Genomic DNA, 53,375 nt, shown 5'->3' with positions numbered 1-53,375 from the left:
CGCCTTCGAGCACACCCCCATCGGGATCTTCCGCGACATCGACCGCCCCTCCTACGACGAACTCCTGCGCGACCAGATCGACGAAGCCGTCGACACCCACGGCGAAGGCGACCTGGCCGCCCTGCTCAGCAGCGGCGACACCTGGCGCATCGACTAGGCGCCGGACGCGTACGCGGCGGCCCGGGCCCTTCGGGGTCCGGGCCGCCGCGCGTTTCGGTTCCGAGGTGAACGGAGCGGGCCCCTTCCGCGTCCTGACAGACTGAGGAATCATGCTGCCGGGAGGTGACGATGCGGGTCGTTCCGCGCCGCAGGAAAGACCGCGGGAGTCCACGGGACACCGCGCCCGCGGGAGCTCCGGGCCGGGGCACCGTGACGACCGCGGAGCCGCCCGGCGGCGGCACCAGGACGCTGGAGCTCGGCCCTCCGCCGAGCGAGGAGATCGTCCGGCGCCGGGCCCGCGCGGCCGAGCGGCAGCGCGCCGCGACCGAGCTCAAGCGCAGCCGGGCCGCGCGGCGCCGGGGTAGCGCCCGCCATGACCGCGCGGTGCGCGAGCACCGTTCGTCGCTGCTGGTGATGGTCGTCCTGCTGGGGCTGCTGATCGCGACGGTCGTGGTGAGCGGCGGGCTGATCGCCGCGTCGATGCGCACCCGGCCGGTGGATCTGGCCGCGCCGCTGCACATCTACCCGGTCACGCAGACCGTCCCGGGGCAGTGCCCCGCGGGGACGCAGGGCATCACCGGGCAGTCGTCGTCCGGGCTGGCCTGCTACCAGCTGAGCCAGGGCATCGCGATCCGGAAGGTCGCCGACCTGCGCGTGCAGCGGGTTCGCGACCGCGGCGCCTACGACGTGGCGGTGACGCTCCGGGCCAACGACCGGCGCGCGTTCGCCACCCTCACCCGCGCCACGCTGAACCGCGATCTGGCGTTCGTCGTCCGGGACCGCCTGGTCACGGTGCCGCGCGTGGACAGCCCGATCCTGGACGGCAAGGTGGTCATCACGGGCTCGTCCAACCGGGCGGAGGCCAACCGGCTGGTCCGCAGCCTCCGCGGCCGCTGACGGCGCGTGGAGGTCGCCGAGGAGGGACCGCTGTCCGGCCGGGTCGCGGTCGTGACCGGGGTCAGCCGCCGGGCCGGGATCGGTTTCGCGATCGCCCGCGGCCTGCTCGCCGCCGGTGCCCGCGTGCTGGTGCAGTCGTGGGCGCCGCACGACGATGAGCAGCCCTGGGGCGCCGACCCGGACGGGGTCGAGGGGGTGCTGGAGGCGCTGGGCGGCACCGGGCCGCGGCTGGACCACATCGCCGCCGACTTCGCCGACCCCGAGGCGCCACGCCGGGTCGTCGACCGGGCGGTGGAAACCTTCGGCGCCGTGGACGTGCTGGTCGCCAACCACGCCCGGTCCAAGCTCGGCGGGCTCGACGAGGTCACCGCCGAGGAACTGGACCTGAGCTGGGCGGTGAACGCCCGCGCGGACGTGCTGCTGGTGCAGGCGTACGCGGCCGTGCGCGACGACGCTCGGCCCGGCGGGCGGATCGTGCTGTTCACCTCCGGGCAGCACTTGGGCCCGATGAGCGGCGAACTCCCGTACGCGATCAGCAAGGGGGCGGTCCACCAGATGACGCTGAGCCTGTCCGACGCTCTCGCCGACCGCGGCATCACCGTCAACGCGGTCAACCCGGGCCCGGTGGACACCGGCTGGGCCGGCGGCGAGGTGGCCGAGAGCGTCAGGCGGGCGCTGCCGGCGGGCCGGTGGGGCACCCCGGACGACGTCGCGCGGCTGGTCCGCTGGCTGGCCTCCGACGACAGCGCGTGGATCACCGGGCAGGTCATCAACTCCGAGGGCGGGTTCCGCCGCTCGGCGATGTAGCCGCGACCGCGTTGCAGGCGATCAGGTGGGCGGGAGGGTCTCGCCCTGGGCGGCCTGGATCTCCAGTTCCACCCGCAGGCTCTCCCCGACGGCGTTGACGCCGGCTTCGACGATCTGGCTGTAGCGGATGCCGAACTCGGCGCGGCGGAGTTCGGCGGTGGCGCGGAACGCGGCGCGGACGCCGCCCCACGGGTCGGGGCCGGTGCCGAGGTAGGTCAGGTCGAGGTCGACCGGGCGGGTGTGGCCGTTCATGCTGAGGCGGCCGTGGACGGTCCAGCGGTCGGGGCCGAGCGCGGTCAGGCCCTCGCCCTCGTACTCGATCACCGGGTGCACGTCGACGTTCAGGAAGTCGGCCGAGCGCAGGTGGTCGTCGCGCATCTTGTTGCCGGTGTCGATGGACGCGGCGTCGATGCGGGCGGTCACCCGGGACCGCTCCACCTCGGCGGCGATCTCGATCCGGCCCTCGAAGGCGCCGAACCGGCCGCGCACGCTGGACAGCCCGAGGTGCTGCGCGACCGCGGTGACGCTGGAGTGGACCGGGTCGATCGTCCACGGTCCGGGCGGGGGCAGCGCGGCGCCGCCCGCGCGGGCCAGCGTCAGCGCGCCCAGGTCGGCGGTGCCCGAGCTCGGCACGATGAGCGTGGACGCGGCGGGCTGGTAGCCCATGGCGGTCACGATCGCGGTGTAGGTGCCGGCGGGGAGGGGGTCGCCGGCGAAGCGGCCGTCCTCGCCCGCCTGGATCCTGGCGGCCTGGCGTCCGGCCAGGTCGGTCACGGTGACGATGGCGTGCCGCACGGCCCAGCCGTCCCTGGTCCGCACCGTGCCGCGCAGGCCGCGCGCGTCGTCCATCAGTTCTCGTCTCCCGGTGTCACTGTCGTGGTCGTGCTGGTTCGTCCGGCCCGGGCGGGCGCTCGGGAACGGCGCTCGCGCGCTCAGTCGCCGGGGTGGCCGAGCGTCACGTCGTGCTGGTCCTGGCCGGCGCCCGACAGCGACACCGCGGTGGCGACCGGCGGGTAGCCGGAGGCGATCACGGTGTACTGGCCGCCGACCAGGTCGGCGAAGGCGTACTCGCCGTCGGGGCCGGTGACGGCCATGGCGACGACGTTGCCGGCCGCGTCGACCAGCGTGACGCGGGCGTCGGCGAGCGGGGCGCCGCCGGTGGTGCGGATGGTGCCGCGGACGCGGGCGCCGGGCGGCAGTTCCACGTCCTGGCGGGTGCGGCCGTTGCCGACGATCTCCGCCTGGACGGCGACCGGCCGGTGCGCGGCGGCGCTGACCGCGAGGGTGTAGGCGCCCGACACCAGGTCCTTGAACAGGTAGGCGCCGTCGTTGCCGGTCCGGCAGGTCCCGACGACCTCGCCGCGGACGTCGGTGACGACGACCATGGCGCCCTCGATCGGGTCGCCCTGGGCGCCCCGGACCGTTCCCGCGAGCCCGCCGTTGGCGGCCAGCGCCAGGTCGAAGTCCACGGTCCGGTCGCCGACGACGAGCGTGGCGGCCTGCGGCTCGTGCTCGCCGGTCGCGGCGATGAGCACGTAGGTGCCGGGCCCGGGGACGCCGAGGGCGTAGCGGCCGTCCTCGCGGGTGAACGCGCGGCCGAGCTGCTGCCCGCCCACGTCGATCAGGGTGAGGGTGGCCGAGGCGACCGGGTCTCCGTCGCCGCCGGTGACGCGGCCGCGGATCTGCGGCCTGCCGTCCCCGGCGCCGTTCGGTGACGGGGCCCCGGACGGGACGGCGCTCGCGGACGCGGCGTCCGCGGAGACGGCGCTCGCGGAGGGAGAGCCCGCCTGGGCGGCACCGGCGAGGCCGTCCGGGAAGGTGTGCTCCCCGGCGGACGCGGTCGGCGCTCCCACCGCGACGAGGTTCTGCTCCTGGCGGGCTTCGTGCCGGGGCGGGCGGGCGTGCCGTCCTCCCGAACCGGTCGGGCTCGCCGTGACGGGTTCCTGCGGGGCCGGGACGGCCGGTGCCCCGGCGGCGGCCGCGGTGGCGGTCTCCGCGACGGTCCCTGCAACGTTCCCGGTCTCCGCGGCGACCTCCGCGGGGCCGCCGCGCAGCGGCAGCTCCTTCAGCGCGATCACGGCGAGGAGACCGGCGGCGGCGATCGGGATGCCGACGAGGAAGACCATCTCCAGGGCCCCGGTGAACGACTCCAGCACGATGCCGTGGAACGGCTCGGGCAGCCGGTGGATCTGCTCCGGGGAACCCAGCACCCCGGCCGTCCCGGAGGGCGGCCGGACGTGCGCGGCGGCGAGCCTGTCGTTCAGCTCGGTCGTCAGCGCGTTGGACAGGATCGCGCCGTAGGCGGCCACGCCCATGGTGCCGCCGAGGTTGCGGAAGAAGGAGACGCCGGAGGTGGTGGCGGCCAGGTCCTTGGTGGCGGCGGCGTTCTGCGCGGCCAGGATGAGGATCTGGAGGGTGAGGCCGAGCCCGACGCCGAGCACGGCGACGGCCACGCCGATGTAGACCTCGCTGGAGTCGGTGTGCAGCCGGGACAGCAGGAACAGCGCCACGGTGACGCAGACCATCCCGATCACGGGGAAGATCTTCCAGCGGCCGGTGCGGCTGACGATCTGCCCGGAGACGGTGGAGGTCACGAGCATCCCGATGACCAGCGGCAGCGTCATCAGCCCGGAGGCGGTGGGGCTCATGCCCTTGACGATCTGGAAGAACTGCGGGAGGTAGATCATCGCGCCGAACATGGCGATGGCCATGCACAGCGAGCCGAAGGCGGCCAGCAGGAAGGTGGAGTTGCGGAAGAGCCGGGGCGGCAGGATGGGCTCGGTCGCGCGGCGTTCGGCGACGACGGCCAGGATCAGCAGCACGAGCGCGCCGCCGGCCAGCCCGTAGGTCCAGGTGGAGTTCCAGTCGAACTCCTTGCCGCCCAGCGACAGCAGCAGCATCACCACGCTGGCGGCGCCGGTGATGGTGACCGCGCCGAAGACGTCCAGCCGGGTGTCGCGCTTGACCTTCGGCAGCTTGAGCACCCGCTGGATGACCAGGAAGGCGACGACGGCGAGCGGGATGCAGACGTAGAAGCACCAGCGCCAGCCGAGCGCGTCGGCGTCGACGATGAACCCGCCGAGCAGCGGTCCGGTGACGGTGGCGACGCCGAAGACGGCGCCCATGTAGCCGGCGTAGCGGCCGCGCTGGCGGGGCTCCACCACATCGCCGATGATCACCTGGGCCAGCGAGGACAGCCCGCCGACGCCCAGTCCCTGGACGGCGCGGGCCGCGATCAGCTGGCCGATGCCCTGGGAGAGCCCGGCCGCCACCGAGGCGACCACGAAGATCAGCAGTGCGCTCTGGAACATCAGCTTGCGGCCGAACAGGTCCGAGAGCTTGCCCCACAGCGGGGTGGAGGCGGTCATGGTGAGCAGCGAGGCGCTGGCCACCCAGGAGAGCTGGTCCTGGCCGCCGAGGTCGCCGACGATGGTCGGCAGGGCGGTGCTGACCACCGAGGTGGAGATCATCGCGGTCAGCATGGCCATCATGAGGCCCGACAGGATCTCCAGGATCTGCCGGTGCGTGTACCGCGGCCCGGCCTGTTCCGCCGGCGCCGCCTCCTTGACCAGCGGTGCCGCCGCACTCGCTCGAACCACTCCCGCCCCCGTACTTTTGGGTATCCATTACCTGTGTTTTGCATATATCCTATGTAGTCAGGCGTTTACTTGCAAACCAGGACATACACGCGCGGAGGATAGGGAACCGGTGCTGGATCGACTGGAGCGTACGGAGGCCCCGGAGGCCAGACCCCGTCCCAAGCGGGACCGGGAGGCCACCCGCCGGCGCCTGCTGGAGGCCGCCCGCGACCTGTTCGGCGAGCACGGCTACGACGGCGTCACGGTACGGATGATCGCCGCCGCCGCGGACGCCAACGTGGCCCTCGTGCACCGCTACTTCGGCTCCAAGGCCGCGCTGTTCGCCGAGGTCCTGGAGGGTGAGTACGTCATCCAGCGGGTCATCGCCGGCGTCGACGACACCGAGCCGCTCCCCCTCCGGCTGGCCCGGCACTTCGTCCGGCAGGCGCACCGCGGGCCCGCCTCTCCCGTGCCCCGCATGCTCGACCGTTCGGTGGGCAGCGACGAGGTCCGGCGGATCCTCAACGAGCAGACGGAACGGCTCATCGTCCAACCGCTCATGGACCAGTTGTCGGGGCCCGATCCGCGGGTCCGCGCGCTGCTCGCTGTGACGATAATCATGGGCGGCGGCCCCATCCGGCGCGCGCTCGGCGTCGAGGACCTCCGCGCCGCCGACCCCGAGACGCTGACCGCCCGGATCGCCGCGATGTTCGAGGCCGCCCTGGCGCCCCTCCGCTGATCCCGCCCGCCGTACGCCGCCGGGTGTAATCGCGCGGCGCCGCGTACGGCACCGGGCGCAGCCGAGATCGACTCAGGGTCGGAGGGTCCCGTCCCCCACGGCACATAGGCTTTCCGCATGAGGCTGGGGGGAGCGCGACGGCTCCGTGAAAGGTGGGGTTCGGCCCGTACCGCCACGCGCTGGACGGCGGCGGCCGGGGCCGCGGTGGTCCTCGCGGGCGGCGGCGGCCTGGTGTGGGGCGTGGCCGCGGGCGGCGAGCCCGCCGTCCGGGCGCAGGCGCACCGCATCGAGGTGGTCGACGGGCCGAAGAACGACCAGCGTGTGACGTTGGACACCACCTTCTACCGCCCGGCCGGCGGCGGCAGGGCGCCCGCGGTGCTGCTCGGGCACGGGTTCGGCGGCTCCAAGGACGACGTCCGGCAGGAGGCCGAGGAACTGGCCCGGAACGGCTACGGCGTGCTGACCTGGTCGGCGCGCGGCTTCGGCCGCTCCACCGGCGAGATCGCGCTCAACTCGCCCGACTACGAGGTCAAGGACGTCCGGCAGCTCATCGACTGGCTGGCCAAGCGTCCCGACGTGCGCCTGGACGGGCCCGGCGACCCGCGGGTCGGCATGGCGGGCGAGTCGTACGGCGGCGCCATCGCGCTCCTCACCGCCGGGCACGATCCGCGCGTCGACGCCATCGCGCCCCAGATCACCTGGAACGACCTCGCCGACGCCCTCTTCCCCAACGGGACGGGCCAGGGCGCCGACAAGGGCGTGTTCAAGAAGCTGTGGGCCGGGCTCTTCTTCACCGGTGGCGCCGGTGAGGGCCCCGCGGCCCAGTCGTCGGCCTGCGGGCGCTTCCTCCCCGAGATCTGCTCGATGTACCAGGAGATCGCGGAGACGGGACGGCCCACTCCCCAGGCGATCGAGATGCTGCGGCGGTCCAGCCCGTCCCAGGTCGCCGGGCGGATCAAGGCGCCCGCGCTGATCGTGCAGGGGCAGGCGGACTCGCTGTTCCCGCTCGACCACGCCGACGCCAACGCCCGCGCCATCGCCGGCAACGGCACCCCGGTCTCGGTCGTGTGGTTCCAGGGCGGCCACGACGGCGGCGCCCCCGAGACCGACCGGATCCGCGGGCTCGTGCGCGGCTGGTTCGACCAGCGGCTGCGCGACCGCGAACCCGCCTCGGACGAGGAGCGCGCCGCCCCGTTCACCGTGACCCGCGCGGGCGGCATCGACTCCTCCACGCAGGAGGTCGTGGTGGAGCCGGCGAAGGCGGGCGCCTACCCGGGCCTGAACGCCGCGCCGCGCACGCTGCCGCTGTCGGGGCGCGAGCAGACCGTCCACAACCCGGCGGGCGGCACCCCGGCGTCCATCTCCGCGCTGCCGGGCCTGGGCGCCCTCGGCGGCCTCGGCGACCTGGGCGCGGGCGGCGCGGCCGAGGGGCAGCTGCCGGTCGACATGCCGGGGCAGTCCGCCACGTTCGACACCGCGCCGCTGCGCGAGCCGCTCCGGCTGACCGGGGCCGCGACCGTGCGGGTGCGCGTGACGGGCGAGGGCGACGTGCCGCTCTTCGCCAAGCTGTACGACGTGGGTCCCGGCGCCCGGCAGGGCGTGCCCGCGCGCCGCATCGCCGCCCCGATCCGCGTCCAGGACGCCGCCGGGGGGCGCGAGGTCGCGGTGACGCTGCCGGCCATGGACTACCGGTTCGACAGTGGCCACCGGCTCCGGCTCGTGCTGTCGACGACCGACATGGGGTTCGCCACGCCGGCCGCGCCCGCCTCGTACAAGGTGGCGGCGGTGTCGGGGCTGTCGGTGCCGACCGTGCCCGCGCTGCGCGCCGACCCGGCGCCCATCCCGTCCTGGGTGTGGGGCCTGCCGCTGGTCGCGCTGGCCATCGCCGCGGGGCTGCTGGTCACCGGGCGCGGCCGGCGCGGCGCCGCCGCCCCGGGCCGCAAGGACGCCTTCGATCCCGAGCTGGCCGCGGTGCCGCTGCAGATCGACGGGCTGACCAAGGCGTACAAGAACGGCCATCTGGCCGTGTCCGACCTGTCGTTCCGCGTCGAGAAGGGGCAGGTCCTGGGGCTGCTCGGGCCGAACGGCGCCGGTAAGACGACCACGCTGCGGATGCTCATGGGCCTCATCCACCCGGACGCGGGCGAGATCCGGATCTTCGGGCACCGGGTGACGGCCGGGGCGCCGGTCCTGTCGCGGCTCGGCTCGTTCGTCGAGGGCCCGGGGTTCCTGCCGCACCTGTCCGGCCGCGACAACCTGGACCTGTACTGGCGGGCCACCGGGCGTCCCGCCGGGGAGGCGCACCTGGAGGAGGCGCTGGAGATCGCCGATCTCGGCTCCGCCCTCGACCGCGCGGTCCGCACCTACTCCCAGGGCATGCGGCAGCGGCTGGCGATCGCCCAGGCCATGCTGGGCCTGCCCGACCTGCTGGTGCTGGACGAGCCCACCAACGGCCTGGACCCGCCCCAGATCCGCGAGATGCGCGAGGTGCTGGTGCGGTACGCGGCGGCCGGGCGCACCGTCATCGTCTCCAGCCACCTGCTCGCCGAGGTCGAGCAGACGTGCACGCACGCGGTCGTGATGTCGCGCGGGCGGCGGGTCGCCGCCGGCCCGGTCGCGGAGATCGTCGGCTCCGGCCGCCGGCTGGAGGACGCCTTCCTGGAGATCATCGGTACGGGGGATTCCACATGAGCACCCGAGAAGAGGTCACGACGCTGGACGCGGACGGGGCCGGGGGCGCCGCCCGGAGGGACGGGGCGGCCGCCGCGGGCTCGGGCGGCCCCGGCGACGGGGGCGGCTCGGCGGCCTACCGGGTGCGGCGCACGCTGCCGCTGCGGGTGGAGGTCGTCCGCCAGTTCCGGCGCCGCCGCACGCTGGTCGCGTTCGGGATCCTGCTGGCGCTGCCGTGGGTGCTGGTGGCGGCGTTCCAGATCGGCGGGGACCAGACCGGCCCGGACGGCATGCCGAGCCTGGTGGACGTGGCCACCTCCGGGGCGATGAACTTCGCCCTGTTCACGCTGTTCGTGTCGACCGGCTTCCTGCTGGTGGTGGCGGTCGCGCTGTTCTGCGGCGACACCGTGGCCAGCGAGGCGGGCTGGTCGTCGCTGCGCTACCTGCTGGCGGCGCCGGTGCCGCGGGCCCGGCTGCTGCGACAGAAGCTGGTCGTCGCGCTCGGGTACTCGACGGCGGCGGTGCTGACGCTGCCGCTGATGTCGCTGGTGGCGGGCACGGTCGCGTTCGGGTGGTCGCCGGTGGAGCTGCCGACCGGCGGGACCGTCCCGACCGGCACCGCGCTCGGCCGGATGGCGATCATCGTCGGGTACGCGCTGGTCGGGCAGCTGGTGGTGGCGGCGCTGGCGTTCCTGCTGTCGGTGACGACGGACTCGCCGCTGGGCGCGGTCGGCGGCGCGGTCGGGCTGGTGATCGTGTCGAACATCCTGGACGCGGTGACGGCGCTGGGCGGCTGGCGCGAGTTCCTGCCCAGCCACTGGATGTGGGCGTGGATGGACGCGCTGCAACCGCAGATCCAGTGGACCGGCATGGCCAAGGGGGCGGCGATCTCACTGGCGTATTCGGCGATTCTGTTCGCGCTGGCCTTCCGCCGCTTCCGGGCCCGCGACGTGGTTTCCTGACGGTGCTTTCCCCGGCGGCCGCCGGGCGGCATTCTGGGGCGATGAGCGACGCGGAGACGGTACGGGAGATCGCGCTGGGGCTGCCCGGCGCGGCGGAGAAGGTCAGCTGGGGAATGGTGACCTTCCGGTTGTCCAAGGGCTGGCAACTGGCCCCGAAGAAGGCCGTCGCCGAATTCGACGCCCGCTGACCGCGCCCGCCGCTCCGGCCACGGGCGTGGCGGCGCGTCGCTCCGCTGGCCGGATTCGGCCTCGGGAAAAACCGGCCCGACTTTCCTGACACTGCGCAATCGGATCGGTACGCACCGTCAAATCATCGCCCCGAAAATCGGTCGAACCGGCAGAGGTGGTGGCATATGCTCGGCGAACCTTTCGCCCGGTGTTCGCGTCGGACGAAATGACCGCGACATCGGCTCGATCGGCGGGTTAACACCCGGCCCGACGGGGGAGATGATCACCATGGCACGGCAGCAGCTCGTCAAACGTCCGAAACCGCCACGGCAACCGAGCCCGCTCGATCTCCGGACCCCCACGGGCCGTCTTCTGCCGTACTGACAAAAGGCTCACCGCCTCCCGCGGGAAAAAACCGAGCGCAGGGCCTCTCCACACGCCGTGGAGAGGCCCTGCGGCCGTTGGAGAGGCCCTGGATCAGGCGCGGGCGCGGCGCCGATCACGAACATGGCGCGCCAGCCCAGCGCCGGGATGACCGAGATCCCCAGCAGCGCGGTCACCACCGCGCCGACGTGGTACCCGGTCATGATCGTGGTGGTGGCGGTGCCGGACCGGCCGCGCCGGGCGTACTCGCCGACCAGGGTGATCGCGGTGGGCAGGCAGCCGCCCAGGCCCAGCCCGGCCAGGAACCGGAGCAGCCCGAACACCGCCGCCGAGGGCGCCAGCGCGCACAGCGCGGTGAACGCCGAGAACGAGGCCACGGCGATGATCAGGGCCTTGCGGCGGCCGATCACGTCGGTGATCGCGCCGATCGTGAGCGCCCCGACGGTCATGCCTACCAGGCCGGCGGTGGTCACCGCGGACGCGGTGCCGGGGGTGAGGTCCCAGACGTTCTCGCGCAGCAGCACGGGCAGGACGGTCCCGAGCACGACGAGGTCGAAGCCGTCCAGCAGGACGGCGGCCCAGCAGAGCGGGAGCACCCATGCACGGGCGGGTGGGGTTCGGGTCGCCATCGGCGGCCTCCAGTGCGCTGGGTCACAGCGGGTGTCCGCCCATGTTCGGCCCGATTTCACCGACTGACCTGCGAAAACTTCCACTGGGCGGAAAGTCGGTGACAATGCGACCATGCTGGAGACCGAACGCCTGATCCTGCGCCCGCTGTGCGGGGCCGATTTCGACGACTACGCGGCGATGCTCGCCGACTCCGAGGTCGCCGGCGGCCTGGCCGAGCCGGTGGGCCGGACCCCGGAGGACGCCTGGCGCAGCCTCGCCACGTTCATCGGCCACCACGAGATCCGGGGCTTCTCCCACTGGGCCGTGATCGAGAAGGAGACGGGCCGGTTCGCCGGCCGGGCCGGCCCGTGGAGCCCGCTCGGCTTCCCGGGCCTGGGCGTGGGCTGGTGCCTGGCCCGCGAGCACTGGGGCAAGGGGTACGCGACCGAGGCGGGCCGCGCGGCGATCGCCTACTGCTTCAGCGCGCTGGACGCCGAGGAGGTCGTCTCGCTCATCCTGCCGCGCAACGGCCGTTCGATCGCCGTCGCCGAGCGCCTCGGCCACCGCCACCTGCGGGACGAGGAGTACCGCGGCCGGTCCGTGCACGTCTACGGGCAGCGCCGCCCCGCCGCGAACGACTAGGGGCTCCGGCGGGCGGGCGGCGGCGCGCCGCCGCTCACCCGCCGGACGGCCCGCTTCTGATCACGCGGTCGGCGTGGGCGAGGATGCGGGTCCGGATCTCCTCGACCGTCATCCCGCCGCCGGAGAGCAGGTCGACGAAGTCGGCGCGGAGCGTGCCGAGCAGGACGTGGGCGGTGAACGCGGTCTCCTCCTCGGGCAGGCCGGGCCGGGCCTCCGCGATCACGGCGGCGAGCGCGGACTGCCACGTCCGGTAGCGGCGCATGCGGTCGGGGGTCGCGTGGTTGCCCATCGCGCGCAGCAGCGGCCGTCCCGGGACGGTGATCCGGTCGAACAGCCCGGCCAGGAAGGCGACGGCGCGCCCGGCCGGGTCGGTTCCGGAGTCGGCGAGGGCGGCGAGCGCGTCCGGCTCCCAGTCCTCGGTGAGCTGCTCGAACAGCGCGTTGACCAGGCCCGCGCGGTCGCCGAACCGGCGGAACAGGGTGCCCTTGCCCACCCCGGCCTCGGCGGCGATGTCGCTCATGGACACCTGGTCGATGCCGTTCTCGCAGATGAGGCGGTGTGCGGCCAGCAGGATCGCGCGCCGGTTGCGCGCGGCGTCGGCCCTTTCCCGGTGTGCCAACCGGCCCTCCCCTGACATAAACGGACCGATGGTCCGTATTCTATCCCCCGTAACCGGACCGCCGGTCCGCTAAAGGAGGATTCCATGCGCGCTGTACGCTTCCACGACTACGGCCCACCCGCGACCCTCACCCTCGACCAGGTGCCCGACCCCGAGCCCGGCCCCGGCGAGGCGCTGATCGAGGTCGTCGCGGCCGGCGTCAACTTCTCCGACCTCCAGCTCCGCTCCGGCGCCCTCCGCGCCTGGGCTCCCGACCTGCCCCTCCCGTTCACCGCCGGGCACGAGGTCGCCGGCACCGTCACCGCCGTCGGCCCCGGTGCCGACCCCGCCCTGCTCGGCCGCCGCGTCCTCGCGCTCTCCCCCACCGGAGGCGGCTACGCCGAACTGTTCGTCTCCCCCGCCGAGGCCCTGGTCCCCGCACCGGACCTGGACGAGCACAAGGCCCTCGCCGTCCTCACCCAGGGCACGACCGCGGTCGGCATCCTCGACCGGGCCGCCCTCGCGCCCGGCGAGACCGTCCTGGTCACGGCCGCCACCGGCGGGGTCGGCAGCCTCCTGGTCCAGCTCGCCGCGCACGCCGGGGCCACCGTCGCCGCCGTCGTCGACGACGGCCAGAAGGCCGAAACCGCCCTCGAACTCGGCGCCCGCGTGGCCGTCACGCCCGACACCCTGGAGGACGCCGGCCCCGTCCACGCGGTCCTCGACTCGCTGGGCGGGCCCTTCACCCGCGCCGCCCTCGGCCTCCTCCAGCCCGTCACCGGCCGGCTGGTCATGTACGGCCGCATCACCGACCGCCCGCACGAGATCGGCTCCGAGACCGTCTACCTGCGCGCGCTGTCGATCCTGGGGTTCGCCAGCGCCCTCCTGCCGCCCGAACGGCTCGTCCCGCTGCGCGACCGGGCCTTCGCGCTCGCCGCCGAGGGCGTCCTGGACCCCATCGTGGGCTCCGTGCGCCCCCTGGCCGAGGCCGCCGCCGCCCATGAGGCCATCGAATCCCGCACCTCGGTCGGCAAACACATCCTCGTCCCGTAACCCGCCCCCTTTTCAGGCATCCCCAAAAGGAGAAGAATGGCGTCTTAATCCCCCTGGTACGGCCGACCACCGGGCCGTCGTCCCCGCGCATCGGCGGCCCCCGCCTTCCAGCGAGAGGGACGCACATGACCTCCACCCGCATCCAGGACGAGGCCGCCGCGCGCCTGCGCCCCGGCCTCTCCGGCATCGCCCTCCTGCCGGACGACCCCGGCTACGAAGACGCGCGGACCATCTTCAACTCCATGATCGACCGGCGTCCGGCGGTGATCGCCCAGTGCGCCACCGCCGGCGACGTCGCCCGCGCCATCGAGGTCGGCCGGTCGCTCGGCCTGGAGATCGCCGTGCGCGGCGGCGGCCACGGCGTCGCCGGCAAGGGCATCACCGACGGCGGCCTCGTCATCGACCTGCGCCGCATGAGCACTGTGACCGTCGACCCCGCCGCCCGCACCGCCCGCGTCTCCGGCGGCGCCCTCATGAGCGACCTGGACCGGGCCACCGAACCGCACGGCCTGGCCACCACCGGCGGCCGCGTCTCCACCACGGGCGTCGCCGGCCTCACCCTCGGCGGCGGCTCCGGCTGGCTCGAACGCCTCTGGGGCCTGGTCTGCGACAACCTGCTCGACGTCGAACTCGTCACGGCCGACGGCGAGATCGTCCACGCCGGCGAGGAGGAGAACCCCGACCTGTTCTGGGCCCTGCACGGCGGCGGAGGCAACTTCGGCGTGGCGACCGCCCTCACGCTGCGGCTCCACCCGCTCTCCAAGGTCACCGTCGCCCTCCTGCTGTGGCCGCCCGCCGCCGCCCGCGACGTGCTCACCGACTACCGCGCCTTCATCGACTCGGCGCCCGACCAGGTCGGCGGCGCCGCCATCTACCTCACCGCGCCGCCCGAGCCGTTCGTTCCCGAGGACCTGGTGGGACGGCAGGCGCTCGCCATCCTCGCCGTCTACGCGGGCACGGGCCCCGAGGCCGACGACGCGCTCGCGCCGATGACGGGCCTGGAGTACACCGGCGGCCTCGTCGCCGAGATGCCCTACGCCGACTTCCAGTGCATGCTCGACGACCCGCCCGGCTTCCGGAACTACTGGTCGGCCGAGCACATCGGCGCCCTCCCGGACGAGGCCCTGGACCGGTTCGCCGCCCGCGCCGCGGACATGGTCGTCCCGTCGGCGTCCCAGCACATCCTGCTGCCCCTGGGCGGCGCGGTCGCCGACGGCGGCACCGACTACCCCGTCCCGTGGCGCTCGGCGCCCTGGGTCGTCCACCCGCTGGGCCTGTGGGAGAACGCCGAGGACGACGAACGCGCCATCGCCTGGGCCCGCGGCACCATCCGCGACATGCGCCCCTGGTCGATCGGCGCGGTCTACCTGAACTTCATCGGCAACGAGGGCCGCGACCGCGTCATCGCGGGCGTCGGCGCCGACAACCACCGCCGCCTGTCGGAGGTCAAGGCCCGGTACGACCCGGAGAACGTCTTCCACCTCAACCAGAACATCGAGCCCGCCTGACCGAGGTCCTCTAAGCTGCAGGGCCATGATCACCCCAGACCAGGAGGAACCGCTCGCACTTCGGCCCTCATACCGGCACCTGATCCTCGTCGTCCTCATCTACGTCCTGGTCAACGTCGGCCTGATCATCACCGACCGGGGCATGCTCGTCCTGCTCTCGCCCCTCTACCTGCCGCTGAGCATCGCCATCGCGCTCGGCCCGGGGATCATCACCCTGTCCGGCAGCCGCGGCCGCACGACCGTCGACGCGTCAGGGGTGACCCGAACGAAAGGCGGCACCGAGCAGCACATCCCGTGGGACGAGATCGAGCGGATCTCCTTCACCGGCGGAGCGCTCGGCATGGGCTTCGTGCTGGTCCTGGTCAGGCGCGGGGGCGGTCGGCTGATCCTGCCCGCCCCCGCGCCCAGCATGTTCGCTCGCGAACGCTCACTCGCGGCCCGGCTCGAACCGATCTACGCCAGAGCCGGGACGCACCGCCCCCGCGTCGCCTCCCAGCCCGTCCAGCCGGGCGCCCGCCGCGTCACATCCCTCTCGCACACCATGACGCTGGCGGTCCTCACGGGCGTCTCGGTGCTGACGCTCTACCTCGCGAGCCCCTGGACCCAGGCCTGGTGGCCGGGCCGGGAGGAAGCCGTCGCCCTGCCGACCGCCTGCTCGGTCGCCGACAAGGCGACCGTCGCCCGCCTGGTCCCGAACGCCAGACCCCCCAAGTCCGTCCCGCCGGGCCGTCCCGAGCGCGCCAGCCTGTGCTCGTTCAGAACAGCCGACCCGTTCCCCACGCTGAGCATCGCCCTCGTCCTGGAGGAACGCGGCCTCGGCCTCGACGGCGGCGCCACCGAACGCCTGCGCGACTCCTACGCCAAGCGGTCATGCCCGGCGAGACTCCCGGGCATCGGAGACGACGCCTGCCTGACGATCAAGAACGTGGGCGACGTCAGGACCACGGTCGGGGTGTCGGCGCGCAAGAACAACATCCACATCACCGTCGAGTACTACGGAACGGCCCCGACCACCCCCGCCACCGAGGAGACCATCCGCCTGACCCGCGCCGCCCTGGACGGCATCCCCTTCGAATGACCACTCACCGCGCGGTCATCCCCCAAGGTGTGCCAGGAGATCGTCTCCGGACGGGTACGGGCTCTCCCGCGGCAGCAGCCGGGTCGCGGAGTCCAGGTCACGATCCCTGACGAGCGCGTGGATCTCGTGGGCGAGTGGTGTCACATCGCTGATGGAGACGATCCACTCGTCCGCGTAACGCCGGACGGCCTCACCGGAGAGCCCGAGTTGCAGGGAGCGGTACGGCAGGGTCCGCAGGTGCAGATCGCGCTCGGGGTCCCACTGGACGCGGGCCGGTGCGCGCTTGACCTGACGCTGCCAGGTGCCGCGATCCGGGTGCAATCCGCGCACGTAGTGCGAGAGGCATGAGTGGCGCAGTGCCCACTCGAAGCCGTCACGGGTGATCTCGACGGCGAGGACGGTCTCCTGTCCCGTCTTGGCGCCCCAGCCGCAGCGGTACATCATCCACAGGAACGACGGCTTGATCCACGTCATCCGATCCCGCTTCCATGCCGCGGGGAAGCGGCCCTCGCGCGCCGCGGGCAGCCCGATGTCCGGGGCGTACGCCTGGTAGACGGTGATCGTGGACGCCGTATGGAGAGCGCGGATCCGGTGTCGTGGTTCTTCCATGGCGTCGATAGTGAAGCCGACCGATTCCGGTCGGCCAATCATTTTCGAGCCTCTTGGACCGCGGGAAGCTTGTGCGCGTCAGTCGGGCGCGCCATCCGGGTCGTGGCGCAGGAGGCCCCTGCGCAGCAGGGCGGCGACCGAGTCGTCCCAGCGTCGCAGCTGGTCGCCGGTGGCGAGCGGCTCGGGCAGATGGCGGTCGATCTGGGCGCGGAGGATGACGGTGCCGATGACGAGGATGAGTGGATTCAGCACGGCCCAGGTGCGGTCGGTCCCGGGTGAGAGCAGGCCGTGGTCGGCGAGCTGGTCCCATTGGGCGGCGCTGACGGTGACGAGGCCGTCGAAGATCACGGAGGCGATCGCGTCGCCGTCGACCATGGCGCGGCCCACGTAGCCGACCACCTCGGGGTGGTCGGTCATGATCGAGGTGACGCGGTGGCCGAGTTCGGCGAGCGAGTCCTCCGGCGGCGCGGGCAGCGGCGTGGAGGCGACCGCCTCGCCGACGACCCGCAGGACATGGTCTTCGACGGCCGAGACCAGGCGGGCCTTGGTGCCGAAGTGATGCTGCACCAACCCGATGGACACGTCCGCGGCCTCGGCGACCGCGCGCAGTGAGGTGCCGGAGACACCGCGGGTCGCGAAGCACCTCAGGGCGGCGTCACGAATCCGGTCCACCGTCGACGGCTCGGCGGGGTCCGCTCGGAAGGGAAACAGCGACTGCGGGTCCACACGCACCACCCTAGACAATATGTTCATATCGTGCCACGGTATGGACATATTGTCGCCTTGAGGGGACGGGTGATCCTCGATGAGAGAACGGATCGAGCGGCACGGCGCACCGGGAGCCGACCGGCTCCTGCGGTGGGTCACGGTGGTGCTGGCGCTGGGCGTGGGCGCGCACGGCATCGACCACATGGTCGTCCGGGGCATGGCGGCCTCGCCCGCACCGGTCATCGTCGGTGGCTACATCCAGGCCGGGTTCGTCCTCATCGCGATGGCCATGGTGCTGACGCGCCGGCGGCGGGCACCGGAAGCGGCGGCCGCCGCCGGGTTCGGCAGCGCGGCCCTGTTCGTCTACGCCCACGCCCTGCCGTCGGTGTGGCATGGCTACAGCGACAGTTTCGTCTCGCCGCCGCACACGGGTGTGAGCTGGTACTCGTGGGTGACCGCGGTCGCCGAGATCGGCGCCGGCGTCGTGGCAGGGGTCGCGGGTGTCCGTGCATCCAGGAACAGGGGCGCGACGGCCGAGCGGCCCACCGTCGTGGTCGAGCGGACCATCGCCGCGCCCCCGGAGGCGTTGTACGAGCTGGTCGGCGAGGTGAGCGGGATGGCGCGCTGGAGCCCGGAGACGGTCCGGTGCCGATGGCTTCCTCCGGCGACCGGTCCGGCCGTCGGTGCCCGTTTCCGGGGGACGAACCGGCAGGGCCGGCGCCGCTGGTCCACGACGTGCACGGTCGTCGCCGCCGAGCACGGGCGGCGGTTCGGGTTCGAGGTCCGCCTCGGCCGGCGGCCGTTCTCGCGCTGGCTGTACACCTTCGAGGCCCGAGGCGCGGGTTGCCGGGTCGCCGAGACGTGGACGGATCTGCGACCGGCCTGGATGCTCCCGCTCTCGTGGGTGATCTCGGGCGTGACGGATCGCACCGGCCACAACCGCGCCGGCATGGAGGCGACCCTGGCGGCACTGGCGCTCGCCGCCGAGCGATCCGAGGCGGGGCGGGCATGACCGCGGCGCTGGTGCTGGGCGGCTACGGTGCGGTCGGCCGCGAGGTCGTGGCGCGGCTCCGGCAGGGCGGGGACACCGCGGTCGTGGCCGGCCGCGACGCCGCCCGCGCCGACCGGCCCGTCGACCTGACCGAGACCGGGTCCTACCTTGCCGCGTTGGCCGGAATCGACGTCGTGGTCAACGCCTCGGGCGTGGAGGACCCGCGGCTGGCAGAGCTCGCGGCGACGCGAGGGGTCGCGTTCGTCGACATCACGGCAACGGCCTCCTATGTCGCCGCACTGGAACGGCTGGACCCGCCGCGGCCGGTGCTCGTCAGTGTCGGTCTCGCTCCCGGGCTGACCAACCTGCTCGCCACCGCCGTGCACGAGAGCGCACCCGGCCCGGTCGACCTGGCGGTCCTGCTCGGGGCCGGCGAGCGGCACGGCGCCGCGTCGACCGAGTGGACCTACCGGTTGCTCGGACGGCGTTTCCACGCCCACGGCACCACGATCCGCAACTTCACCCGGCCCGCGCTCTTCGACCTGCCCGGGCACGGCCGCCGGCGACTCCACCGGCTGGACTTCTCCGACCAGCACACGCTCAGCCGGGACCTGGACGCGAGGGTGCGGACCTACTTCGGGCTCGACTCACAGCCGGCGAGCGCGGCGCTGGCCGTACTGACCTGGATTCCCGGCGCTTCCCGCGCTCCGCGCGGTCTGCACCTGCCGGGCGGCGACGACTGGCTCATCCTGGCCCGAGGCCACGACGGCACCACACGATGGGCCCGAGGCCGCAACCAGTCCCACGGCACGGCGGTCATGACGGCGCTCGCCGCCCGCACGGCGGCCGGGCTGCCACCTGGAACACACCATCTCCACCACGTGCTCACACTCCGCGACCTGCCCTCCGGCCAGGGAATCGAGCTCGCACCAGAGAGGTGAGGCACCCGCCGAGCCGCGGGCGTGCTGTACCGCGTGCACAGTACGGGCCCTTGAGTTGTGCGCCAATACACTCTTCTCCACGTCATTTTGTGCGTCCATTGACCACTATTTCGTCGCAGGGGATGCTTCGGGGGCTGCCGATCTTTTTTCGGGGCGCCGTAGACGCATCGATTGCGAAGGGGCCATGAAATGGCGCGATCACCTCTCGCCGACGTCGCATGGGGATACATGCCCGCTCAGATCCTCCACGCCGCCGCCGAGCTCGGGCTCGTCGAGCTGCTGGCATCGGGGCCGCGGTCCAGTGAGGAGCTGGCCGCCGAGACCAGGACGCATGGACCGTCGCTTCTGAGGCTGTTGCGCGGCCTCGTGTCGCTGGGCCTGCTGACCCAGACCGCGCCCGACCGGTTCGAGCTCACCGAGCTGGGCGGTCACCTTCGCAAGGACGCGCCCGACACGGTCCGCAGTGTCGTCATGTTCCTGTGCTCCGCCGGGCCGTGGTCGTCGTGGGGTGACGTCCTGCACAGCCTGCGCACGGGCGAGACGGCGTTCGAGCACAACTACGGAAAGCAGGCGTTCGAATACCTCGCCGAGCACCCCGAGGAGGCCGAGAAGCTGAACGGCGCGATGGGGCAGATGACCCGCGACACGGCCCGCGGGATCATCGCCGGGTACGACTTCTCGCCATTGCGCACGGTGGTCGACGTGGGCGGCGGCAATGGCACGTTCGTCGCCGAGATCCTGCGGGCCGCGCCGAAGGTGAAGGGCGTGGTGTTCGACATGCCGACCGGAGTGTCCGAGGCGGCGGCGACCCTCGAGGCCGCCGGTGTCGCCGACCGGGGCACCGTCGTCTCCGGCAGCTTCTTCCAGTCGGTGCCGGAAGGCGCGGACGCCTACGTGCTGAAGCTCGTGCTGCACGACTGGGACGACGAGAAGGCACTGAAGATCCTGCGCAACATCCGGGAGGTGATCGAGCCGGGCGGCCGGCTGCTGGTGTTCGAGCGGCTCGTCCCCGACATCGTCACGGAAGACCACAAGCGGGCCCTGCTGGCCGACCTGCTCATGCTCGTGCTGACCGGCGGCCGCGAGCGCACCGAGGCCGAGTATCGTGACCTGTTCGCCAAGGCCGGCTTCACCCTGGAGTCGGCCACCGGCCCGCTGGGAAACCTCGGTTTCACACGCCTGGAGGCCGTCCCGTCCTAGAACCACCCTGTGACCGAGTGATCGACGTGTATGACCGATCACCATCCCGGCGGGAGCTCTTGAGGCTTTCGGGTCCACCACCAACGGCACTCCCGGCCCTCGGCCAGAGGACGCCAGTAGCCGGCGAGTTCTGCTCCTCCGTCGTCCACGGTCACGGCCGAATACCGGCCGTCAAGGCGGGCGACGACGCGACGCACCTTCTCCTTGAGCCCGGTCGGCATCGTATCGAGATATTCCTCGATCGCGTCACGTACCGTCAGGTCGTTGAGATACTCGTAGACCATGTAGTAATCCGTACGCGGCCAGCCCTGCTCCATGCGCCGGATCAACAGGCACCACGTGCGCAGGCAGGCGAAGACGCCATAGAGCGGCTCGGTCATCTGCGCGGCGGTGGCAGTGCCGACTCCGGATTGCTCGACCTTGAGGCGTTGCAGGTCGAGCATGCCGATCGTCGAGCGTTCTTCCGGGCTCAGGCCGCGCGACAATGACGCGAGTTCGGGGAACGCTTCCAGGCCCATCCGCCGGCCGGCGCGACTCCCGTCGGGCAGGAGAGGCCGGTGCCGCCCAGGATGCCTCGCCATGTAACCCCAAAAGAACTGAAGTTCGCCAACTAAGAATGTGCTCGGCAAGTTAGCACCCGACACCCGCAAACTCAGTCGAGCGGCTCAAACCTACCGACATCGACCGCGCGGTGGAGCCAGGGCTGTCAGCCGTCCGCAGGTGCGGTGCCCGTGGGACATGAACCACCGAACAACTGGTCACCTATAGCGGCGCGGGGGGTCTGTGCGTCCACGGTCCCGGCCCGCCCACCGCAGGCCGGGACCGTGGACGGCCCGCACGTGCCGCACCGCACCGGGTCGGGGTCCAGCCCGAACGAACGTCCGCACGCAAGGTGCCGGGCAGCGGCTTCTACGCGGGATGCCGTTCGGGCTGGAAGGTGCCCACGGCGCCGGCTGACTCCTGCGGTCGCCCCTCCGGGGTGCCCTACGGCCATCGACCGGCCCCTTCCCGGTAGTTGAACGGGGAAGCCGCGGCCCTCACGCGGTCACGGACGGCGGGTTGGGGTTCAAGTCACTCGCCGCCCGGATACCGCGATACGAGGGGTTGGGGGCTCGCGCTGCCGCCCCTGCTTCCGTTCCTCGGACCGTGAACGGTCCTGCGGTACGGGTCAGGGTTGCCCTCGAATCATCCGCTGTGGCCTTCAACCACCCGGCAACAGTCACAGCATTCCGCGTCCACGGCATCGAGGGCACGTCCTCCATTCCGTCCGTGCAGGCGCCGCCTTCTTGCTGTGCCCCGAATGCTTGGCATGCCTGACGTGCTTGATCCGGCCCGACCCTCCACAGGAACCGCACCGGGTCCCTTGCTTGCCCTTGTCGCCCAACCGCCGCCCTTCCTCCCGCTCGTGACGCTCAGGTTGAGCGGGGCCAGGGCCAGCCCGCAGGCTTCTTGAGCGCGTAACGCAGTTCGCCGGGGTTGATCGCTTCCACCAGCCGAGGCCCATCCCGCAGCGGGACGAGCGCCCACCACGAGCCGGTTGCCTGCCCGTACCAGGCCCACACGCCGGGAAACTGCTCCTGGATCACGTCGGTCACCGGCCGCCCGTCCAGCACGCCGGGCAACACCACCTCAGGGCCGGTCATCGGCCGCCCCGTCCGTCCCCTCCACGAACGGGACCGCCAGCACACGCGCAATCCGCTCCGCCGCCGTCTCCACCTCCGACACCGGGCACAGCGGCTCCAGTTCCGCAGGCGAGTTCCGCTCAGCCCCCGACCAGGCCCACAGCCACCACAGCGACCCGCCCAGCGGACGACACACCACCTCCTGCTGGAGACGCGGACTCAGCGCCTGCCCACGCGGATCGTCGGTGTCCGGATCCCCCGCCGGGTTGCGGGCCCGCACCACACCATGCCCCCACGCCTCAGCGACCAGGCCACGTCCCTCCAACGCAGCGACCAGCGCCAACGCTGCAACCTGCCAGGCAGGTCGGGGGGCGTCGCTGCGTCCCTGCTCTCCACCGGTTGTCGTCGTGTCGATGCTCATGGACTCTCCCGCTCACCATCGGTGTCTGATTCGGGCGTGGAGAGTGACCCTAGGAACGCCGGACGCTGGCGACCCGTACCTGTGTGAAGGGAAAGAACCCGTACTTCAGTGCGGGTTACACGACCCCGGCGCGCTGTGCCAAGCCACGCAGTTCCGGAGTGCTGGCTTGATGCTCGCGACGCACCAGTTCAGTGAGCAGATCGTTGGTGCCAGCGTCGTACCGGACGAGTTCAGGCGAAAGCCTCTCGGCCTTGAGCAGCGTGTTCACGGCCGCCGCGTCCTTACGCTGGAGAGCGTAGGCCCGCGCCAAGTCGATGGAGACCTGTGCGCGACGGCCGAGTAGACCAGGGCCGAGGTGTTCGACGTCCAACGGCTCACCGCGCTTGAGAGCGAGCTTGGCATCCCCGAACGAGACGGCCGCCGACACCTCATGGATGAGGACGTTGGTCGGGCCGAACGCCGACCAGAAGTCGTTGCGATCACCGCCGAGCTCGGCCGCGATCACACGCGCGGAAGCGAGATGCCTGTCCACGGCCGCGCGATCGAACCGGGCGGCCGCCGCCGTGACCGCGACGAGGCAGAGCCCACCCTGGACGGAGAGCACAAGCGGGAACGGCCGACGCACCGACGCGGCAAGGGCATCGCGCGAGCGGACGGCCAAGTCCTCAGCCTCACGTGCGCGCTTCTGACGGATCAGCACGTACCCGAGCCGGTAGGCGCTGACTGCGGCCAGGAGGGGACGATCACCCATCTGAGCCGCCGACAAGGAGCGGTCCGCCGCCGTCCAAGCAAGATCAGCCTCACCGACCCGGTTCAGGGTCATGGTCGCCGAGTGGTAGACCAGCGAGCACAGGGTGAAAGCCGCGCGCTTCTCATCACCTTTCATGCTCCGGCACGCCCGTTCCGCTGCCAGGATCAATCCCGGCAAGAGCCGCCCCGCTTCGTCGTAGCGGGTGGCCTGATACGCCCGGTTCGTACGCCTCAGCTCATGGCCAAGCCAGGTCAGGCGGGGACGTTGGTCATTGGCCGAACGCGAATTGATCACGTCTGGAAGCGTCTCGTACTGGAGCATCGCCTCCCGAATGGTTGCCGATCCCTCGTACTTCGCCATGTCAGCACCCGTGTCTTCGCTGGTGAGCTGGTTAATGTCCACGTCGAGCACCTCGGCCAGGCGGACGAGCACCGAGTGACTGTCGATCGACCGCCGCCCGCGTTCGACTTGGCTCAGCCAGCTTTCCGACCGTCCGATCAGACCCGCGACCACCACTTGGGACAGCCCGCGGCGCCGACGCTGCCGAGCGATCCGACGTCCGATCTCCGCGCGAGCGTCCACGGCCCATGTCCTTTCAGGAGGTCAACCGTCGAGGGTGCTGTCCAGCTCTGTGAGGATCCGCTCCCAGCGTGGCATGCGCGCGTTCGGAGGCGCAGCCGGATCGAACAGCACTCGCACCCCTGCCCCGCGTAGGGTCTCGACGCTGCGGGCGAAGGCCGGATGACGGGCAAGAGCGTCCTTGAGCAGGGGTGCGGCCACGATCGGCACGCCGAAACCCATCAGCTCACACAGCAGGCCCACGGCGAACGTGTCGGCGAAGCCCGCGGCCCACTTGTTGATCGTGTTGAACGTCGCCGGAGCGACCACCACCGCGTCAGCACCAGGCAACTCGTTCGGCTCATTCGGCATGCGGAACTCGCTCCGCACCGGTTGCCCTGTCACCTCCGCCAGATGGGCGGCATCGACGAACCGCAGGCCCATCGGGGTGGCGATCACGCAAACCCGCCATCCCGCGTCCCGCGCCAGCAGGGTGAACGTCTCAGCGTCATACGCCGCCGGGGCGGCGCAGACTACGAAGTAGAGGACCCCTCGCGAGGTCACGCCTTACTCGGCGGAAGCTACGCCGACCGGGCAGGACAAGCCCGTTCCGCCGAGGCCGCAGTAGCCGTTCGGGTTTTTATTGCTTGATAGATACTGCTGGTGGTAGTCCTCGGCGAAGTAGTAGTCGGTGGCCTGGGTGATCTCGGTGGTGATGGGGCCGTGGCCGGCTTCGGTGAGGACCTTCTGGTACGCGTCGCGGGACGCCTCGGCCTGCTTGCGCTGGGCGTCGTCGCGGTAGAAGACCGCCGAGCGGTACTGGGTGCCGACGTCGTTGCCCTGGCGCATGCCCTGGGTGGGGTCGTGGGCCTCCCAGAAGACGCGCAGCAGCTGCTCGTAGGACACCTTGGCGGGGTCGTAGACGACGCGGACGGCCTCGGTGTGGCCGGTCAGGCCGCTGCAGACCTCCTCGTAGGTGGGGTTGGGCGTGTAGCCGCCCTCGTAGCCGACGCTGGTGGACAGGACGCCGGGGGTCTGCCAGAACTTGCGTTCGGCGCCCCAGAAGCAGCCGAGTCCGAACTCGGCGATCTCGGCGCCGTCGGGGTAGGGCGGGGCCAGGGGCGCGTCGAGGACCTCGTGCCGCGGGGGCACTCGGATCGGCTCTTCACGTCCGGGCAGGGCCTTCTCTGGAGAGACCATCTGGGTCTTCGCGAAGAACATGCCCCCAGGCTACGCCGTGGAGGGCGACATCAGCGTGTACGGATTTGGGTGATTACCTCCTGCTAACGTGGCGTGCGTGGCTGAGCGGCGGGGGATCGTGTACGGGGTCGCGGCCTACGTGATCTGGGGGCTGTTCCCGCTGTACTGGCCCCTGCTGAAGCCGTCCGGGGCGACGGAGATCCTGGCGCACCGGATCATGTGGTCGCTGGTGGCCGTGCTGGTGATGCTGGCGGCCGGACGGCGGTGGATCCGGGGGCTGTCGTGGCGGCGGGCCGGGCTGCTGGCGGCGGCCGCGGTGATGATCACGCTGAACTGGGGCGTCTACATCTACGCCGTCAACAGCGGTCACACCCTGGACGCGGCGCTGGGCTACTTCATCAACCCGCTGATCAGCGTGCTGCTCGGCGTGGTCGTCTTCCGGGAGCGGCTGCGCAGGTGGCAGTGGGCGTCGGTGGGGCTGGGCGGGGCCGCGGTGGTGGTGCTCGGCGCCGGGCACGGGCGGCTGCCGTGGATCGCGCTGGTGCTGGCCTTGGCGTTCGGTACTTACGGGTTGCTGAAGAAGTTCGCGGACACGCCGTCGCTGGAGAGCCTGGCGGTGGAGACCGCGGTGATGTTCCTGCCCGCGCTGGGCTTCGCGGTGGCCCTGGGGGTCCAGGGGGAGGCGGAGTTCGGGCACAACGGCCTGGTGCACGCGGCGCTGGTGGCGGGCGGCGGGTTCGTCACGGCGATCCCGCTGCTGCTGTTCAACGGGGCGGCCATCCGGCTGCCGCTGAGCGTGATCGGCATGCTCCAGTACCTGACGCCGGTGCTGCAGTTCCTCATCGGCCTGCTGGTGCACCACGAGGACATGCCCGCCGACCGGTGGGCCGGGTTCGTGCTGGTGTGGGCGGCTCTGGTGGTGCTGTCGGCGGACGGGCTGCGGGCCCGGCGGCGGCCGGTCCCGGTCACCGAGGGAGATCATCGAACTTCACCGGGTTTCGGGACATCGCTAGAGGAGGGAACCGCAAGGCACTAAAGTGCCGGAGGTCACACCCCTCGTCCCCCTTCGCCCCGAGGAGTCCGGTTGCGCCTGCTCAGTGTCACCGCGGTGGGGGCGATCGTCGTGGCCGCCGGGCTGGCGGCCCCCGCTTCGGGCGAAGAGGCCGCCGCGGGCGACGGGGTGCGGGTCGAACCGCAGGTGGCACGGCCCGGCACCCGGGTGAAGGTGGTCGCGCCGAAGTGCGGGCGCGCGGTCGAGTCGACGGCGTTCACCGAGGCCGCGAGGCTGTCCGGGCGCACCGGCAGGGTGCATCTCAAGCGCGGGATCGGCGCCGGGACGTACCCGGTGGTGGTCCAGTGCGGGGACCGCGCGTACATGGGGCGGCTGACCGTGTCCACGGAACGCTCCTGGCCGTCACTGCTTCCGGGCGCCCTCAACCCCCAGATGGCCCGCGCCCAGGGCGAGCACTGACCCCCTTCGCGGCACGTCACTGCAGACGCACATTTACCTTCCTTCACTGACTTACCGGCTGACTGCGGTCACCATTCCCCGGTAAATCGAATAGAGATTCGATTCTCTGCGGGAGCTGGGAAAACGCCGCAGCTCAACGATTACACCAAGTGATCACACTTTGTCAGCCCTTCTCCGACTTTGATGACAAGTCGTTTGTCAGTGACTCAGATCACGCGCAATTCGGCAGATTTCCTACCAAGTAGAGCCTTGTCTGCGAAAGTTGATCATGTGATACTTCACCATAACCACCCAGACCACGCACGCTACGTAAATCCGTTCAAAACGTACGCACGCCCCGCCTGATCGCGGGCTGTCCGTGAGGAGATACGGACAGCCGCAAGGCGGCACCGACTCCACGGCAAAGGGCGGGAGTTCCACAATGTCGGCCGGTACGGCTCACCCGGCGAGCCAGGGCGCGCCCTTCCCACCGGCCCCTCCACCCGACCTCCGGCCCGGCGGCCACCGCTCCATGCCCGCCGGGCCTTCGCCATGCCAGAAAACCGGCTCGGCACCCACCTCCCGAGACTGAAGAACCTCGCAACCGACTCATGACCGACCTCATGACGCGTAGTGGATATCGGAAGAGGAGGCTTTACCATGTCCGCGACCTCCCTCGCCGCGCCGCCCCGGCGGGTGACGACCGTTCCAGTCCGGCAGGTGATTCCGGGGGTTCTCCGGGGTCCCCTGCAAATGGTCGAGGAGATCGGGCGCCGGTCCGGCGGTGATCTGACCCGGCTCAATCTGGGCACCTTCCGCCCGTACCTCGTGAGCCGTCCAGAGCACATCCAGCACATCCTGCGGGACAACGCCGCGAAGTACCGGCGCGAGGGCCTGCTGTGGAAGCCGCTGAGCCGGCTGGTCGGCGCACCGTCCGGCGCCGACCCCGCCTGGCCGCTCAAGAAGGATGCCTACTTCGCCCTGCTGACGGCGCCGAAGGTGGCGTCGTACACCGAGGACATGGCGACGGCGATCGCCGATGCCGTGGACGAGCTGGCCGAGCGGGTCCCCTCGGGGCAGACGGCGGACGCCAGCATCGAGTTCACCCGCATCGTCTACCGCGCCATCCTGCGCATCTTCGTCGGCGACCGGCTCCCCCTCTCGCGGGCCGACGAGTTCGGGGCGGCGATGATGACCGCCGCGGAGTCCTCGTTCCGGGCTCGGCTGCTGTTCCCCTACATGCCCTTCTGGTTCCCCCTTCCGGGCGACCGCGCCTTCCACCGCGCCGTCGGGGACATCGACGACATCATCCTCCCGCTCGTGCAGGCCGCGCGCCGCGAGGAGTCCGCGGGGGAGGACCTCGTCTCGACGCTGCTGCGCGCGCGAGGCGAGGACGGGCGGGTGCTGAGCGACCAGGAGGTCCGGGACGGCATCGTCGCGCTGTTCCTGGCGGGCACGGAGACGACCGTCAAGGCGCTGAGCTACCTCTGGGTCGTGCTCGACTCGCATCCCGAGGTGGCGAACGCGCTGTTCGCGGAGATCGACCAGGTGGTGGGGCAGGGCCGGCCGAGGGCCGAGCACCTCCCCGAGCTCCGCTACACCCGGATGGTCACGCACGAGCTGCTCCGGGTGTTCCCACCGGGCTGGATCCTCCCGCGGATCGCGGCCGAGGACGACGTGCTCGACGGCATCCGGATCAAGGCCGGTTCCATCGTGGTCATCAGCCCCTACCTCACCCATCGGTCGGAGGCCCACTGGCCCGACCCGCTGACCTTCGACCCGGAGCGGTTCGCACCCGAACGGGCGGATCGCCGCCACCGGTTCGCCTACCTGCCGTTCGGCGCGGGGCCGCACCAGTGCGCGGGCAGCCTGTTCTTCAGCGTGGAGTCGCAGCTCATCATCGCTTCGATGGTCAGCCGGCTGCGGCCCGAGCTGGGCAACGCGGGCGCGGTCGGAGTCGCGGCGGACCTGACGATGCGGCCGTCGGAGCCGGTCGCGCTCAAGCTGAATCCGACGAGGCGGTGATGGCCCCCGGATACTCGCTCTCGCCGGACGGCGGCGAGTTGCGCGCGGCGGTGGAACAGGGTCGCGTCTCCGCGCTGGCCGTGGAATGCCACCGTGAGCTGCAGGGCTGCATGGACACGTATCCCGACCTGTTCCCGGCGGGGCCCTTCGACACGAGGCTGCTCAACGGCGTCGCGCTGGCGAACGCCTTCGGCTCGCCCTGGGCCACCGCCGAGGGGCTGCGGATGGCGCTGCTGACCTCCATGTGGAACTTCGCCGCCGACTGGCTGGTGGACTACGTCGCCGAGACCAGGGAGGAGGTGGAGGATCTCATCCTGCGCTGCCTGGCCGTGGCGGACGGCACGTCCGACGGCGAGGACTCCTCGATCACGCGCTTCCTCGCGCACATCGTCAACGAGCTGGACACCGTGCCCGCCTTCTCCGAGAAGCGCTCGTTCTGGTGTGACCAGCTCGAACGGTGGCTGCGGGCCATGGCGCGCGAGTGGGATTGGAAGGCCGCCCTCTCCGCGGGCGACCACCGGGCGACGCCGACGTTCGAGGAGTACCTCGGCAACGCCGACAACTTCGGGACCACCTGGGTGAACCTCGCCCACTGGATCCACACCGGCGACGCCGCCACCCTCGACCACCTCGAGGAGCTGTGGGAGGCCAGCCAGGAGGTGCAGCGGGTGCTGCGCCTGCTCAACGACCTGGCCACCCACCACAGGGATCTCAGCTGGGGGGATCTCAACGCCCTCATGCTCGGCGTCGACCGGGCCGGAGTGGTCGCGCGCATCGACGAGCTCGTCGATGGTGCCCGGGCTCTCATCAAACCCCTGACCGACGCCTGTCCCTGGCCCGCCGCGTACCTGGAGCGGCAGATCGGGTTCAGCACGGGCTTCTACGGGGCCACCGACTACTGGGGTGAGCTGCGATGACCGTCGACGACGCGGCCGCCCCGGCGGAAACGGCCAGGGCGATGCCGGCGCGCGTCGACGTGGCCCGGGTCGCCGGAGAACTGATCGCCGGGCTCGTGGACGAACCCTGGGGTCAGGTCTCCCCTTCGGTCTACGAGACGGGACGGCTGGTGACCCTCGCGCCGTGGCTGGCGGGTCACGACCGGCGGGTGGAGTTCCTGCTCGCCACTCAGCGGCCCGACGGAGGCTGGGGTGCCCCGGACGGCTACGCGCTGGTCCCGACGTTGAGCGCCACCGAAGCGCTGCTGACGACGCTGCGGCGCGGCGAGCGCGGGACTCTGGACGGTCTCGGGCACGGCGGCGGGGCGCAGCGCTCCGCCCTGGCCGCGGCGGCGGATCGGGGGGTGCGGATGCTGCTGCGGACGCTGCCGGCCCTGGACGTCTCCACGATCCCGGACCTGCCGGCCACCGAGATCATCACGGCGTCCCTCGTCGAGGCCGTCAACGGGCATCTGGACGACCTGCGCCGGATGCCGCCGGCGGCGCTCGGCCACCCGGTGGGGCGCCTGCCCCTGCCCCGCGGTATCGACGACATCCGGCTCGGCATGATCCACGCCGCGCTGGACGCGGGTGTCGCGCTGCCGGAGAAGGTGCTGCACGCGCTGGAGGTGGCGGGCCGGAGGGCCCGCGGCGTCCGCACGATCCGGCCCGCCGCGACCGGAACGGTCGGGGCGTCGCCCGCCGCCACCGCGGCCTGGCTCGACGAGCGGGACGCGCGCGATCCGCGCCATCCGGCGCGGCTTTTCCTGGAGGCCGTGGTGAAGCGCCATGGCGGCCCGGTGCCGTGTGGCATTCCGATCACGGTATTCGAACGCGGCTGGGTGCTGAGCGGGCTGCTGCGGGCGGGCATCGACCCGCCCGTTCCCGCCGGGCTGGCGGAGAGTCTGCGATCCGCTCTCGGACCGGTGGGGACCCCGGCCGCGGAGGGCCTTCCGGCGGACGCCGACACCACATCCGTCGCCATCTACGCGCTCGGCCTGCTCGGCCTGAGGTATCCGCCCGACGCGCTCTGGGAGTACGAAACAGAAACGCATTTCTGCACCTGGCCCGGCGAAGACGGCTTCTCCATCAGCGTCAATGCACACATACTGGAAGCTTTCGGGCATTTTGCCGCTTCCCCGAGTCCAGCGGTCGACGCCGGCACCGCCGCGCGGTACGCCGCGACCATCCAAAAGCTCACCGCACTCCTGTGCGCCGAACAGCAGGCCGACGGCAGCTGGCTGGACAGATGGCACGCGTCACCGTACTACGCGACATGGTGCTGCACGCTGGCGCTCCAGCACTACGGCGGCCCGGGAGCCACCGATGCGGTACGCCGGGCGCGCCGTTGGGTGCTCAGCACGCAACGCCCGGACGGGTCATGGGGACGATGGGAAGGCTCCGCGGAGGAGACCGCGTACGCGTTGCAAATCCTGCTGCTGACACCGCCCGACCCCGGAGAAACCGGCGAATCCGCACCGCGCGGTTATCGGTTTCTCCTCCCTTCCGCGGACGACCTGGCCAAAGGACATGTCAGCGGTCCTGCCCTCTGGCATGACAAGGACCTCTACCTGCCGAGCGCGATTGTGCGCGGCGCCGTACTCGCGGCGCTGCATCTCGCCCAATCAGGTGCCACCAGAACGGGAGTGTGCTGAACGCCACATTTAGCACCTGCCGATAACGTCAGCCCAGCAACCAATAACGGATACCGCCCCAGATGAGAACAAAGCACATCATCCGGGGCGGCAACGTTGCTAGGGTGCTGCCGGATGCGAGGCGGCGGCACCATCGGCTGCATCGCGTCGACTCACCCACGGCTCGGTCAACCGTCACCCCCGACGGTCTGTGAGTCGCCTCTGAACTCGTTGAGGACACGTTGATGCGCTTCCGCAACTCCCGCCTGCGGACGAAGATCACTGCTCTGCTCGTCTCGCTCGTGGCACTGTGGGCCTTCGCCGCGTGGGTGACCCTGCGAGAAGGTCTGGACCTTCTCTCGGTCAACACCCTCGACCAGAACGTCACCAGGCCGGCCGTGACCCTGGTGACCGAGTTGCAGCAAGAGCGCCGGCTCTCGCTGGTCTATCTCGGCAACCCGAACAGCGCGCAGCGCCAGGCACTGCAGACGCAGCGGGGCAAGGTGGACACCGCCCGCTCCGAGTTCGTCGAGCTGGCCGGGAGCGGCGGCGTCGCGCGGTCCGCCAGCGACGCGCTGGAACAGCGGATCGAGGAAATCCGCAGCTCTCTGAACGGCCTGTCCCCGGCCCGGCGCGCGATCGACGCCCAGCAGGCCGACCGCACCTCGGCGGCCCGGCCCATCGACGCCATCATCGACGCGGCCTTCCGCATCTACGGCTCCGCCGGCAGCGTGAACGACGAGGCCCTCGCCAAGGACAGCCGCACGCTCAGCTCATTGACCCGCGCCAAGGAGATCCTCTCCCGCGAGGACGCGCTGCTGGCCGGCGCGATCGCCGCGGGCCGCATCACCTCCGCGGAGCAGGCGCAGTTCACCCAGATCGTCGGTACGCAGCGGTTCCTGCACGAAGAGGCCGCCACCGAACTCCCCGATCAGGACCGCGCCGACTACCAGCGGCTCGTCAACGGGCCGGCGTTCCAGCGGATGCGCGCCTTCGAGGACCGCATCATCCAGGGCAGGCCCGGCGCCCTGCCCCGGAGCCAGGCCCAGGAATGGCGGTCGGCGACCGAGCCCGTCCAGGACTCGCTGGAGAAGCTGGTGCTGAACGCCGGCGACCGGCTCCTCGACCGCGCCACGCCGGTGGCCGCGGGCGTCATCCTGCGGCTGGTGCTGGCCGGTGGTCTGGGCCTGCTCGCGGTCATCGCCTCGATCGTGGTGTCGATCACCACCGCGCGTGCGCTGGTCCGCCAGCTGGAACGGCTGCGCATCGCCGCCTGGGAACTGGCCGAGCACCGGCTGCCCAGCGTGGTCGAACGGCTCGGTCACGGCGAGAAGGTCGACGTCGCCGCCGAGGCCCCGCCGCTGGAGTTCGGCGCCGACGAGATCGGCCAGGTGAGCCGGGCGTTCAACGCCGTGCAGGAGACGGCGCTGCGCACCGCGGTCGAGCAGGCCGAACTGCGCCGCGGCATCCGCGACGTCCTGCTGTCCCTGGCCCGCCGCACCCAGACGCTGGTGCACCGGCAGCTGAGCCTGCTGGACCAGCTGGAGCGCCAGCCCGAGATCGACCCCAAGGACCTGCAGGAGCTGTTCCGCCTCGACCACCTGGCCACCCGCATGCGGCGGAACGCGGAGAACCTGATCGTGCTCTCCGGCGCCATCCCCGCCCGCGGCTGGCGCCGTTCGGTCCCGATGGTGGACGTCGTCCGCGCCGCCATCGGCGAGGTCGAGGACTACACCCGGGTGCAGGTGCTGCAGTTCGGCCCGGTGGAGCTGGCCGGCCGCGCGGTCGGCGACATCACCCACCTGCTGGCCGAGCTGATCGAGAACGCCGTGTCGTTCTCCCCGCCGGACACCGTCGTGCAGGTCGGCGGGCACCGCGTCGCCAGCGGCTTCGCGATCGACGTCGAGGACCGCGGCCTGGGCATGACCGACGAGAAGCTGGCCGAGGTCAACGCCCGGATCGCCGACCCGCCCGAGTTCAACCTCCAGAGCTCGGTCCAGCTCGGCCTGTTCGTGGTCGGCACGCTCGCCGAGCGCTACGGCCTCCAGGTCATGCTCAAGCGCTCGGCCTACGGCGGCACCACCGCGGTCGTCGTGATCCCCAACGAACTCATCAGGGAGGAGGGCTGGGAGGACCAGCCCAAGCCGGTCGCTCCCGGCACCACCACGGAGAACGGCCTCGAGGTGCGCCAGCCCGTTCCCGTCGGCGCCGGCGTCGGCGCGCCCGCGGAGGCGGTGTCCGGCCGTACGGGCGGCGGCAACGGCCGTCCGGGGCAGCCGTCGGTGCCCGCCCTGGTCGCCGTCCCGGACCCGTCCCCGACCATCACGGCGCCCACCGGATCGGACTCCAGAGTCGGCCTCACCAGGACCGGCGGATCGGACCTCGGAGTCGGGCCGGCAGCGCGTCCCGAACCGCCCGCCACGACTCCCCTGGAGGACCCGACACCAGTGACCGAGAGTTCCACCACTCCGTCCGGGCTGCCGGTCCGGGTGCCCCAGGCCCATCTGGTCACGCCCCTGAAGACGGAAGAACCCGTGGCAGAGCCGGACGAGCCGGAGGACGTCGGCCGTTCCCCGGAAGAGATCCAGCGCATCATGGGCGCGTACCAGCTGGGCAGTCGGCGAGGCCGAGCCGACGCGTCCAGGCCGAAGCCCAGTGATGCAGTAGAAGGCGAGGACGATCAGTGATGCAGAAGACCGGCTCGTCGGCCGACCTAGGGTGGTTGCTGAACGATCTGGTGGGGCGGCTGCCACACGCCCGGCACGCGGTGGTGCTGTCCGCGGACGGCCTGCTGATGGCCGCCTCCAAGGACCTGACGCAGGACGACGGTGAGCACCTGTCGGCGGTGGCGGCCGGCATCCAGAGCCTGGCCAAGGGGGCGAGCACCCGCTTCGGCAACGGGCCCGTCCGGCAGACGATCGTCGAGATGCAGTCGGCGTTCCTGCTGGTCATGGTGGCCGGCAAGGGCGCCTGCCTCGCGGTGCTCACCGACGAGGAGGCCGACGTGGGCCTCTCCGCCTACGAGATGGCCGTGCTGGTCTCCAGCCTGGGCCACCATCTGTCCACGCCGTCGCGTTCGGATTCGGCGGCGGTGAAGGAAGGTCGGGCCACCTGATGATGCCTCCCGAGGATTCACCGCCGGAGGAGCAGCACCTGGAGGAACCGCCCCACAGCCGGTTCCTGGACGACCACGCCGGACCGGTCGTCCGCCCCTACGTCATGACCAGCGGCCGTATCGAACCGACGCGGGGCAAGTTCGACCTCATCACCCTGGTCGTGGCCATCAGCATCTCCCCCGAGAGCTCGGTCGGCCTGGGCCCCGAGCACCGGGCGATCCTGCGGCTCTGCCAGTCGGTGATGTCGGTCGCGGAACTCACCGGCCATCTCGACCTTCCCGTCGCCACCGTGCGCGTCCTGCTCGGCGATCTCCTGGACAAGGGGTTCATCACGATGCAGGAGCCCGAGCCGGAGGCGGACATGCACGACATCAGGCTCTACAAGGCGGTGATCGATGGTCTCCGGGCCCTCTAGTCGCGACGCGAACGGCCGCAGGCTCCCCACGGCGGCCAAGATCGTCATCGCGGGCGGTTTCGGCGTGGGGAAGACCACCATGGTGGCCACGGTCTCGGAGACCCAGCCGCTGCGCACCGAGGAGATCCTCACCGACGAGAGCGTCGGCGTGGACGACATCTCGGGCGTGGAGCGCAAGAACACCACCACCGTGGCGATGGACTTCGGCCGCATCACGATGGGCGACGAGTACGTCCTGTACCTGTTCGGCACCCCCGGCCAGGAACGCTTCTGGTTCATGTGGGACGAGGTGGCGCTCGGCTCGCTGGGCGCCGTCGTGCTGGCCGACACCCGCCGGCTGTCGGACTGCTTCCCCTCGGTCGACTACTTCGAGCGCCGCGGCACCCCGTTCGTGGTGGCGGTGAACTGCTTCGAGGGCGCCCGCCAGTACGACCTCGAAGAGATCCAGCTGGCCCTGAACCTGGGCCCCAAGGTGCCGGTCATGCTGTGCGACGCCCGCAGGCTGGAGTCGTGCAAGAAGGTCCTGATCAACATGGTCATCCACGCCATGAAGGCCAGAGGCCTGACCCCCGAACCCCAGAACGCCTGACCTCGCAGCACAGGGCCCACCCAACCGGGTGGGCCCTTCTGCGTTGAATCGGTCCTCGCTCCTTGGGTGAAGCCGCCATCCCGCCGTCCGGCGCCGCGGTCAACCGGAGTGTTCGGCGCGGCTGAACTCGATGTCGAGGATGGCCAGGAACGCCTCATAGGCTTGCGGAGAGAAATCGGTGTTCACGTGAGCGGCGACCATGTGCGTGCCGTCGCGGCTGCCCATGACGAGGGTGAAGGTGCCGTAGTCGGCGCCGCCGTTGCCCCACACGGGCACGCCGCTCTGCTCGACCCACACGCCGAGCCCGTAGCGGGTGTTGGGCAGCCACCCGGAACCGTCGGTCGACACGGTCGTGAACATCTCCGCCATCTGCGCCGGGTTGAGGATCCGGCCGGAGAACAGCGCCGAGAAGAACGTGAGCAGGTCACCGGTCGAGGAGATCATTCCGCCGGCGCTCCAGGCGGTGCTCTCGTTCGACTCGCTCGCGTCGTACAGCCGCGCCGCCGGGTCTTCCGCGTACAGCCGGGAGTAGTGCACCGGGTGCGGTCCGGGGATGACCGTCTGCGTGGTGGGCAGCGACGTCCGGGTCAGGTCGAGAGGCCGCAGAATGAGACGATCGAGTACGTCGCCATACGATTCTCCGGTGGCCCTCTCCACCATCATCGCGGCCAGATAGTACTGCGTGTTGGAGTACCGGAAAGCCTCGCCGGGGGCATTGCAGGGCGGATGCCGTAGCGCGATCCGCACCAGTTCTTCGGGTGTGAACACCTTGAGCCGGCGTTCATACCAGGCCTCGCCTTGGCCGGTGGCGAAGAACTCCGGGTCCATGGTGAAGTTGTAGATGCCGCTGGTCTGGTTCAGCAACTGCCGCAGCGTGATCTTGCCGCCGTCGTACGGACTGCCGTCGAGCAAGCCGGGCAGCCACTTCTCCACCGTGTCGTCAAGGCCGAGCACGCCTTCACCGACCAGTTTCAGCGTGGTGACGGCGGTGAACGCCTTGGCCGCGCTGCCGATACGGAACAGCTCCTGCGGTGCGCGTTCGCGCCCGGTGCCGATGTCGGCCTTGCCCGCGGACGCGAACCAGCGGGAGCCGCCCTTCCAGACCTCGGTCACGATGCCCGGCGTCGCGCCCGACGCCACCGCGCCGTCCAACACGAGCTGCACCGCCTCGTGGTCGGTTCCGGGATTGCCTGTCGTCGCCATGGGTCTCTTTACGGTCGCCTTCGGTCTTTTGGTCAGGCAGAAACGCTACGTTGCATTCATAGAGCAGTCAACAACAAATGCGCTCGCAGCCAACATCGTTGCGATGACAGTGGCGATGAATGCAACAGTTTCTTGCAGTGCGTGTGATTGAATGCAGGAGCGGAATGTACAGCAGGGGGTGCGGCTGATGTCGAAAGGCAGGTTGACGTTTGAGGAACGCGAACGGATAGCCCAAGGCCTGACGGAAGGGCTCGGGTTCGCCGAGATCTCCCGGCGACTGGGCAGGCCGACGTCCACGATCAGCCGCGAGGTGAACCGCAACGGCGGCGCCGGCGCCTATCGCCCGGATCAGGCGCACGAGGCGACACGAGAGCGCGCCCGGCGTCAACGTGTCAAAGCGGTCGAACCACCACAACAACCTCCTGCGGCCGGAACGCGAAAGGCGGAGGACAAGCTCACCGACGTTCTCGTCGCGTCGGGACTGACACGGATGTCCTCACGCGTGCTGGCCTGCCTCTGCACCACCCACAGTGGTGGCCTCACCGCGGCCGACCTCGTCCAACGCCTGCAGGTAAGCCCGGCGTCCATCTCCAAGGCGGTCGCCGAGCTTGAGGCGATGAACCTGATCGGCCGGGAACGAGAGAAGCGCCGACGACGAGACCGCTACATCGTCGACAAGGAGATCTGGTACCGGTCACTCCTGGCCAGCGCGCGATTCAACACCAACATCGCCGAGGTCGCCCGCCAGAACGCCGAGGCCCTCGGCCATTCGACTCCGGCCGGAGCCCGGATGGACGCCATGAGCGGATTCTTCGAGCAGGTGGGACGCGAGACCGTCGCCGTAGCCCAGCGTTACCGTCACATCCTCACCCGCTGACATCTCCCGCCCCGCCGCCCCCGGCAGCGACATGGGCTACCCGGCGGTCAGCGCCGTCCGCTCCCCGCCGCCCGGCGCCACCCAGAGCGGGCGCACCGTCGTGTTCGATACCGGCCCGTCGTCGCGCTCACTCAGAGCGGGCCGGTGGCCCCGCGCCCGGCGCGGGCCCCCGCAACGCAAGAAGGTCCTGATCAACGTGGTCCTCCACGCCATGAAGGCCAGCGGCCTGACCCCCGAACCCCAGAACGCCTGACCTCACAGCAAGGGGCCCACCCGAAAGGGTGGGCCCCTCTGCATTGAATCGGTCCTCGCTCCGCTCGGGCCGCACTTATCGGGGCTCCCGCCCCAAACCCCAAGGCAGGGGGCTCCGTCTCCCTGACCCCTATCTGGACGCAGCCCGGCCGCGTTAGCTGGTGAAGACCCCGATGCCGTTCGGGAACGGCCGCTCCTTGCCATCGGACGGGGCGTTCAGGACCTCGTAGCCACGAGAGGCGGCGTCGGGCTTCGCGATCATCTCGGTACTGCCGCCACGGTCCAGCTGGACGCCGTCGTCGGTGCCGATCTTCCGCATGAGCTCAGCCATCTCCACCCGCGTCACACCGGCCGAGACGGCCGAACGCCCATCGACCACCACGAGGTAGAACATGCGTCCGTCCGCGCTGACTCCGGCGCTCGTGCCCGGCGCCAGGTCGCCGGTGTTATTGGCGCCCAGACCGGCGACCAGCCGCGAGTTCGCGACATTGGGGAAGCCGCCCACCGCCCACCGCAGCGGCACGCGGCCGTCGGTCTCCGCGCCCCACCTGACGTTGATCCGGTCTCCGACGGAGAGCTTGCCCAGTTCGGTGGCACCGTCCTCCCGTCCCACCAGGACGAGGTCCCTCCCCCCAAGCTGCCCGGCGCCAGGCTGGTCGGCGATCGCCACCACGCGCCCGTTCCGGACCGAGACCTCCTTGACCCCTTCGGTGAGGCAGGGAGCCAGCCTGGACGAATCGCTCCCGCAAACGGCGCGCTTGCGAGTGACCGGACCCCATTTGGCGTCGTAGACACCGATGCCGTTCTCGGGCAGGGCGTACTGGTTGTATCCGGCGACGCGCGCGTTCAGCCCGCGGGACATCACCCGGCCTCGGACCTCGACCTCGTCGACCCGCCCGCGTCCGTCGACGCCTACACCGATGACCTCCCGGCCCGTCGCGCCCGAGGACATGGGCGGCCCGATCCGCTGGGCGGCGGGCACGGCGCCCTTCCGGAGCGTCCCGCCCGTGATCTCCGGGCCGTCCGCGGACTCCGTCGCCAGACCCGGGTTGTTCTCCCAGTAGGCCATGTTGAAGAAGTCCGCGTTTACCGCGGCGAAGGCGTTCTTCTTCCCGGCCATGGCGGTGAGCGTCGTGCCCTCGCCGACATGGTCGGCGTGCAGGAGCTCCATCGAGACACGGGGGTTCCGAAGATCGACCGCCAGCAGATGGCCCTGGGAGGATCCGTGCGAGGTGGCCACCGTGAAGCTCTTGTGCCGGACTCCTGGAGCCGGCTGCCGGTTCCCGGTGTAGTCGATCGTGACGTCCACGTCGTAGTCGTGCGGCGTGGTGGTCGCCCCGGCCGTTCCCGCCCCGAGGACGCCCGCCACGAGCGCCGTCGCTCCGGCGACGAGCCCGAACCGACGTCGCGATGCTGCCTTGAACACTGCTGATCCTCCTGTGACCCGCGCGCCGGAAGAGATCCGGCGGCTCCCACACAGCAGCAGAATGATCTTGCATAAGGTACACGAAGTGACATATCGACCATGAACGGAAGCTGTCCGAAGGCTGAGCCAGGTACCGCCCTTCCTGTCACCGACGTGAACCCCGAACCGGCAAGGACAACCGCCGCCGGCGCCAAGGCCGCACGCGCAAAGCGCGGCGCCCGTTCACCAGTCCCGTCCCGCTGTGGACGGACCTTGTGCGCACCGTCCACCAGAGCCGCGATCTGCTGGTGAAATCTCCCGAGGGAAGGTGCGGGAGTTGGACGTCACGAGGTTTCGATACCGGGCGGAGCCGGCTGCCGCGCCGTTCCGCCCAGTCAGCCCCGTGCCTGGTTGGGCGTTGACCTGCTACGGCGGTCATGACCGTCTGGTCGCTACTCAACCCCGTGACAGTGGCGGGCCGATGGCGTTGCCCGGGTCGTCGAGCCACACCGTCTGGGCCTCAGGGGTGACGGTGAGGCCGAAACGGGTGATGTCCGGCCGCCCCCAGGCAAGCCACCTGGTGTAGGCGGCTTCGACCTCATCCCACAGCGAGCGGTCCCCGGCCTGCTGGACCTCGAAGTCAGGGGCGCCCGGTTCGTAGTCCACCGACGCCCACGGGCCACCGTGGTCATCGCGGGCCATGACCCACAGCGTCGCGCCTTCTTCGTCCTCGTAGTACCGCGACACCACACCCGGCACCAGGACGGCGACGGCCAGATCCACGCTGACCGGCCCGTACCGCAGCGCCCGCGGATCAATGCCGGTCCGGCTTGTCCGCACCCCACGCTCGGCCGCCCGCGTCCACTCCCGCGCCTGCCCGCCCAGCGGACGCTGAGAGCGCAACATCATGTAATCCGCCGACCCCGCGAACCGCCCGACGGCCACGCCGCCCGCCAGCACCTCCAGCCGCAGCAGGGCACCGAATCCGAACCCCGGCGCGTACGGCGCCACGATCACTCCGCCCGGCCTGGTCTGCTCGATCCACGCATACGGGACCCGCGACACCGCACACGTGGCATGAACGCGATCGTAGGGAGCCCCGGCAGGCCAGCCTTCGGTACCGTCCCCGATCACCACTCGGGGACGGTACCCGGCCGCCTTGAGCCGCCCGGCCGCCAACAGCCCGAGCTCCGGATCGACTTCCACCGTGGTGACGTTGCCGGAGCCCACCTGGGCCGACAGCAGCGCGGCCGTCCACCCCGCCCCCGTCCCGATCTCCAGCACCCGATGGTGATGGGACGGGTCGAGCTGCTCCAGGAACTCGGCCACCACCGACGGCATCGACAGCGACGAGGTCGCCAACCCCTCGCCCTCGGCGCGGCCGTCCTCGAACTGGATGATGAGCGGCTGATCCAGCGCCACCACCTCATCCCACCCGGACGGATCGGCACCACGATCCACCCGAACCCACGGACCGGGCCCGAGGTCCGCCCACACCACCTGCGGCGTGAACAGGCTCCTCGGAACCCGCCGCATCACCTCACGCCAGTCGGCCACATCCCCTACTTCCGCCCGTCGTGAGGATTGCCCCGCGTCCCGTCCCCCTTGCCGCCGTGCCCGGTGCCCTTCGTGCTGTCACCTGACCCACCGGGGGTCTTGCCGTCGTCACTCGACCCGCCCTCGCGCCGTCCCATGGCCTCGCTCCTCTCGTCGTGCCGGCGTGGCCGGCCACCGCACCGCTGTCCGGACGCGACCACCCGTAGCGCCATGCCCAGCACGCTACGTAGGCGGTCGTAACGCGGGCCACGAGGTTGCCCGAGTTTGCCCTTAGTGGCTTTCGAGGCTCTCCAGCGCGGAGCCGATGATCTGGTTCGCTCTCTCACCATGAACTGCGAGCGCGAACAGCCGGTCCCATGCCGCCAGGTACATGGCGACTTCGGTCGGTTGCGTGATCGAGAGGTATCCGGACACGAGCTCCACGTTGACCTGCTCGGCGTTGGTGATCAGGAAGGACTCCTCCGGCCAGACACCCGGGCCGTTGATGGTCCGATCGGCTTGCCGCGGAATGATGCCCAGGGACACGGCGGGCCGGCGCATGGCCTTCAAAAGGTGGCGGAGCTGGGCGATGTGGGTGGTGCGGTCGATCGTCCGGTGCCACAGCACCTCTTCTTCCAAGACGAAGGCGAACCGTGCCCCTGGACGTCGCAGGACCCGTTGGCGGTCCATCCGCTCCGCCACCGCTTCGGCTATGTCGCGTTCGGCGTCGTCGGCCTCCACACCCTGCTCTATGAAGACGGCCCGCAAAGCGGCCCTCGTGTATGGCTCGGTCTGGAGCAGGCCGGGCAGTGCCTTGGTCGCATAGGCGCGCATCTGATTCGCACGCTCGTATCGGTCCCGTACCGACTCTTGCGCGCGCCGCAGGCCGCCGCGGTTCAACTGCTTGTAGGTCAGCCAGGTGCTCGTCACAGACCGCAGTTCGGCCAGCAGCTCCTCCACGCGAGCCGGCGGCACATCGCAGACCCGGCACCAGGTGCGCAGATCCTCGGCCGAGATGGGTCGTGTTGCGTGCTCGATCTTGGATACCTTCGAGACGCCGTGCCAACCGGCCAGCTCGGCCAGTTTTCGGCCGGTCAGCCCGGCGTCCTCGCGGATCTCTCGAAGCTGGTCGGCCAGGCGCTGCCGGGCGGCCTGGGCCGATGACGATGTGGACACGTTCCGAAGTTATGTCGGGTTCGTTCGAGACTCAGCTCGGCTGGTAGTCCTTGTGCGGAGTGGCCCGCTCCCACACTTGCTCGAACGCGGCGATGCACCGCGTCACCACGTCAGGATCATTCGTGAACACCTCGTCCTCGGTGTCCGTACCGTCGCCCGCGCAGAAGTTGAACGCGACCACCCGCCCGTCGAACATCCAGAAGTCGGCACCCGGCAACATGAGGTCGAACGCCCGCCGTCGTGGCAGCCAGCGGACTTCCTCCCCCGCCGCCTGGTTCTCGTCGGTGAGCATGTGCTCCCACCGGATGTAGTCGGTCACCGGCTCCGACACCACCCGAGCCCTCCGAATCTTCGCACCGCGCCCGACCGCCGAAGTGACGATGTCGAGCCAGGCGCTCCGGTCGTACCGGCCTGAGCCGCCCGCCAACCAGTCCTGGAAACCAGGGTGCTCGGTGTCGTACGTATCGCGCATCTCCAGGTGCACGGCCGAGTGCCGGACTCCGGCGAACAGGTCCATCAGGTCCACCGGCCCGTGTCCGATCCGCCCGGCCTCGTACGTGCCCGCCGCCGCCTCCGCGATGATCGAAGCCATCCGGGCAGGCAGGCGGACCACCGTCTCATCGGCACCGAGCGGGCTGTGCTTGGCCACCTCGGCGAGGGTCACCGGGTCGGTGACGGTCTTGCCTTGAAAGTAGAAGTCGCCGCTGTCGGGGTGCACGTAGACGGCAGGGCACTTCAGGTCCGGGGAATCGGGGTCCATACCAACGAAAGCCAGCGACACGCGCACCTCCTGGATCGGGTTTGCCGTTAGTTGCCCACCAAGCTTCATGCCCGCCCAGTGGGCCGAGCAAGGCGGCCGGACATGTGACTGGCCAAAACGCACCGGGAGTATAGCGACGACCGCATACGCGTCTGGGGAACGACGACCCCGTCCGATGATCGGCTCGGCACATCCATGCCACGGGCTCTCAGGCGTCAGGCAGGGTGCTGCCATTCGTCTTCGAGGATGGAGTGGACGATCGAGTCCCGCCAGGTGTCGCCGATCTTGATATGCCCCCGGATCCGGCCTTCCTCGATCATGCCGAACTTGCGCATGAGATGGTCGGACACAACACGGTGAGCTCGCATCGGTAACGCCGCAGGGCAGATTCGGCGCAGCAGGGGTTAGGTTAGTGAGCTAGAGGTCGAGCTGCCCGGTCTTGATCCTGGCGACCAGGTCGGCGAAGGACTTCAACTCGATCGCGACGTGGCGTCCATCCTGTGGATCCTTGCTGTCTCGCATGCCGACGCCTTCCGCGAGGGCAGCCAGTTCCACGCAATCCCCGCCTCCGGTGGTGCCGCTGTAGCTGGCTTTGCGCCACTGCGTCATCGATATCCCTCCATTGCTCGGCATGCACCTCCCGAACGTTGTCCAGCCCCGCTCCGCCTTCAGTAATTCTGCGGGGCACGGTTGCAGAGCTATGGGTCGAGTCGACCGGTCTTGATCCTGGCTAGCAGGTCGGCGAAGGTCTGCGGCTTGAGGGTGAGGTGCCCAACCTGGGGAGCCTTACTGTCGCGCATGCCGACTCCTCTGGCGAGAACCGCCACCTCCACACAGTCGGACTCGTTGTGTACACCGCTGTGGCTGGACTTGCGCCAGGCGATCATGCGTATGTCTCCATCGTCTTGCGGATGAGATCCTTACTCAAGGCGCGCGACAGGGAGTCCGCCCCTATTTCGTCGAACCGTATCCGACGTTCGGCTACTTCGGTGGGGTCCTGGGTCGTTCTTCCCCCTCCGCAAGCCTCCATATAGGCGACATCGCCCTCCTTGACCGTGATCACCTTGAACGACCCCTCCAGCGCAACATGCGCGCCGACCGAGCGGGGAAGGATCCGGACGGCGACGTTCGGGAGTTCGGCGACCTCGAGAAGCGCACCGAGCTGATCCCGCATAACACCTGGCCCGCCGACAGGCCAGTCCAGAGCGTTCTGGCTAAGGATGACCCACAGGTGAGCGGGGTTCTCCTTTGTCAGCACGGCCTGTCTGGACATGCGGTTCCTCACCCCGGCCTCCACGTCCTTAGACCGGCGGCCTTCGGTGAGCAAGGCGCGGGCGTAGTCCTCGGACTGGAGGAGGCCGGGGACGACCATGGCCTCGTAGGTCTTGATGACGCTGGCTCTCTGCTCGTAGATCACGTGGGCCTTGAACCAGTTCGGGTCGTGGCCGGCCCGGGCGTACTTCACCAGCCGCTGGAAGTGCTTGTTCAGGTCCCACAGTTCGTCGAGGATCTTGGCCTTGGTCATGTCCAGCTTGAGGCGCCCGGCTTCGAGGTTGGAGACAGCCTGGCGGTTGACGTGAAGGAGGCGGCCTAGCTGGGCACAGGAGAGGCCGGCCTTGTTCCGGTAGAAGTACAGGTCAACGGCTATCCAGTCCCAGAGCGAGTTGTCCGGGTCGAGTGACTCTCGGAGGGGCATTGATCACCTTCTGGTGTCTCTGATGTCCCACTGAGGCAGGCCAGATTACTGAATGCAAGGGAGCCTGTGTGCTGAGTCACAGAATTCTCGCCTGGAAGGAGATCGGGAGATGTCCGCAGTCACGGGGGTTGGGGCGGTTGTAGCGCGGGATCTGCTTGCTACGCGGGCCTCGGTGGGCTTGGCGCGGTCGGTGGCTTCGGGTTCCCTGCAGACGTGGGGGCTGGAGCGGTTCGAGGAGCGGGCGCTCGCGATCGTGAGCGAGTTGGCGACGAACGCCGTCGCCGTCTCCGCTCCGACCGACACCGTTCGGCTCTACCTCGCGGCCCTGACCGAACGCCTGGTGATCGGGGTCTCAGACGCTGCTGTCGGCCGGGCGCCCCAGGCGCGGCAGGCGGTCTCGACCGTGGAGGAGATCGACCGGGCGGGCTCGGACGAGTTCGGTGGCTGGGGGCTGATGCTTGTGGCCGCCTACGCGGACGCGGTGTGGACCGAACCCGCCAAGAACGGCACCGCCAAATGGGTCTGCGCCTCGATCAACCTGAGGGCGGCCCGCTGATCTCCGGTGTCCGAGGCGATCGACGGGCTGCTTCCCCAACCGCGGCGGGAAGACTCCACCTTCGTGGACTTGGGCCTGCTACTCGTACGGGGTTGGTGGGGGGTGTGGGGGGCGGAGCCCCCTGCCTTGGGGTTTGGGGCGGGAGCCCCAATGGGACTGCCCGAGCGGAGCGAGGACCGATTCACAAAAGGCGGAGCGGGGACCGATTCATCTTTCCCTCAGCGGCGTCGCCCCTGAGGAGCGGGCCTTGGTCAGCCGGTGCGGCTTACTACGTAGTCGCAGAGGCTGGTGAAGGCCCCCCTGGCGGGGATGTCGGGGAGGGTGAGGAGTTCGGAGCGGGCGTCCTCGGCCCAGCGGCGCAGGTCGGCGCGGGCGCGGTCCATGGCCGGGTGGGCGCGGAGGAGGGTCAGGGCCTCGGCGTGGAGGGTGTCGTCGGTGAGGTCGGCGGCGAGCAGCACGCGGAGGCGGGCGTCGTCGGGGCCCGTGTCGGTGCCGGCCAGGACGAGGTGCATGGGCAGGGTGCGGATGCCCTCGCGCAGGTCGGTGCCGGGGGTCTTGCCGGACTGCTCGGCCTCCGAGGCGATGTCCAAAATGTCGTCGGAGAGCTGGAACGCGACGCCGATCTTCTCGCAGGCGGAGGTGATCGTGTCCACGACGTGGGCGGGGGCGCCCGCGAGGAGGGCGCCGAACTGGCCGGACACCGCGATCAGTGAGGCGGTCTTGTCGGCCACGACCTGCAGGTAGTGCTTCAGCGGGTCGGCCTCGGGGCCGGGGCCGACGGTCTCCTGGATCTGCCCGCGCACCAGCCGGGCGAACGCCCGCGCCTGGATCCGGACCGCCTCGGGGCCGAGGTCGGCCAGCAGGTCGGAGGCGCGGGCGAACAGGTAGTCGCCGGTGAGGATGGCGACGGTGTTGGTCCACCGGGAGTTGGCGGACGGCTCGCCGCGCCGCACCGTCGCCTCGTCCATCACGTCGTCGTGGTAGAGCGTCGCCAGGTGGGTCAGCTCCACCACCACCGCGGCCGGGACGACCCCCGGCGCGGCCGGGTCGCCGAAGTGGGAGGCCAGCAGCACCAGCATCGGCCGGAACCGCTTGCCCCCCGCCTCGACCAGGTGCTTGGAGGCCTGGGCGAGCAGCGGGTCGTCGCTGTGCACCGAGTCCAGGAGCATGCCCTCGACGGCGGCGAGCCGTTCCTGCGTGTCCGTCGCGAGTCGGTCGTCGACGGGCAAACCGAACGGCCCATCCCCCGAGGGGAAAGACGATCCCCCGGCGAAAGCTCTACTCACCAAGACCCCCTACCGGAGCTACCGGACGAACATCTGTGTCGCGGCGTCCCCCGCCAGGTCCAGCACGGGCTGCGGGAGCACACCGAGTACCACAGTAGCCGCCACTCCGAGCGCCACCGCCGTCACGGTCGCCGGGCCCAGGATGACCGACGGGCCGTCCGCCTCCGGCTCGCTGAAGAACATCACGACGATCACCCGGACGTAGAAGAACGCCGCGATCGCCGAGGACAGGACGCCGACCACGACCAGCGGGGTCGCGCCGCCCTCGATCGCCGCCTTGAACACCGCGAACTTGCCGGTGAAGCCGCTGGTCAGCGGGATCCCGGCGAAGGCCAGCAGGAAGAAGGCGAACACGCCCGCCACCAGTGGGGACCGCTTGCCCAGGCCCGCCCAGCGGGACAGGTGCGCGGCCTCGCCGCCCGCGTCCCGCACCGTGGTGATCACCGCGAACGCGCCGATCGTGGTGAACCCGTAGGCCGCCAGGTAGAACAGCGTGCCCGACAGGCCGGCCTCGGAGGTGGCGATCACGCCCGTGAGGAGGAAGCCGGCGTGCGCGATCGAGGAGTAGGCCAGCATCCGCTTGACGTCGCTCTGGGTGATCGCGATCACCGCGCCGGCGATCATGGTGAGAATGGCCACACCCCACATCGCGGGCCGCCAGTCCCACCGCAGGTTCTCCAGCGCGACGTAGAACACCCGCAGCATCGCGCCGAACGCCGACACCAGCGTGCAGGACGCCATCAGCGCGGTGATCGGGGTCGGGGCGCCCTGGTAGACGTCGGGCTTCCACATGTGGAACGGGACCGCGCCCAGCTTGAACAGCAGCCCCACCGACAGCAGCGCCACCCCGGCCAGCAGCAGCGTCTCGCTGCCCGCGTCCCGGCTGAGCTGCGCACCGATCACCGACAGCCGCACCGAACCGGCGTAGCCGTACAGCAGCGCCGCCCCGTACAGGAAGAACGCCGAGGAGAACGCGCCCAGGAGGAAGTACTTGACCGCCGCCTCCTGCGACAGCAGCCGCCGCCGGCGGGCCAGCCCGCACAGCAGGTACAGCGGCAGCGACAGGATCTCCAGCGCCACGAACATGGTGAGCAGGTCGTTGGCCGCGGGGAACATCAGCATCCCCGCGACCGCGAAGGTCATCAGCGGGAACACCTCGGTCTGGGTGATCCCGGCCGCCGTCGCCTCCTGCTCGGCCTCGCTACCCGGCAGCGCCGACGCCTGGGCCGCGAAGTGCTCCTGCTTCCGCTCGATGATCAGCAGCAGGCTGATCAGCGCCAGCACCAGGATGGTGCCCTGCAGGAACAGGGTGGGGCCGTCCACCGCGAGCGCGCCCTCGGCGGCCACGGTGAACGGCTTGTCGCGCCAGGCCAGCACGATCGTCCAGACGAACCCGCCGCCCAGGCCCAGGAAGGCCAGGGCGACCTGCAGCGGGAAGCGCAGCTTCCGCCCGGCGAACGCCTCGACCAGCACGCCGGCGATGGCGACACCGAAGACCAGCAGCATCGGGGCGAGCTGGCCGTACTCGATGTGCGGCGCGCGGATCTCGCCGTCGGCGAGGACGCCGCGGGCCGGGGCGTCGAGCGCGGTGACGGCCGCGCCCAGATGACTGGTGAGGCTCATGGACGGGCTCCGTTCTCAGCGACATGGCCGGTGATCGTCGGCGCCGGGTCGCGCTGGTCCAGCCGGACCAGGGTCTGCTCCACCGAGGGGTTGATCACCTTGAGCAGCGGCTGCGGGAAGAACCCGAGCGCCACGATGATCGCGATGATCGGGGCGACCGCGAGCTTCTCCCGCCCGGTCAGATCCTTCATCCCCTTGGCCTTCTCCGCGGTCGGGCCGCCCATGGTCCGCTGGTACATCCACAGGATGTAGATCGCGGCCAGGACGATGCCGACGGTGGCGATGATCGCGGGCACCTCGTAGCGGGTGAACGTGCCGGTGAAGACCAGGAACTCCGACACGAACGGCGCCAGGCCCGGCAGCGACAGCCCGGACAGGCCCGCGACCAGGAACGTCCCGGCCAGCACCGGGGCCACCTTCTGCACCCCGCCGTAGTCGTCGATCCGGGCCGACCGGCGTCGCACGATCATGAAGCCGACCAGCAGGAACAGCGCCCCGGTGGAGAAGCCGTGGTTGACCATGTAGAGCGCGGCGCCGGACTGCGCCTGGGTGGTCATCGCGAACACGCCCAGCACGATGAACCCGAAGTGGGAGATCGAGGTGTAGGCGATCAGCCGCTTCAGGTCGACCTGGCCGATGGCCAGCACCGCGCCGTAGACGATGCTCAGGACGGCGAAGCCCAGCACGACCGGGGTGGCCCACTTGGCCGCGCCCGGGAACAGCTCCAGGCAGAACCGCAGCATGCCGTACGTGCCGACCTTGTCGAGCACGCCCACGATCAGCACCAGCGCGCCGGGCGGGGCCTGCTGCGCCGCGTCCGGCAGCCAGGTGTGCACCGGCACCATCGGCGCCTTGATCGCGAACGCGATGAAGAAGCCGAGGAACAGCCACTTGGCCGTCGTCGGGTCGATGTCCATCCGGCTCAGCTCGGAGAACAGGAACGTCCCCGCGCCCAGGCCGCCCTCGCTGGTCGGACGCGCCGACAGCGGGTACAGCCAGATGACCGCGACCAGCATCAGCAGGCCGCCGAACAGCGAGTAGAGCAGGAACTTCACCGCGGCGTAGGAGCGCTGCGCGCCCCCGTAGGACCCGATGAGGAAGTACACCGGGATCAGCATGGCCTCGAAGAAGACGTAGAAGAGGAAGACGTCGGTCGCCGCGAAGACGCCGATCATCATCGCCTCCAGCGCCAGCAGCAGCGCGAAGTACAGGCTCGCGCTGCGCTTGGCCGGGACGTCGACGCCGCCGGAGCGGTCCGCCTCGTTCCACGACGCCAGGATGACCAGCGGGACCAGGATCACCGACAGCAGGATCAGCACCAGCGCGACGCCGTCGACGCCGACCGCCCAGTGCACCCCGAACTGCTTGATCCACCAGTACTTCTCTTCGAACTGGAACCGCGGCCCGCCGGTGTCGAAACCGGCCGCCATCACCAGCGTCCCCGCCGCGACCAGCAGCGAGACGCCCAGCGCGACCTGCTTGACCAGCGTCTCGCGGGCCCGCGGCAGCACGCCCACCAGCACCGCGCCCAGCAGCGGGACGGCGATGAGGACGCTCAGCCAGGGAAAGTCTTCCATCAGACGTTCACCACCAGCAGCGCGGCCACGTTGATCGCCGCATCGGTCGAGCACAGCATAGAGAGGGCGGTCATACATTCACCACCAAGAGAGCGGCCACGATGATCGCCGCGCCGAAGAACATAGAGAGGGCGTAGGAGCGGGCGAAGCCGGTCTGGATTCGCCGGAGGCGTCCGGAGCTGCCGCCGACCCCGGCCGCCAGGCCGTTGACCACGCCGTCCACGCCGCGGCTGTCGAACCAGACCGCGAGCCGGGTCAGCCACTGGCCGGGCCGCATCAGCAGCGACTCGTTCAGCGCGTCACCGTAGAGGTCCTTGCGGGCCGCGACCGTGACGAACGATCCGGCGGGCGCCTCGCGCGGCACCGGACGGGCGCCGTACTGCCGCCAGGCGATCCCGGCGCCGATCACCATCAGCACGAACGCGGTGATGCTCGCCGGGGTGACCGGGTGGAACTCGTGCTCCCCGGCCTCGCCCACCACCGGGGCGAGGAACTCGGAGAACCCGCCCAGGACCAGGAACCCGCCGGCGAACACCGACCCGATCGCCAGCAGCATCAGCGGAACGGTCATGACCTTGGGCGACTCGTGCGGGTGCGCCTTCTCGTCCCAGCGCTTCTCACCGTAGAAGGTCATGAACATCACGCGCGACATGTAGTACGCGGTGATGCCGGCGCCGATCAGGGTGCACGTGCCCAGGATCGCCCCGGACGTGCCGCCCTTGTGGAACGCGGCCTCGATGATGCCGTCCTTGGTGAACCAGCCGGACAGCCCCGGGAAGCCGATGATGGCCAGGTAGCCGAGCCCGAACGTGGCCCAGGTGATGACCATCATGGCTCGCAGCGCCCCGTACCGGCGCATGTTCACCTCGTCGTTCATGCCGTGCATGACCGACCCGGCGCCCAGGAACAGGCCCGCCTTGAAGAAGCCGTGCGCGATCAGGTGCGCGATCGCGAACACGTAGCCGGCCGGGCCGAGCCCGGCGGCCAGCATCATGTAGCCGATCTGCGACATGGTCGAGCCGGCCAGTGCCTTCTTGATGTCGTCCTTGCCGCACCCGATGATCGCACCGGCCAGCAGCGTGGCCGCGCCGACGATGGTCACCGCCAGCTGGGCGTTCGCCGACATCTCGAAGATCGGCGCGGACCGGACGATCAGGTAGACGCCCGCGGTCACCATGGTCGCGGCGTGGATCAGGGCCGACACCGGGGTGGGGCCCTCCATCGCGTCCAGCAGCCAGGACTGCAGCGGCAGCTGCGCCGACTTGCCGCACGCGCCGACCAGGAGCAGCAGCCCCAGCGCGGTCGCGGTGCCGGTGCTCAGCTGCGAGGCCAGCCCGACGTGCTCGGCGCCCTCGCCCAGGATCTGCTCGAACCCGACCGTCCCGAACGTGCCGAACATCAGCATGATCGCGAGCAGGAAGCCCATGTCGCCGACGCGGTTGACGACGAACGCCTTCTTCGCCGCGACCGCCGCGGTCGGCTTGTACTGCCAGAACCCGATCAGCAGGTACGAGGCGAGGCCCACGCCCTCCCAGCCGAGGAACATGGCCACGTAGTTGTCGCCCAGCACCAGCAGCAGCATCGCCGCGACGAACAGGTTGAGGTAGGCGAAGAACCGGCGCCGGTCGGGGTCGTCGGCCATGTAGCCGATGGAGTAGATGTGGATCAGCGACCCGACCCCGGTGATCAGCAGGACGAAGCTGATGGACAGCGGGTCCACCAGCAGCCCGAGGTCGACCTTCAGCGCGCCGACGTCGAGGAACTCCCACAGGTGGACGGTGCGGCGCCGTTCCTCCGCCCCGTACCCGAGCATCTGGACGAACATCGCCGCGCCCACCACGAAGGAGGCCAGCGACATGGTGACGCCGAGCAGATGCCCCCACTTGTCGGTGCGGCGCCCGCCCAGCAGCAGGATCGCCGCGCCGGCCAGCGGCAGCGCGACCAGGAGCCAGGCCAGGGCCTGGATGCCTTCCGCTTTCATCCCCGACCTCTCAGTACTTCAGCAGGTTCGCGTCGTCGACCGACGAGGACCTGCGGGTCCGGAAGATGGTCATGATGATCGCCAGGCCCACCACGACCTCCGCCGCGGCCACCACCATCACGAAGAACGCGATGATCTGCCCGTCGAGGTTGCCGTGCATCCTGGCGAACGTCACGAACGCCAGGTTGGTCGCGTTGAGCATGAGCTCGACGCACATGAAGACCACGATCGCGTTGCGGCGCACCAGGACGCCCACGGCGCCGATGGTGAACAGGATCGCCGAGAGCGCCAGGTAGTGTCCCGGACTCATTTGCCAGCCTCGCCTTCGGTCTCGGAGCCGGAGCCGGCGGAACCGGACCCCGAGCCGCCGGAGCCGCCCTCGCCGCCCGGCGCCGGCAGGCCGGCCTTCACCGTGCGCTCTTCGGCGTTGGCGTCCTCGGACTCCTCCGTCACCGCCTTGACCGCGGCGACGTCCTCCTCCACGGCCTGCTCCTCGCTGCCGCCGTACAGGTCGGCGTGCCGCTCCGAGGTGTCGGTGCGGGCGGCGATGACCGGGTTGATGGACAGCTCCGAGACGCTGCCGTCGGGCAGCAGCGCGGGCATGTCGACCGCGTTGTGCCGGGCGTAGGTGCCGGGGCCGGGCAGCGGGCCCGGGTGGGCGCCGCCGACGGCGAACCGCTCGAACCGCTTCTCGGCCAGGTCGCGCTGGGTGGGCTTGGGCGTCAGCCGCTCGCGGTGCGCGAGCACCATGGCGCCCAGCGCCGCGGTGATGAGCAGCGCGCTGGTGGCCTCGAACGCGAACACGTACTTGCTGAACAGCAGCCGGGCGAGCCCGACGACGTTGCCGCCGTCGCCGTTGGCGGCCCGCAGCCCGGCCGAGTCGCCCAGCGCGGCGTTGCCGAGCCCGGCGGCCAGCAGCACCAGGAAGCCGAGCGCGGCGACCGCGGCCCACAGCCGCTGGCCGCGGATCGTCTCCACCAGCGAGTCGGTGGAGCTGACGCCGACCAGCATCAGCACGAACAGGAAGAGCATCAGCACCGCGCCGGTGTACACGATCACCTGGACGAACGCCAGGAACGGCGCGTCCTGCACCGCGTACAGCGCGGCCAGCGACAGCATCACCGTGGCCAGCAGCAGCGCCGAGTGCACCGCGCGCCGCATGAAGATCATGCCGAGTGCGGCGCAGACCGACACCACGGCCAGCAGCCAGAAGATGAACGGCTCTCCCGGCTGGGCGTCGGCGACCTGCGCCACCACGACCACGTCGGGACTGGTCACTTGGGCTCACTCCTCTCACCGGAACCGGAGCCGGGCCCGGAGGGGGCGCCCTCGTCGGACGACTTCAGGCCGAGGCGGTAGTAGTCCTCCTCGGTCTCGCCCAGCCGCATCGCGTGCGGCGGCGTCTCCATGCCCTCGCGGAGCGGGGCCAGCAGCATGTCCTTGGTGTAGATCAGGCTCTCGCGGCTGTCGTCGGCCAGCTCGTACTCGTTGGTCATCGTCAGCGCCCGGGTGGGGCACGCCTCGATGCACAGCCCGCACAGGATGCAGCGCAGGTAGTTGATCTGGTAGACGCGTCCGTACCGTTCGCCCGGAGAGTAGCGCTCGTCGTCGGTGTTGTCGGCGCCCTCCACGTAGATGGCGTCCGCCGGGCACGCCCACGCGCACAGCTCGCAGCCGACGCACTTCTCCAGCCCGTCCGGCCACCGGTTGAGCTGGTGCCGTCCGTGGAAGCGCGGTGCGGTCGGCTTCTTCACCTCGGGGTACTGGACGGTCTCGCTCTTCATGAACATCTGATGGAACGAGACCCCGAACCCCTTGACCGGGTTCAGGAAGTCAGTGAGTCCCACTTCCGACCTCCTCACGCGTGGTCGTGGTCGTGGCCGGCCGCGACGGGGTCTCCGTGCTGCGGCCGTGGTAGTGCGGGGCGTCCATCGGGGGCACCGGGAAACCGGCCGCGGCCGCGGCGCCGCCCTTCTTGGGCCCGCCGGAGCCGACGTCGGGGACGATCTGCTTGTCCTTGTCGCCCTCGCCGCGCAGCAGCTCCCACAGAACCGTGGCCACCAGCACCACGCCGGCGACGATCGCGGCGTACAGCGCGATCTGCTGCATGTCGTAGCCCTCGTTGCGCAGCGCGCGGACCGTGGCCACCAGCAGGATCCAGCCGAGCGAGGCCGGCATCAGGACCTTCCAGCCCAGCCGCATCAACTGGTCGTAGCGCACCCGCGGCAGCGAACCCCGGAGCCAGATGAAGAAGAAGATGAACAGCCCCATCTTCACCAGGAACCACAGCACCGGCCACCAGCCCGCGTTCGCGCCCTCCCACACCGTGGAGATCGGCGCCGGGGCCCGCCACCCGCCCAGGAACAGCGTCGTCGCCAGCGCCGACAGCGTGGCCAGGTTGATGTACTCCGCCAGGAAGAACATCGCGAA

General features: G+C 70.7%; 54 protein-coding genes and 1 pseudogene. 26 read left to right on the top strand and 29 right to left on the bottom strand.

Going from position 1 to position 53,375, the window contains the following annotated elements; genetic code table 11:
- From ACFPZN_RS41890 to ACFPZN_RS41880, 3 genes and pseudogenes are all read left to right on the top strand, one after another.
- Positions 1-157 (top strand): annotated as a pseudogene (locus ACFPZN_RS41890) (2-oxoacid:ferredoxin oxidoreductase subunit beta); the annotation flags it as partial.
- A gap of 212 nt (positions 158-369) precedes the next feature.
- The gene (locus tag ACFPZN_RS41885) at positions 370-1,056 is read left to right on the top strand and encodes a SecDF P1 head subdomain-containing protein (RefSeq protein WP_378288160.1); all 687 of its coding nucleotides are present in this window, start codon (positions 370-372) and stop codon (positions 1,054-1,056) included.
- Between the two features lie 6 nt (positions 1,057-1,062).
- The gene (locus tag ACFPZN_RS41880; protein WP_378288159.1) at positions 1,063-1,863 is read left to right on the top strand and encodes an SDR family oxidoreductase; all 801 of its coding nucleotides are present in this window, start codon (positions 1,063-1,065) and stop codon (positions 1,861-1,863) included.
- A 21-nt stretch (positions 1,864-1,884) separates the two neighbouring features.
- Here ACFPZN_RS41880 and ACFPZN_RS41875 read toward each other — a convergent pair whose 3' ends face one another.
- Positions 1,885-2,712, bottom strand: a complete 828-nt coding sequence (locus ACFPZN_RS41875; protein ID WP_378288158.1) for a YceI family protein — start codon at positions 2,710-2,712, stop codon at positions 1,885-1,887.
- Positions 2,713-2,795: 83 nt separating this feature from the next.
- Positions 2,796-5,462 carry an MFS transporter gene (locus ACFPZN_RS41870; protein WP_378288157.1) on the bottom strand — a complete coding sequence of 889 codons (2,667 nt, stop codon included), beginning with the start codon at positions 5,460-5,462 and terminating at the stop codon, positions 2,796-2,798.
- A 109-nt stretch (positions 5,463-5,571) separates the two neighbouring features.
- Here ACFPZN_RS41870 and ACFPZN_RS41865 point away from each other — a divergent pair, with 109 nt between their 5' ends.
- From ACFPZN_RS41865 to ACFPZN_RS41850, 4 genes are all read left to right on the top strand, one after another.
- Positions 5,572-6,180: a TetR/AcrR family transcriptional regulator gene (locus ACFPZN_RS41865; RefSeq protein ID WP_378288156.1), complete on the top strand. Its 609-nt coding sequence runs from the start codon at positions 5,572-5,574 to the stop codon at positions 6,178-6,180.
- A gap of 117 nt (positions 6,181-6,297) precedes the next feature.
- Positions 6,298-8,871, top strand: a complete 2,574-nt coding sequence (locus ACFPZN_RS41860; RefSeq protein ID WP_378288155.1) for a CocE/NonD family hydrolase — start codon at positions 6,298-6,300, stop codon at positions 8,869-8,871.
- Complete coding sequence (locus tag ACFPZN_RS41855) at positions 8,868-9,812, top strand: ABC transporter permease (protein ID WP_378288154.1); 945 nt, start codon at positions 8,868-8,870, stop codon at positions 9,810-9,812. Before ACFPZN_RS41860 ends, ACFPZN_RS41855 begins: the two co-directional genes overlap by 4 nt.
- A 41-nt stretch (positions 9,813-9,853) precedes the next feature.
- Positions 9,854-10,000, top strand: coding sequence for a hypothetical protein (locus ACFPZN_RS41850; protein ID WP_378288153.1), 147 nt, complete (start codon positions 9,854-9,856; stop codon positions 9,998-10,000).
- Between the two features lie 372 nt (positions 10,001-10,372).
- Here the strand turns inward: ACFPZN_RS41850 and ACFPZN_RS41845 are convergent, their stop codons facing one another.
- On the bottom strand, positions 10,373-10,993 hold the full coding sequence (locus ACFPZN_RS41845; protein WP_378288152.1) for an MFS transporter: 621 nt from the start codon (positions 10,991-10,993) through the stop codon (positions 10,373-10,375).
- A 112-nt stretch (positions 10,994-11,105) separates the two neighbouring features.
- Here ACFPZN_RS41845 and ACFPZN_RS41840 point away from each other — a divergent pair, with 112 nt between their 5' ends.
- Positions 11,106-11,615, top strand: coding sequence for a GNAT family N-acetyltransferase (locus ACFPZN_RS41840; protein WP_378288151.1), 510 nt, complete (start codon positions 11,106-11,108; stop codon positions 11,613-11,615).
- A gap of 34 nt (positions 11,616-11,649) precedes the next feature.
- Here ACFPZN_RS41840 and ACFPZN_RS41835 read toward each other — a convergent pair whose 3' ends face one another.
- On the bottom strand, positions 11,650-12,234 hold the full coding sequence (locus ACFPZN_RS41835; RefSeq protein WP_378288150.1) for a TetR/AcrR family transcriptional regulator: 585 nt from the start codon (positions 12,232-12,234) through the stop codon (positions 11,650-11,652).
- 84 nt (positions 12,235-12,318) lie between these two features.
- Here ACFPZN_RS41835 and ACFPZN_RS41830 point away from each other — a divergent pair, with 84 nt between their 5' ends.
- From ACFPZN_RS41830 to ACFPZN_RS41820, 3 genes are all read left to right on the top strand, one after another.
- Positions 12,319-13,266, top strand: coding sequence for an alcohol dehydrogenase catalytic domain-containing protein (locus ACFPZN_RS41830; protein ID WP_378288149.1), 948 nt, complete (start codon positions 12,319-12,321; stop codon positions 13,264-13,266).
- A 125-nt stretch (positions 13,267-13,391) separates the two neighbouring features.
- The gene (locus ACFPZN_RS41825) at positions 13,392-14,774 is read left to right on the top strand and encodes an FAD-binding oxidoreductase (RefSeq protein ID WP_378288148.1); all 1,383 of its coding nucleotides are present in this window, start codon (positions 13,392-13,394) and stop codon (positions 14,772-14,774) included.
- A 25-nt stretch (positions 14,775-14,799) separates the two neighbouring features.
- Complete coding sequence (locus ACFPZN_RS41820; protein WP_378288147.1) at positions 14,800-15,852, top strand: PH domain-containing protein; 1,053 nt, start codon at positions 14,800-14,802, stop codon at positions 15,850-15,852.
- Positions 15,853-15,867: 15 nt separating this feature from the next.
- On the opposite strand, the gene ACFPZN_RS41815 is transcribed toward ACFPZN_RS41820, so the two are convergent.
- Both ACFPZN_RS41815 and ACFPZN_RS41810 read right to left on the bottom strand, forming a co-directional pair.
- Positions 15,868-16,461 (bottom strand): DUF4291 domain-containing protein, encoded by a 594-nt coding sequence (locus ACFPZN_RS41815; RefSeq protein WP_378288146.1) that lies wholly within the window; start codon positions 16,459-16,461, stop codon positions 15,868-15,870.
- Positions 16,462-16,539: 78 nt separating this feature from the next.
- A complete protein-coding gene (locus ACFPZN_RS41810) occupies positions 16,540-17,196 on the bottom strand; it encodes a TetR/AcrR family transcriptional regulator (RefSeq protein WP_378288145.1) in 657 nt (218 codons plus the stop codon).
- Between the two features lie 70 nt (positions 17,197-17,266).
- On the opposite strand from ACFPZN_RS41810, the gene ACFPZN_RS41805 reads away from it, so the two are divergent.
- From ACFPZN_RS41805 to ACFPZN_RS41795, 3 genes are all read left to right on the top strand, one after another.
- The gene (locus tag ACFPZN_RS41805) at positions 17,267-18,181 is read left to right on the top strand and encodes an SRPBCC family protein (protein WP_378288144.1); all 915 of its coding nucleotides are present in this window, start codon (positions 17,267-17,269) and stop codon (positions 18,179-18,181) included.
- A complete protein-coding gene (locus ACFPZN_RS41800) occupies positions 18,178-19,101 on the top strand; it encodes a saccharopine dehydrogenase family protein (protein WP_378288143.1) in 924 nt (307 codons plus the stop codon). The genes ACFPZN_RS41805 and ACFPZN_RS41800 overlap by 4 nt, the downstream gene beginning before the upstream one ends.
- Before the next feature lie 228 nt (positions 19,102-19,329).
- Positions 19,330-20,301, top strand: coding sequence for a methyltransferase (locus ACFPZN_RS41795; protein WP_417281733.1), 972 nt, complete (start codon positions 19,330-19,332; stop codon positions 20,299-20,301).
- Positions 20,302-20,339: 38 nt separating this feature from the next.
- Here ACFPZN_RS41795 and ACFPZN_RS41790 read toward each other — a convergent pair whose 3' ends face one another.
- The 6 genes from ACFPZN_RS41790 to msrA form a co-directional block, all read right to left on the bottom strand.
- Positions 20,340-20,819: a hypothetical protein gene (locus ACFPZN_RS41790; RefSeq protein ID WP_378288141.1), complete on the bottom strand. Its 480-nt coding sequence runs from the start codon at positions 20,817-20,819 to the stop codon at positions 20,340-20,342.
- Positions 20,820-21,713: 894 nt separating this feature from the next.
- A complete protein-coding gene (locus tag ACFPZN_RS41785) occupies positions 21,714-21,944 on the bottom strand; it encodes a hypothetical protein (protein WP_378288140.1) in 231 nt (76 codons plus the stop codon).
- Complete coding sequence (locus tag ACFPZN_RS41780) at positions 21,931-22,344, bottom strand: hypothetical protein (RefSeq protein WP_378288139.1); 414 nt, start codon at positions 22,342-22,344, stop codon at positions 21,931-21,933. Before ACFPZN_RS41780 ends, ACFPZN_RS41785 begins: the two co-directional genes overlap by 14 nt.
- Positions 22,345-22,459: 115 nt before the next feature.
- The gene (locus ACFPZN_RS41775; protein WP_378288138.1) at positions 22,460-23,677 is read right to left on the bottom strand and encodes a helix-turn-helix domain-containing protein; all 1,218 of its coding nucleotides are present in this window, start codon (positions 23,675-23,677) and stop codon (positions 22,460-22,462) included.
- A 21-nt stretch (positions 23,678-23,698) separates the two neighbouring features.
- Positions 23,699-24,217: a flavoprotein gene (locus tag ACFPZN_RS41770; protein ID WP_378288137.1), complete on the bottom strand. Its 519-nt coding sequence runs from the start codon at positions 24,215-24,217 to the stop codon at positions 23,699-23,701.
- A 3-nt stretch (positions 24,218-24,220) separates the two neighbouring features.
- Positions 24,221-24,874, bottom strand: a complete 654-nt coding sequence (gene msrA / locus ACFPZN_RS41765; RefSeq protein WP_378288136.1) for a peptide-methionine (S)-S-oxide reductase MsrA — start codon at positions 24,872-24,874, stop codon at positions 24,221-24,223.
- 76 nt (positions 24,875-24,950) lie between these two features.
- Between msrA and rarD the strand changes: the two genes are divergently transcribed.
- From rarD to ACFPZN_RS41720, 9 genes are all read left to right on the top strand, one after another.
- Positions 24,951-25,889, top strand: coding sequence for an EamA family transporter RarD (rarD, locus tag ACFPZN_RS41760; protein WP_378288135.1), 939 nt, complete (start codon positions 24,951-24,953; stop codon positions 25,887-25,889).
- A gap of 48 nt (positions 25,890-25,937) precedes the next feature.
- Positions 25,938-26,324: a hypothetical protein gene (locus ACFPZN_RS41755; protein WP_378288134.1), complete on the top strand. Its 387-nt coding sequence runs from the start codon at positions 25,938-25,940 to the stop codon at positions 26,322-26,324.
- Positions 26,325-26,963: 639 nt separating this feature from the next.
- Positions 26,964-28,328: a cytochrome P450 gene (locus ACFPZN_RS41750; RefSeq protein WP_378288133.1), complete on the top strand. Its 1,365-nt coding sequence runs from the start codon at positions 26,964-26,966 to the stop codon at positions 28,326-28,328.
- Entirely contained in the window at positions 28,328-29,245 is a 918-nt protein-coding gene (locus tag ACFPZN_RS41745) for a terpene synthase family protein (RefSeq protein ID WP_378288132.1), read from the top strand. Before ACFPZN_RS41750 ends, ACFPZN_RS41745 begins: the two co-directional genes overlap by 1 nt.
- Positions 29,242-30,918 carry a prenyltransferase/squalene oxidase repeat-containing protein gene (locus ACFPZN_RS41740; protein WP_378288131.1) on the top strand — a complete coding sequence of 559 codons (1,677 nt, stop codon included), beginning with the start codon at positions 29,242-29,244 and terminating at the stop codon, positions 30,916-30,918. The genes ACFPZN_RS41745 and ACFPZN_RS41740 overlap by 4 nt, the downstream gene beginning before the upstream one ends.
- A 224-nt stretch (positions 30,919-31,142) precedes the next feature.
- Positions 31,143-33,584 carry a sensor histidine kinase gene (locus ACFPZN_RS41735; RefSeq protein WP_378288130.1) on the top strand — a complete coding sequence of 814 codons (2,442 nt, stop codon included), beginning with the start codon at positions 31,143-31,145 and terminating at the stop codon, positions 33,582-33,584.
- The gene (locus tag ACFPZN_RS41730; protein WP_378288161.1) at positions 33,584-34,012 is read left to right on the top strand and encodes a roadblock/LC7 domain-containing protein; all 429 of its coding nucleotides are present in this window, start codon (positions 33,584-33,586) and stop codon (positions 34,010-34,012) included. Before ACFPZN_RS41735 ends, ACFPZN_RS41730 begins: the two co-directional genes overlap by 1 nt.
- A complete protein-coding gene (locus ACFPZN_RS41725; protein ID WP_378288129.1) occupies positions 34,012-34,428 on the top strand; it encodes a DUF742 domain-containing protein in 417 nt (138 codons plus the stop codon). The genes ACFPZN_RS41730 and ACFPZN_RS41725 overlap by 1 nt, the downstream gene beginning before the upstream one ends.
- Positions 34,409-35,017 (top strand): GTP-binding protein, encoded by a 609-nt coding sequence (locus ACFPZN_RS41720; RefSeq protein WP_378288128.1) that lies wholly within the window; start codon positions 34,409-34,411, stop codon positions 35,015-35,017. The genes ACFPZN_RS41725 and ACFPZN_RS41720 overlap by 20 nt, the downstream gene beginning before the upstream one ends.
- Before the next feature lie 99 nt (positions 35,018-35,116).
- On the opposite strand, the gene ACFPZN_RS41715 is transcribed toward ACFPZN_RS41720, so the two are convergent.
- Entirely contained in the window at positions 35,117-36,220 is a 1,104-nt protein-coding gene (locus tag ACFPZN_RS41715) for a serine hydrolase domain-containing protein (protein WP_378288127.1), read from the bottom strand.
- Between the two features lie 187 nt (positions 36,221-36,407).
- On the opposite strand from ACFPZN_RS41715, the gene ACFPZN_RS41710 reads away from it, so the two are divergent.
- Both ACFPZN_RS41710 and ACFPZN_RS41705 read left to right on the top strand, forming a co-directional pair.
- Positions 36,408-37,097: a helix-turn-helix domain-containing protein gene (locus ACFPZN_RS41710; protein ID WP_378288126.1), complete on the top strand. Its 690-nt coding sequence runs from the start codon at positions 36,408-36,410 to the stop codon at positions 37,095-37,097.
- Positions 37,098-37,128: 31 nt separating this feature from the next.
- On the top strand, positions 37,129-37,350 hold the full coding sequence (locus tag ACFPZN_RS41705) for a hypothetical protein (protein ID WP_378288125.1): 222 nt from the start codon (positions 37,129-37,131) through the stop codon (positions 37,348-37,350).
- A gap of 153 nt (positions 37,351-37,503) precedes the next feature.
- Here the strand turns inward: ACFPZN_RS41705 and ACFPZN_RS41700 are convergent, their stop codons facing one another.
- The 8 genes from ACFPZN_RS41700 to ACFPZN_RS41665 form a co-directional block, all read right to left on the bottom strand.
- On the bottom strand, positions 37,504-38,775 hold the full coding sequence (locus ACFPZN_RS41700) for a phosphodiester glycosidase family protein (protein ID WP_378288124.1): 1,272 nt from the start codon (positions 38,773-38,775) through the stop codon (positions 37,504-37,506).
- Between the two features lie 435 nt (positions 38,776-39,210).
- Entirely contained in the window at positions 39,211-40,176 is a 966-nt protein-coding gene (locus ACFPZN_RS41695; protein ID WP_378288123.1) for a methyltransferase domain-containing protein, read from the bottom strand.
- 405 nt (positions 40,177-40,581) lie between these two features.
- Positions 40,582-41,466, bottom strand: a complete 885-nt coding sequence (locus ACFPZN_RS41690; RefSeq protein ID WP_378288122.1) for a helix-turn-helix domain-containing protein — start codon at positions 41,464-41,466, stop codon at positions 40,582-40,584.
- A 31-nt stretch (positions 41,467-41,497) separates the two neighbouring features.
- Positions 41,498-42,349, bottom strand: a complete 852-nt coding sequence (locus ACFPZN_RS41685) for a DUF6879 family protein (protein ID WP_378288121.1) — start codon at positions 42,347-42,349, stop codon at positions 41,498-41,500.
- Positions 42,350-42,441: 92 nt separating this feature from the next.
- Positions 42,442-42,576, bottom strand: a complete 135-nt coding sequence (locus tag ACFPZN_RS41680; protein ID WP_378288120.1) for a GNAT family N-acetyltransferase — start codon at positions 42,574-42,576, stop codon at positions 42,442-42,444.
- A gap of 67 nt (positions 42,577-42,643) precedes the next feature.
- Positions 42,644-42,835 carry a DUF397 domain-containing protein gene (locus ACFPZN_RS41675; RefSeq protein ID WP_378288119.1) on the bottom strand — a complete coding sequence of 64 codons (192 nt, stop codon included), beginning with the start codon at positions 42,833-42,835 and terminating at the stop codon, positions 42,644-42,646.
- Positions 42,836-42,924: 89 nt separating this feature from the next.
- Positions 42,925-43,113: a DUF397 domain-containing protein gene (locus ACFPZN_RS41670; protein ID WP_378288118.1), complete on the bottom strand. Its 189-nt coding sequence runs from the start codon at positions 43,111-43,113 to the stop codon at positions 42,925-42,927.
- The gene (locus ACFPZN_RS41665) at positions 43,110-43,922 is read right to left on the bottom strand and encodes a Scr1 family TA system antitoxin-like transcriptional regulator (RefSeq protein ID WP_378288117.1); all 813 of its coding nucleotides are present in this window, start codon (positions 43,920-43,922) and stop codon (positions 43,110-43,112) included. Before ACFPZN_RS41665 ends, ACFPZN_RS41670 begins: the two co-directional genes overlap by 4 nt.
- 52 nt (positions 43,923-43,974) lie before the next feature.
- Here ACFPZN_RS41665 and ACFPZN_RS41660 point away from each other — a divergent pair, with 52 nt between their 5' ends.
- Positions 43,975-44,478, top strand: a complete 504-nt coding sequence (locus ACFPZN_RS41660; protein ID WP_378288116.1) for an ATP-binding protein — start codon at positions 43,975-43,977, stop codon at positions 44,476-44,478.
- 251 nt (positions 44,479-44,729) lie between these two features.
- Here ACFPZN_RS41660 and ACFPZN_RS41655 read toward each other — a convergent pair whose 3' ends face one another.
- From ACFPZN_RS41655 to ACFPZN_RS41620, 8 genes are all read right to left on the bottom strand, one after another.
- Positions 44,730-45,707, bottom strand: a complete 978-nt coding sequence (locus tag ACFPZN_RS41655) for a polyprenyl synthetase family protein (protein ID WP_378288115.1) — start codon at positions 45,705-45,707, stop codon at positions 44,730-44,732.
- A gap of 75 nt (positions 45,708-45,782) precedes the next feature.
- Positions 45,783-47,387, bottom strand: coding sequence for an NADH-quinone oxidoreductase subunit NuoN (gene nuoN / locus ACFPZN_RS41650; RefSeq protein WP_378288114.1), 1,605 nt, complete (start codon positions 47,385-47,387; stop codon positions 45,783-45,785).
- The gene (locus ACFPZN_RS41645) at positions 47,384-48,964 is read right to left on the bottom strand and encodes an NADH-quinone oxidoreductase subunit M (RefSeq protein WP_378288113.1); all 1,581 of its coding nucleotides are present in this window, start codon (positions 48,962-48,964) and stop codon (positions 47,384-47,386) included. Before ACFPZN_RS41645 ends, nuoN begins: the two co-directional genes overlap by 4 nt.
- 70 nt (positions 48,965-49,034) lie before the next feature.
- Positions 49,035-50,945 carry an NADH-quinone oxidoreductase subunit L gene (gene nuoL / locus ACFPZN_RS41640; protein WP_378288112.1) on the bottom strand — a complete coding sequence of 637 codons (1,911 nt, stop codon included), beginning with the start codon at positions 50,943-50,945 and terminating at the stop codon, positions 49,035-49,037.
- A 10-nt stretch (positions 50,946-50,955) separates the two neighbouring features.
- Positions 50,956-51,255, bottom strand: coding sequence for an NADH-quinone oxidoreductase subunit NuoK (gene nuoK, locus ACFPZN_RS41635; RefSeq protein WP_378288111.1), 300 nt, complete (start codon positions 51,253-51,255; stop codon positions 50,956-50,958).
- Positions 51,252-52,223, bottom strand: a complete 972-nt coding sequence (locus tag ACFPZN_RS41630) for an NADH-quinone oxidoreductase subunit J (protein ID WP_378288110.1) — start codon at positions 52,221-52,223, stop codon at positions 51,252-51,254. The genes nuoK and ACFPZN_RS41630 overlap by 4 nt, the downstream gene beginning before the upstream one ends.
- The gene (gene nuoI / locus ACFPZN_RS41625) at positions 52,220-52,792 is read right to left on the bottom strand and encodes an NADH-quinone oxidoreductase subunit NuoI (protein WP_378288109.1); all 573 of its coding nucleotides are present in this window, start codon (positions 52,790-52,792) and stop codon (positions 52,220-52,222) included. Before nuoI ends, ACFPZN_RS41630 begins: the two co-directional genes overlap by 4 nt.
- On the bottom strand, positions 52,779-53,375 hold a 597-nt coding region (locus ACFPZN_RS41620; protein ID WP_378288108.1), incomplete at its 5' end, for an NADH-quinone oxidoreductase subunit H. The genes ACFPZN_RS41620 and nuoI, both read right to left, overlap by 14 nt.

It is taken from the genome of Actinomadura rugatobispora (assembly GCF_042656285.1).
Taxonomy (GTDB): Bacteria; Actinomycetota; Actinomycetes; order Streptosporangiales; family Streptosporangiaceae; genus Spirillospora; species Spirillospora rugatobispora.
Note: the sequence above shows the minus strand (reverse complement) of the source record. Positions and strands in the feature narration are given on the sequence as shown.

Excerpts from the sequence above, each read along its gene's own strand:
- ACFPZN_RS41875 (WP_378288158.1), bottom strand. The coding sequence starts at position 2,712 with ATGGACGACGCGCGCGGCCTGCGCGGCACGGTGCGGACCAGGGACGGC.
- ACFPZN_RS41860 (WP_378288155.1), top strand. The coding sequence starts at position 6,298 with ATGAGGCTGGGGGGAGCGCGACGGCTCCGTGAAAGGTGGGGTTCGGCC.
- ACFPZN_RS41855 (WP_378288154.1), top strand. The coding sequence starts at position 8,868 with ATGAGCACCCGAGAAGAGGTCACGACGCTGGACGCGGACGGGGCCGGG.
- ACFPZN_RS41850 (WP_378288153.1), top strand. The coding sequence starts at position 9,854 with ATGAGCGACGCGGAGACGGTACGGGAGATCGCGCTGGGGCTGCCCGGC.
- ACFPZN_RS41845 (WP_378288152.1), bottom strand. The coding sequence starts at position 10,993 with ATGGCGACCCGAACCCCACCCGCCCGTGCATGGGTGCTCCCGCTCTGC.
- ACFPZN_RS41840 (WP_378288151.1), top strand. The coding sequence starts at position 11,106 with ATGCTGGAGACCGAACGCCTGATCCTGCGCCCGCTGTGCGGGGCCGAT.
- ACFPZN_RS41830 (WP_378288149.1), top strand. The coding sequence starts at position 12,319 with ATGCGCGCTGTACGCTTCCACGACTACGGCCCACCCGCGACCCTCACC.
- ACFPZN_RS41825 (WP_378288148.1), top strand. The coding sequence starts at position 13,392 with ATGACCTCCACCCGCATCCAGGACGAGGCCGCCGCGCGCCTGCGCCCC.
- ACFPZN_RS41820 (WP_378288147.1), top strand. The coding sequence starts at position 14,800 with ATGATCACCCCAGACCAGGAGGAACCGCTCGCACTTCGGCCCTCATAC.
- ACFPZN_RS41815 (WP_378288146.1), bottom strand. The coding sequence starts at position 16,461 with ATGGAAGAACCACGACACCGGATCCGCGCTCTCCATACGGCGTCCACG.
- ACFPZN_RS41805 (WP_378288144.1), top strand. The coding sequence starts at position 17,267 with ATGAGAGAACGGATCGAGCGGCACGGCGCACCGGGAGCCGACCGGCTC.
- ACFPZN_RS41800 (WP_378288143.1), top strand. The coding sequence starts at position 18,178 with ATGACCGCGGCGCTGGTGCTGGGCGGCTACGGTGCGGTCGGCCGCGAG.
- ACFPZN_RS41795 (WP_417281733.1), top strand. The coding sequence starts at position 19,330 with ATGCCCGCTCAGATCCTCCACGCCGCCGCCGAGCTCGGGCTCGTCGAG.
- ACFPZN_RS41790 (WP_378288141.1), bottom strand. The coding sequence starts at position 20,819 with ATGGGCCTGGAAGCGTTCCCCGAACTCGCGTCATTGTCGCGCGGCCTG.
- ACFPZN_RS41785 (WP_378288140.1), bottom strand. The coding sequence starts at position 21,944 with ATGACCGGCCCTGAGGTGGTGTTGCCCGGCGTGCTGGACGGGCGGCCG.
- ACFPZN_RS41780 (WP_378288139.1), bottom strand. The coding sequence starts at position 22,344 with ATGAGCATCGACACGACGACAACCGGTGGAGAGCAGGGACGCAGCGAC.
- msrA (WP_378288136.1), bottom strand. The coding sequence starts at position 24,874 with ATGTTCTTCGCGAAGACCCAGATGGTCTCTCCAGAGAAGGCCCTGCCC.
- ACFPZN_RS41750 (WP_378288133.1), top strand. The coding sequence starts at position 26,964 with ATGTCCGCGACCTCCCTCGCCGCGCCGCCCCGGCGGGTGACGACCGTT.
- ACFPZN_RS41745 (WP_378288132.1), top strand. The coding sequence starts at position 28,328 with ATGGCCCCCGGATACTCGCTCTCGCCGGACGGCGGCGAGTTGCGCGCG.
- ACFPZN_RS41740 (WP_378288131.1), top strand. The coding sequence starts at position 29,242 with ATGACCGTCGACGACGCGGCCGCCCCGGCGGAAACGGCCAGGGCGATG.
- ACFPZN_RS41735 (WP_378288130.1), top strand. The coding sequence starts at position 31,143 with ATGCGCTTCCGCAACTCCCGCCTGCGGACGAAGATCACTGCTCTGCTC.
- ACFPZN_RS41730 (WP_378288161.1), top strand. The coding sequence starts at position 33,584 with ATGCAGAAGACCGGCTCGTCGGCCGACCTAGGGTGGTTGCTGAACGAT.
- ACFPZN_RS41725 (WP_378288129.1), top strand. The coding sequence starts at position 34,012 with ATGATGCCTCCCGAGGATTCACCGCCGGAGGAGCAGCACCTGGAGGAA.
- ACFPZN_RS41720 (WP_378288128.1), top strand. The coding sequence starts at position 34,409 with ATGGTCTCCGGGCCCTCTAGTCGCGACGCGAACGGCCGCAGGCTCCCC.
- ACFPZN_RS41715 (WP_378288127.1), bottom strand. The coding sequence starts at position 36,220 with ATGGCGACGACAGGCAATCCCGGAACCGACCACGAGGCGGTGCAGCTC.
- ACFPZN_RS41710 (WP_378288126.1), top strand. The coding sequence starts at position 36,408 with ATGTCGAAAGGCAGGTTGACGTTTGAGGAACGCGAACGGATAGCCCAA.
- ACFPZN_RS41705 (WP_378288125.1), top strand. The coding sequence starts at position 37,129 with ATGGGCTACCCGGCGGTCAGCGCCGTCCGCTCCCCGCCGCCCGGCGCC.
- ACFPZN_RS41675 (WP_378288119.1), bottom strand. The coding sequence starts at position 42,835 with ATGACGCAGTGGCGCAAAGCCAGCTACAGCGGCACCACCGGAGGCGGG.
- ACFPZN_RS41670 (WP_378288118.1), bottom strand. The coding sequence starts at position 43,113 with ATGATCGCCTGGCGCAAGTCCAGCCACAGCGGTGTACACAACGAGTCC.
- ACFPZN_RS41665 (WP_378288117.1), bottom strand. The coding sequence starts at position 43,922 with ATGCCCCTCCGAGAGTCACTCGACCCGGACAACTCGCTCTGGGACTGG.
- ACFPZN_RS41660 (WP_378288116.1), top strand. The coding sequence starts at position 43,975 with ATGCAAGGGAGCCTGTGTGCTGAGTCACAGAATTCTCGCCTGGAAGGA.
- nuoN (WP_378288114.1), bottom strand. The coding sequence starts at position 47,387 with ATGAGCCTCACCAGTCATCTGGGCGCGGCCGTCACCGCGCTCGACGCC.
- ACFPZN_RS41645 (WP_378288113.1), bottom strand. The coding sequence starts at position 48,964 with ATGGAAGACTTTCCCTGGCTGAGCGTCCTCATCGCCGTCCCGCTGCTG.
- nuoL (WP_378288112.1), bottom strand. The coding sequence starts at position 50,945 with ATGAAAGCGGAAGGCATCCAGGCCCTGGCCTGGCTCCTGGTCGCGCTG.
- nuoK (WP_378288111.1), bottom strand. The coding sequence starts at position 51,255 with ATGAGTCCGGGACACTACCTGGCGCTCTCGGCGATCCTGTTCACCATC.